53 protein-coding genes and 1 tRNA gene (1 of these 54 running past the window's edge) are annotated in these 56,873 nt (G+C 71.7%); 33 read left to right on the forward strand and 21 right to left on the reverse strand.

From position 1 onward, the window contains the following. Positions 1-1,024 precede the first annotated feature (1,024 nt). Positions 1,025-1,741 carry a creatininase family protein gene (locus tag ACLHRZ_RS39150; RefSeq protein ID WP_490423376.1) on the reverse strand — a complete coding sequence of 239 codons (717 nt, stop codon included), beginning with the start codon at positions 1,739-1,741 and terminating at the stop codon, positions 1,025-1,027. 272 nt (positions 1,742-2,013) lie between these two features. Here ACLHRZ_RS39150 and ACLHRZ_RS39155 point away from each other — a divergent pair, with 272 nt between their 5' ends. Continuing rightward, entirely contained in the window at positions 2,014-2,430 is a 417-nt protein-coding gene (locus tag ACLHRZ_RS39155) for a GntR family transcriptional regulator (RefSeq protein ID WP_490423377.1), read from the forward strand. Positions 2,431-2,441: 11 nt separating this feature from the next. Then, positions 2,442-2,993, forward strand: coding sequence for an HD domain-containing protein (locus ACLHRZ_RS39160; protein ID WP_490423378.1), 552 nt, complete (start codon positions 2,442-2,444; stop codon positions 2,991-2,993). Here the strand turns inward: ACLHRZ_RS39160 and ACLHRZ_RS39165 are convergent. Beyond that, the gene (locus tag ACLHRZ_RS39165; RefSeq protein WP_490423379.1) at positions 2,990-3,463 is read right to left on the reverse strand and encodes an NUDIX hydrolase; all 474 of its coding nucleotides are present in this window, start codon (positions 3,461-3,463) and stop codon (positions 2,990-2,992) included. The genes ACLHRZ_RS39160 and ACLHRZ_RS39165 overlap by 4 nt on opposite strands. An 11-nt stretch (positions 3,464-3,474) precedes the next feature. Next, positions 3,475-4,227, reverse strand: a complete 753-nt coding sequence (locus ACLHRZ_RS39170; protein WP_358342708.1) for a helix-turn-helix domain-containing protein — start codon at positions 4,225-4,227, stop codon at positions 3,475-3,477. Between the two features lie 570 nt (positions 4,228-4,797). Here ACLHRZ_RS39170 and ACLHRZ_RS39175 point away from each other — a divergent pair. The 21 genes from ACLHRZ_RS39175 to ACLHRZ_RS39275 all read left to right on the forward strand — a co-directional run bounded on the left by ACLHRZ_RS39175 (position 4,798) and on the right by ACLHRZ_RS39275 (position 19,658). After that, a complete protein-coding gene (locus ACLHRZ_RS39175) occupies positions 4,798-5,574 on the forward strand; it encodes a DUF4097 family beta strand repeat-containing protein (protein ID WP_490423380.1) in 777 nt (258 codons plus the stop codon). A gap of 93 nt (positions 5,575-5,667) precedes the next feature. Further along, the gene (locus ACLHRZ_RS39180) at positions 5,668-5,961 is read left to right on the forward strand and encodes a hypothetical protein (RefSeq protein ID WP_490423381.1); all 294 of its coding nucleotides are present in this window, start codon (positions 5,668-5,670) and stop codon (positions 5,959-5,961) included. Next, positions 5,961-6,443 carry a WhiB family transcriptional regulator gene (locus tag ACLHRZ_RS39185; RefSeq protein WP_490423382.1) on the forward strand — a complete coding sequence of 161 codons (483 nt, stop codon included), beginning with the start codon at positions 5,961-5,963 and terminating at the stop codon, positions 6,441-6,443. The genes ACLHRZ_RS39180 and ACLHRZ_RS39185 overlap by 1 nt, the downstream gene beginning before the upstream one ends. Further along, positions 6,443-6,652: a hypothetical protein gene (locus ACLHRZ_RS39190; protein ID WP_490423383.1), complete on the forward strand. Its 210-nt coding sequence runs from the start codon at positions 6,443-6,445 to the stop codon at positions 6,650-6,652. Before ACLHRZ_RS39185 ends, ACLHRZ_RS39190 begins: the two co-directional genes overlap by 1 nt. Further along, entirely contained in the window at positions 6,649-7,302 is a 654-nt protein-coding gene (locus tag ACLHRZ_RS39195; protein ID WP_490423384.1) for a GGDEF domain-containing protein, read from the forward strand. The genes ACLHRZ_RS39190 and ACLHRZ_RS39195 overlap by 4 nt, the downstream gene beginning before the upstream one ends. A gap of 11 nt (positions 7,303-7,313) precedes the next feature. Continuing rightward, positions 7,314-8,366: a DUF2637 domain-containing protein gene (locus tag ACLHRZ_RS39200; protein WP_490423385.1), complete on the forward strand. Its 1,053-nt coding sequence runs from the start codon at positions 7,314-7,316 to the stop codon at positions 8,364-8,366. Then, on the forward strand, positions 8,363-8,749 hold the full coding sequence (locus tag ACLHRZ_RS39205) for an RRQRL motif-containing zinc-binding protein (protein WP_490423386.1): 387 nt from the start codon (positions 8,363-8,365) through the stop codon (positions 8,747-8,749). The genes ACLHRZ_RS39200 and ACLHRZ_RS39205 overlap by 4 nt, the downstream gene beginning before the upstream one ends. Before the next feature lie 15 nt (positions 8,750-8,764). Continuing rightward, positions 8,765-9,100, forward strand: a complete 336-nt coding sequence (locus ACLHRZ_RS39210) for a hypothetical protein (RefSeq protein ID WP_490423387.1) — start codon at positions 8,765-8,767, stop codon at positions 9,098-9,100. Between the two features lie 17 nt (positions 9,101-9,117). Next, positions 9,118-9,363, forward strand: a complete 246-nt coding sequence (locus tag ACLHRZ_RS39215) for a hypothetical protein (protein ID WP_490423388.1) — start codon at positions 9,118-9,120, stop codon at positions 9,361-9,363. A gap of 87 nt (positions 9,364-9,450) precedes the next feature. Then, on the forward strand, positions 9,451-11,727 hold the full coding sequence (locus tag ACLHRZ_RS39220) for a cell division protein FtsK (RefSeq protein ID WP_490423389.1): 2,277 nt from the start codon (positions 9,451-9,453) through the stop codon (positions 11,725-11,727). A gap of 140 nt (positions 11,728-11,867) precedes the next feature. Then, a complete protein-coding gene (locus ACLHRZ_RS39225; RefSeq protein ID WP_490423390.1) occupies positions 11,868-12,119 on the forward strand; it encodes a hypothetical protein in 252 nt (83 codons plus the stop codon). Next, on the forward strand, positions 12,119-12,250 hold the full coding sequence (locus ACLHRZ_RS39230) for a hypothetical protein (protein ID WP_358342727.1): 132 nt from the start codon (positions 12,119-12,121) through the stop codon (positions 12,248-12,250). The genes ACLHRZ_RS39225 and ACLHRZ_RS39230 overlap by 1 nt, the downstream gene beginning before the upstream one ends. A gap of 12 nt (positions 12,251-12,262) precedes the next feature. Next, the gene (locus ACLHRZ_RS39235; protein WP_490423391.1) at positions 12,263-12,454 is read left to right on the forward strand and encodes a hypothetical protein; all 192 of its coding nucleotides are present in this window, start codon (positions 12,263-12,265) and stop codon (positions 12,452-12,454) included. A 14-nt stretch (positions 12,455-12,468) separates the two neighbouring features. Beyond that, positions 12,469-13,065, forward strand: a complete 597-nt coding sequence (locus ACLHRZ_RS39240) for a hypothetical protein (RefSeq protein WP_490423392.1) — start codon at positions 12,469-12,471, stop codon at positions 13,063-13,065. Positions 13,066-13,068: 3 nt separating this feature from the next. Beyond that, the gene (locus tag ACLHRZ_RS39245; RefSeq protein ID WP_490423393.1) at positions 13,069-13,224 is read left to right on the forward strand and encodes a hypothetical protein; all 156 of its coding nucleotides are present in this window, start codon (positions 13,069-13,071) and stop codon (positions 13,222-13,224) included. 20 nt (positions 13,225-13,244) lie between these two features. Continuing rightward, complete coding sequence (locus tag ACLHRZ_RS39250) at positions 13,245-13,835, forward strand: hypothetical protein (RefSeq protein ID WP_490423394.1); 591 nt, start codon at positions 13,245-13,247, stop codon at positions 13,833-13,835. Between the two features lie 83 nt (positions 13,836-13,918). Next, positions 13,919-15,334, forward strand: a complete 1,416-nt coding sequence (locus ACLHRZ_RS39255) for a DNA cytosine methyltransferase (RefSeq protein ID WP_490423395.1) — start codon at positions 13,919-13,921, stop codon at positions 15,332-15,334. A gap of 89 nt (positions 15,335-15,423) precedes the next feature. Further along, on the forward strand, positions 15,424-15,663 hold the full coding sequence (locus ACLHRZ_RS39260; RefSeq protein WP_358342739.1) for a hypothetical protein: 240 nt from the start codon (positions 15,424-15,426) through the stop codon (positions 15,661-15,663). 86 nt (positions 15,664-15,749) lie between these two features. Further along, complete coding sequence (locus tag ACLHRZ_RS39265; RefSeq protein WP_490423396.1) at positions 15,750-17,732, forward strand: YfjI family protein; 1,983 nt, start codon at positions 15,750-15,752, stop codon at positions 17,730-17,732. 322 nt (positions 17,733-18,054) lie between these two features. Beyond that, positions 18,055-18,258 (forward strand): helix-turn-helix transcriptional regulator, encoded by a 204-nt coding sequence (locus ACLHRZ_RS39270; protein ID WP_490423397.1) that lies wholly within the window; start codon positions 18,055-18,057, stop codon positions 18,256-18,258. After that, on the forward strand, positions 18,258-19,658 hold the full coding sequence (locus ACLHRZ_RS39275) for a tyrosine-type recombinase/integrase (RefSeq protein WP_490423398.1): 1,401 nt from the start codon (positions 18,258-18,260) through the stop codon (positions 19,656-19,658). Before ACLHRZ_RS39270 ends, ACLHRZ_RS39275 begins: the two co-directional genes overlap by 1 nt. Before the next feature lie 194 nt (positions 19,659-19,852). Here ACLHRZ_RS39275 and ACLHRZ_RS39280 read toward each other — a convergent pair. Beyond that, positions 19,853-19,925 (reverse strand) — tRNA-Arg (locus ACLHRZ_RS39280). Positions 19,926-20,231: 306 nt separating this feature from the next. Between ACLHRZ_RS39280 and ACLHRZ_RS39285 the strand changes: the two genes are divergently transcribed. From ACLHRZ_RS39285 to ACLHRZ_RS39310, 6 genes are all read left to right on the forward strand, one after another. Further along, positions 20,232-21,884, forward strand: coding sequence for a dynamin family protein (locus tag ACLHRZ_RS39285; protein WP_490423447.1), 1,653 nt, complete (start codon positions 20,232-20,234; stop codon positions 21,882-21,884). Then, positions 21,881-24,007 carry a GTPase gene (locus ACLHRZ_RS39290; protein ID WP_490423399.1) on the forward strand — a complete coding sequence of 709 codons (2,127 nt, stop codon included), beginning with the start codon at positions 21,881-21,883 and terminating at the stop codon, positions 24,005-24,007. Before ACLHRZ_RS39285 ends, ACLHRZ_RS39290 begins: the two co-directional genes overlap by 4 nt. Before the next feature lie 213 nt (positions 24,008-24,220). Beyond that, the gene (locus ACLHRZ_RS39295; protein ID WP_490423400.1) at positions 24,221-24,697 is read left to right on the forward strand and encodes a single-stranded DNA-binding protein; all 477 of its coding nucleotides are present in this window, start codon (positions 24,221-24,223) and stop codon (positions 24,695-24,697) included. 367 nt (positions 24,698-25,064) lie between these two features. Continuing rightward, entirely contained in the window at positions 25,065-26,456 is a 1,392-nt protein-coding gene (locus ACLHRZ_RS39300) for a Cys-Gln thioester bond-forming surface protein (protein WP_490423401.1), read from the forward strand. 184 nt (positions 26,457-26,640) lie between these two features. Beyond that, a complete protein-coding gene (ettA, locus tag ACLHRZ_RS39305; RefSeq protein WP_490423402.1) occupies positions 26,641-28,305 on the forward strand; it encodes an energy-dependent translational throttle protein EttA in 1,665 nt (554 codons plus the stop codon). Beyond that, entirely contained in the window at positions 28,305-29,045 is a 741-nt protein-coding gene (locus ACLHRZ_RS39310; RefSeq protein WP_490423403.1) for a DUF8010 domain-containing protein, read from the forward strand. The genes ettA and ACLHRZ_RS39310 overlap by 1 nt, the downstream gene beginning before the upstream one ends. A gap of 45 nt (positions 29,046-29,090) precedes the next feature. Here the strand turns inward: ACLHRZ_RS39310 and ACLHRZ_RS39315 are convergent, their stop codons facing one another. The 15 genes from ACLHRZ_RS39315 to ACLHRZ_RS39385 form a co-directional block, all read right to left on the reverse strand. After that, a complete protein-coding gene (locus tag ACLHRZ_RS39315) occupies positions 29,091-29,495 on the reverse strand; it encodes a globin (RefSeq protein ID WP_490423404.1) in 405 nt (134 codons plus the stop codon). A 54-nt stretch (positions 29,496-29,549) separates the two neighbouring features. Next, entirely contained in the window at positions 29,550-30,458 is a 909-nt protein-coding gene (locus ACLHRZ_RS39320) for an FHA domain-containing protein (RefSeq protein ID WP_490423405.1), read from the reverse strand. 55 nt (positions 30,459-30,513) lie between these two features. Beyond that, entirely contained in the window at positions 30,514-31,875 is a 1,362-nt protein-coding gene (locus tag ACLHRZ_RS39325; protein WP_490423406.1) for a vWA domain-containing protein, read from the reverse strand. Positions 31,876-31,985: 110 nt separating this feature from the next. Continuing rightward, on the reverse strand, positions 31,986-33,143 hold the full coding sequence (locus ACLHRZ_RS39330) for a PP2C family protein-serine/threonine phosphatase (protein WP_490423407.1): 1,158 nt from the start codon (positions 33,141-33,143) through the stop codon (positions 31,986-31,988). Between the two features lie 3 nt (positions 33,144-33,146). After that, the gene (locus ACLHRZ_RS39335; RefSeq protein ID WP_490423408.1) at positions 33,147-35,840 is read right to left on the reverse strand and encodes a serine/threonine-protein kinase; all 2,694 of its coding nucleotides are present in this window, start codon (positions 35,838-35,840) and stop codon (positions 33,147-33,149) included. Beyond that, positions 35,837-37,114, reverse strand: a complete 1,278-nt coding sequence (locus tag ACLHRZ_RS39340) for a hypothetical protein (RefSeq protein ID WP_490423409.1) — start codon at positions 37,112-37,114, stop codon at positions 35,837-35,839. The genes ACLHRZ_RS39335 and ACLHRZ_RS39340 overlap by 4 nt, the downstream gene beginning before the upstream one ends. A 49-nt stretch (positions 37,115-37,163) precedes the next feature. Beyond that, entirely contained in the window at positions 37,164-38,075 is a 912-nt protein-coding gene (locus ACLHRZ_RS39345) for a glutamate ABC transporter substrate-binding protein (protein WP_490423448.1), read from the reverse strand. Between the two features lie 84 nt (positions 38,076-38,159). Continuing rightward, the gene (locus tag ACLHRZ_RS39350) at positions 38,160-39,515 is read right to left on the reverse strand and encodes a GlnX family signal transduction membrane protein (protein WP_490423410.1); all 1,356 of its coding nucleotides are present in this window, start codon (positions 39,513-39,515) and stop codon (positions 38,160-38,162) included. 240 nt (positions 39,516-39,755) lie between these two features. Next, a complete protein-coding gene (locus ACLHRZ_RS39355) occupies positions 39,756-40,742 on the reverse strand; it encodes an N-acetylglucosamine kinase (RefSeq protein WP_490423411.1) in 987 nt (328 codons plus the stop codon). Beyond that, positions 40,733-41,989: a 6-phospho-beta-glucosidase gene (locus tag ACLHRZ_RS39360; RefSeq protein ID WP_490423412.1), complete on the reverse strand. Its 1,257-nt coding sequence runs from the start codon at positions 41,987-41,989 to the stop codon at positions 40,733-40,735. The genes ACLHRZ_RS39355 and ACLHRZ_RS39360 overlap by 10 nt, the downstream gene beginning before the upstream one ends. A 6-nt stretch (positions 41,990-41,995) precedes the next feature. Next, positions 41,996-42,826 carry a carbohydrate ABC transporter permease gene (locus tag ACLHRZ_RS39365; protein WP_490423413.1) on the reverse strand — a complete coding sequence of 277 codons (831 nt, stop codon included), beginning with the start codon at positions 42,824-42,826 and terminating at the stop codon, positions 41,996-41,998. 6 nt (positions 42,827-42,832) lie between these two features. Further along, positions 42,833-43,783: a carbohydrate ABC transporter permease gene (locus ACLHRZ_RS39370; RefSeq protein ID WP_490423414.1), complete on the reverse strand. Its 951-nt coding sequence runs from the start codon at positions 43,781-43,783 to the stop codon at positions 42,833-42,835. 13 nt (positions 43,784-43,796) lie between these two features. Beyond that, positions 43,797-45,122, reverse strand: coding sequence for an ABC transporter substrate-binding protein (locus ACLHRZ_RS39375; RefSeq protein ID WP_490423415.1), 1,326 nt, complete (start codon positions 45,120-45,122; stop codon positions 43,797-43,799). A gap of 47 nt (positions 45,123-45,169) precedes the next feature. Continuing rightward, on the reverse strand, positions 45,170-46,369 hold the full coding sequence (locus ACLHRZ_RS39380) for an ROK family transcriptional regulator (RefSeq protein WP_490423416.1): 1,200 nt from the start codon (positions 46,367-46,369) through the stop codon (positions 45,170-45,172). Positions 46,370-46,521: 152 nt separating this feature from the next. Beyond that, entirely contained in the window at positions 46,522-47,583 is a 1,062-nt protein-coding gene (locus tag ACLHRZ_RS39385) for a mechanosensitive ion channel family protein (protein WP_490423417.1), read from the reverse strand. Positions 47,584-47,851: 268 nt separating this feature from the next. Here ACLHRZ_RS39385 and ACLHRZ_RS39390 point away from each other — a divergent pair, with 268 nt between their 5' ends. After that, positions 47,852-48,388, forward strand: a complete 537-nt coding sequence (locus ACLHRZ_RS39390) for an HNH endonuclease (protein WP_390781121.1) — start codon at positions 47,852-47,854, stop codon at positions 48,386-48,388. Between the two features lie 115 nt (positions 48,389-48,503). Here the strand turns inward: ACLHRZ_RS39390 and ACLHRZ_RS39395 are convergent, their stop codons facing one another. Continuing rightward, positions 48,504-51,461, reverse strand: a complete 2,958-nt coding sequence (locus tag ACLHRZ_RS39395) for a glycoside hydrolase family 84 protein (protein ID WP_490423418.1) — start codon at positions 51,459-51,461, stop codon at positions 48,504-48,506. Positions 51,462-51,666: 205 nt separating this feature from the next. Here ACLHRZ_RS39395 and malQ point away from each other — a divergent pair, with 205 nt between their 5' ends. The 3 genes from malQ (at position 51,667) to ACLHRZ_RS39410 (ending at position 55,189) form a co-directional block, all read left to right on the forward strand. After that, positions 51,667-53,751 carry a 4-alpha-glucanotransferase gene (gene malQ / locus ACLHRZ_RS39400; RefSeq protein WP_490423419.1) on the forward strand — a complete coding sequence of 695 codons (2,085 nt, stop codon included), beginning with the start codon at positions 51,667-51,669 and terminating at the stop codon, positions 53,749-53,751. Between the two features lie 56 nt (positions 53,752-53,807). After that, positions 53,808-54,080, forward strand: coding sequence for a hypothetical protein (locus ACLHRZ_RS39405; RefSeq protein ID WP_490423420.1), 273 nt, complete (start codon positions 53,808-53,810; stop codon positions 54,078-54,080). Between the two features lie 155 nt (positions 54,081-54,235). Further along, on the forward strand, positions 54,236-55,189 hold the full coding sequence (locus ACLHRZ_RS39410; protein WP_490423421.1) for an acyl-ACP desaturase: 954 nt from the start codon (positions 54,236-54,238) through the stop codon (positions 55,187-55,189). A 209-nt stretch (positions 55,190-55,398) separates the two neighbouring features. Here ACLHRZ_RS39410 and pepN read toward each other — a convergent pair whose 3' ends face one another. Further along, on the reverse strand, positions 55,399-56,873 hold the 3' portion of the coding sequence (pepN, locus tag ACLHRZ_RS39415) for an aminopeptidase N (protein WP_490423422.1). Its footprint extends 1,093 nt past the window's final position; only the last 1,475 of its 2,568 coding nucleotides appear in the window; its start codon lies beyond the right edge, outside the window; it ends in the stop codon at positions 55,399-55,401.

Raw genomic sequence — 56,873 nt, forward strand, 5'->3', positions numbered from 1 at the left:
GGTGCTCTGTGCCAGTTTCTCCGCCTAACTTCTAGCAGAAGTTGACGTGAGACCGGGGTGCGGTCGGTATCGTGAGCAGGAAGGTTGTGACTCGACAGCGTTGATCGGGGTGCTCTGTGCCAGTTTCTCCGCCTAACTTCTAGCAGAAGTTGACGTGAGACCGGGGTGCGGTCGGTATCGTGAGCAGGAAGGTTGTGACTCGACAGCGTTGATCGGGGTGCTCTGTGCCAGTTTCTCCGCCTAACTTCTAGCAGAAGTTGACGTGAGACCGAGGTGCGGTCGGTATCGTGAGGAGGAAGGTTGTGACTCGACAGCTCGACGCCCTTGATGATGCTGACCTGCACCATCGCTGACGGAGGGCTCCAAGTCGCAAAAGAAGGGGCCGCGCCTGCAGGGGCGCGACCCCCATCATGCGTCGTTGCCCCGACGCATTATGCGGAGTGCCGGGGTCCGGTTACGGCTCGTCTCAGCTTTCGAGCCACCGCGTCGCCGTATCCGCAAGGATGCGGACGAGTAAAGCGGTGAGGAACGCTGTGATGGTGCCAGCCGGGCCCTTCCTCCTGCGACGACGACGTTGTTTGGACATCTGCCATCACCCCTTCTATCAACAAGGGTCCGTGGGGAGGTCCCACAACCCCTTGCTGGCACCGGAGTTGGCCAGACGCCCTCACATGTCGTTGCCGCGATAGCCCAAGATAGCTGTGCCGATGGGGTGTTGTTCGCGTCTCGCGTGGATTCGATATAAGCGATCGGGGCCGGGTGCTAGCTGCTTGCGTTGCAGCCCGGCGGAAAAGTAGCTTGCAGCTGCTCTGACCTGACAGTCGGACGCCGGGACATGCCGCAGGTTGACCCTTGCTTGGACTGTGTTGGGCGGGCGAGACGGCTCATAGGCTTGGCTGTCACTGCCCTCACGGTCGACAACCGGAGGAGCCGTGCCAGAGCCGGGCAGGTGCCCCAGGTGTGGGGCCGTGCGTGAGGTCCCCTGGCGCCCGTGCCCGAAGTGCGGAGCCTGGTACCCCCGGTCTCACCCCGGTAGCACGTCGAGCACCTCAAGGTGATCGGCGAAGTCCTCCACGAGGCTCTCCAGGACGGCCTTGCCCTTCTCGGAGGTGGCGTAGGACGGGTAGCCGATGACTCCGCTTTCGGTGTACTCGGCCATGCCCATGGTGAGCAGGAAGCGCCGTTCCCCGCCTTCGTGGTCAGCGTCCTCGTAGCCGGGGCGCACGAGAGACGGTTCCGCGTGCAGCAGGATGGACGTCTCGATCTCTCCGGCGTGCATGTCGGCATGCGCGTCGGAGACGAGGCCGCCACGTTTGCGAGCGCGGGCCCAGTCGCTGCCGTGGGGGAAGAGGGTCATGCATGGGCCGTCCACGTTGGCCTCTTGGACGATGTTGGACAGCATGTAGTTGCCGCCGTGCCCGTTGATGATGATCAGTTTCGAGATGCCCGAGCGTGTGAGCGAGGCTCGGATGTCATCGATCATGGCGTAGAGGGTCTTGGCGCTGATGCTGACCGTCCCCGGCCATCCACTGTGCTCGTGGCTGCAAGCCATGGTGATGGGCGGCAGGAGGTGAACGTTGTAGGTGGCCGCGACTTCGCGGGCGATGATGCTGGCGATGGCAGTGTCTGTGATCAGTGGTAGGTACCGCCCGTGCTGCTCGAAGGAACCGACGGGGAGCACAGCGACGCGCGGGGCCCGCTCCTGGACGTCAGTGCTGGTGGTTGCCGGCAGTAGGTTCACGAGGTTCCTCCTCAGGCCGCATCAGTACCGCCATCGTGCCGATGCACAGGCTTGCTTGGCCTCCAAGTCGGCAGTGGACACCGGAGTTAACGGCGTGTCCGCCTCGTTCATGCAGGTCAGCGGGGGGTGCCGGGTGGTCGGACACTCCGGACACCTGCTTTGGCCTCGTGCTGCAGGACCCATTGCATGCGAAGCTGGGTAACAACCAGATGCCATGGGTGAGGTCGGAGTCGGGAGGTCGTGTGCCGCAGGCCAGTCCGCGAGGCACGTACTTGCAGATCTCAGAGTCTCTGAGACAGAAGATCAGAGCGGGAGAGATCGAGGAACAGTTGCCCTCCAAAGCCGAGTTGCGGCAGACCTACGGCGTAGGCGCGAGCACAATTGATCGCGCCCTCGGTGTGCTGAAGGCTGAGGGGCTTATCGAGTCTGTGCGCGGAGCCGCAAACTACGTGGCTGGTACGGGCGACCGCCGCCCACTTGTTGAGAAGATGACTGATCTGCTGAGGCGTGAAGGCGTCAAGCAGGGGGATGCATTTCTAACCGAAGTGGAGCTGTGCGAGAAGTTTGGTGCATCTCGTACAGCGGTCCGTTCGGCCATCGCCAATATGGAAGGGCAGGGGTTGTTGACTGTCGGTGCACCGGGGAAGAGGCGAGAAGTGCAGAATCTGCCCGACAAAAATCCTTTGTAAGGGGTGCACGTATGCAACTTAACCAGTGGGCCTACGGGTTGGCAGACTCGCTGCTGTCTGACCCCTTGCCCCGTCGGTGGGCGCATTCACTTGGAGTGGCGAAGCGAGCTCAGACCCTGCGGCCAATCCTTGGCGACGATTCGGAGCTCTTGGAGGCCGCGGCTGTCCTGCACGACATCGGCTACGCGCCCCGGCTCGTCAAGACCGGGTTTCACCCCCTTGACGGGGCCCGGTTCCTTCGTGAGGAACGTGCTGACGAACGCGTCGTACGGCTTGTGGCTCACCACACCTTCGCTCTGCTGGAAGCAGAGGAGCGTGGCCTACGTGACCAACTTGCAGCCGAGTTCCAGCTTGAGAAGGCTCATCTCGTCGACGCTTTGGTCTACTGCGACATGACAACCACTCCGAGCGGTGAGCAGACCAACCCGACGGAGCGAGTGACCGAGATCGTACGCCGCTACAGCCCCGATTCCATCGTGGGCCGGTTTATTCAGCGCGCCGAGCCTGAGATCTACGCAACGGTAGACCGGGTGAGCGGCCGCCTCGCGGTTGGCGCAGGTTAACCAACATATGGAGACGTGCGGGTCTCGTCCAAGGCGTGTTCGATGCGCAGCCGCATCGACGGATGGACGTTGAGTTCGTCCAGCTCGTTTGGGGAGACCCAGCGAACTTCCTTCGATTCCGCGCTTGTTCGCAAGCGGCCTCCAATCGGGCGGGCTCGGAAGCAGATGGTGAACTGCTGGCGCACTTCGCCGTCGTCGTAGGCCATGACGTGTGACGGATTCGTGTACACACCGGTGACGCGCTCGATTTCCACCTGGATGCCGGTCTCCTCCAAAACTTCCCGGACGGCCGTGTCGGCGATGGTCTCGCCGATGTCATGCCCTCCTCCGGGAAGCGCCCAGAGGTCGTTGTCCGTCTTGTGGATGACGAGCAGGCATCCCTCTTCGTTGAGTACTACTGCACTGGCCGATGGGACAACAGAGTTGGCCTTCGGTGCCTGCGGGTCGTGGAAGTAGTCGATTCGCCCCATGGTATGCCACCTCAGCAATCTTTCGGAGATGAAATAGGTCGCGCCGATTCCCATACTCGCTCAATACTCTCGGCATAGGTGTCGAAGACTTCCCCGCCGGGGACTCTCTGGATGTGGAGAACGGGGGCAAGCCAGGCGCTGATCCCGTAGACGTGAGTGTTTGCCAGCATTTCGTCATCAGCCCTGTACATGGAGTTGTACAGGGTAGTGTTGTGCAGTCGGAACTCTACGCCAGGTAGGCGGAATAAAGGCGTGCAGTTCACCAAGGCGTTCCTGGTCTTGCTGGCTTGTGCGTTGCCTACCCCTTCCTCTTGTCCGCGCACGGCAACCGCGTCGCATTCGGGGTCGCCGAACATGAAGCGCATGCGGAGGCCAGCGGCAGACTTCTCCTTGACGACGCGGTGAAATTCCAGATCTTCCGTGAGCCAGAAGGCGGAGTACGTCAGGACGTCGAACTTCTCCGTGGCCTTTGCGTACAGGTCGGTCCATAGATGGCCAGGTACGACGTTTCGGTGAGGGTAGAGCTTGATGAGCTCGGCCTGTCCCGCTTCGGTCACCTCGGACGCCGTGTGCTCCTCGGGCCACAGGTACGACACTTCGCGGCCGAGGAGCCTGGCGGTTGCGTACTTGTGCCGGCGGTAGGGAGGTCGCCCTCCGTTGATCCAGCGCTCGACCGTCTTGGCGTTCACGCCGACATGACCAGCGACGCCCTCAAGGGTGAGGCCGGCCTCCACGATCGCTCCCCGGAGCCGCTCGTTCGCCATGTCGACCTTCCGTCGGGCTGGGACGTGCTGGGACGTCTTGACCGTAGGCGAGACGTCCTCAACACGTCCAGGGCGGGGGTTACTTGTCTCGCTGTGGTCCTTGATTCTGATGGGGCATCGACGGCGACGGTTCGCCAGCTCAACTTCTCCAAGGGGCTTGACGGCGCCGAACCGGCATCGGCATGATGCGAGATAGGTACTACATACCTCGCTTCGACGGTATGGGCTCGATGCAACGCCTGCAAGACCTGTTTGACCTGCACGAAATGGGCCCCGCAAGGGGTCATGAGGCCCCGGGCGACCGGGGGCGAGGGACCCGGACCCTTGGCATTCCGGAGGGCACAGACCGAAAGGTCACGTCTCTGCCTGAAACGGGAGCACGCTCCCGAAGGAGACACGCAACACGTTCAACCTCCGCAGCGTTTCCGCGTTGCGGCCGGTTGCCTCCTCCGCCCGTCTCGCACGGGCGGGGTTGAGGGGAGCCGCGTGTACGGGCTTCAGCTGCCCGGACGGTCGTCTCTCACCACGGACCGCGACCGTCCGGCCCTCTCGCGAATCAGGAGATCAGCAATGGTCGAGCGCACCTTCGTCTCCGAGTCCACCGGCCCGATCGTCCTCGGGCTGGACCTGCCGATGGGCAGGGTCCGCGTTCAGGTTCTCGACAGCGTCACGACCGCCCGCGTAGTCCTGCGGACGGACGACTCGTCCGGCCCGGCCGCCGAGGCGGTCGACCGGGCCCGCAGCTCGCAGAACGGCCAGGCCATGGCCGTGGAGGTCCCCGAGATCCCCGGCAATGTGATGACGCAGAGCGTCAGCGGGAACCGGGTTGTGCAGAGCATGGAGACCGTGTACGGGTCGGTCACCGGCATGACCATCGTCAACGGCCGGGTCATCACCGGCGGGGGTACCGCCGTGATGGAGACGGTCAGCCCGATTGAGGCCATCGTCACCTTGCCGACCGGGTCCTCCCTCGCGGTCGTCTCTCAGTCTGCGGACGCCCGAGTTCGCGGTGACATCGAGCGCATGGAGTTCCGCTCCGTCTCCGGGGACTTGGAGATCAGCGGAGCCCGCAACCTGAGCGCGTCCACCACCTCCGGCGACGTGATCGTGGGCCGCCTGACCGACCGCCTCACCGCTCGCTCCGTCTCGGGCGACATCACCGTCGACCTGTACAGCGGCTCGGACGCCGAACTGACCACCACGTCCGGTGACATGGATGTACGCGCCACCGTCCGAGCCGTCGGCATCCTCCGCGCCAACACCGTCTCCGGCGACGTGCGGGTGAGCGGCGGCAGCCAGCTGCGGGTGAGCGCCAACAGCGTCTCCGGCCGCGTCTGCACCCGCTGACCTACCTCCCTCCCGCCGGGGCGGCCGCCTCTCACCACATCACCGCGGCCGCCCAGCCCTCTTCGTCCCTTCGACTTCAGGAGAGAGACCCGCATGCGTACGTACATCGGCGGCCAGCAGGCCGTCAGTGACATCGAGTGCGCCGAACTCGCCCTCGGCACCCTGCTGGAGCTGTGGCTCGGGGTGGAGGGCGAGAGCGCTGAGGAACGCGCGGCCCGGCGGGACGCGGCCCGCGACATCCTCGTCGAGGACCCGGAGATGCCCGACCGGACGGCCCGCGCTGTCCTGGACGTCGTCGAGTCCAACGCGCCGTCCCTGTTCAACGTCCGCCCTCTGACGAGCCCCGGCAGGGCCGAGTCCCGCACGGCCGGCAAGGCGGTGGCGTGATGCGTGCGCTGATCAGCGGTACTCGTGCCAACGGCTCGCACCGTCGTGCGGGTGAGCTCGCCTTCGAGCTGGCCCCCGACCCGGGGCTGCGCGAGGCGGCCTGCACTGCCTTCTCCCCGGCCCTGTTCTTCACCGAGGAGAGCGACGAGGAGTCGGTGGCTCTGGCCCGGGACCTGTGCTCGCTGTGCCCGGTCAAGGAGGCCTGCCTGGCGCTCGCGCTGGAGACGGAGGGCTGCGCCCGCCCCTACATGCGCTTCGGGATCTGGGGCGGGACGACTCCCAAGGAGCGGTACGCGCTCTACCGGCACAAGCACGAGACCACTGCCGCGGCGGTGACGAGGCCGGGCGTGTGCGGGACCTGCCGGGGCTACACCAGGCACCGCCGCTCCGGCGAAGACGCATGCGACGCCTGCCGGTCCGCCGTGGCCGCAGACAGCCGTCGCCGTCGCCGCGCGAACCGTCCAGTGAAGGAGGCAGCGTGATGGCCACGACCCGAACTCCCGCTCCCAGCACGGCACACGTTCCGCTGGAGCAGCTGCTCGACGAGCTTCGGGCCCTGCAGCCCGGCTTGGAACTGGCCGAACAGCGGCACCAATTCCTCGACCTGGACGCCCACTTGGTCCGGGACGACTACAGCAAGCCCGCCCGTACCGACAACGCCTCCGTGCGTGAGAGTGAGGGTGCGCCATGAGCAGCATGCTCACTGCGCTGCTGGCCGGCCTCCCATGGGCGGCCTGCTGGTCGCTGCATGCGTTGCGGTGCCGCCACCGGATCGAGCGGGCGCGCCGCGATCCGCTGACCGGCTTGCCGGGACGTGCCGCCTTTGAGGCTCAGGCCAGCAGGCTGATGCGCGTGGGAAGCACCGCGGTTGCCTTCGTGGACCTGGACGCCTTCAAGGCCGTCAACGACGAGCACGGTCACGCGGCGGGGGATGCGGCGCTGGTGACGACGGCGGAGCGTCTGGCCGGATGGGCCGAACCGCTCCGCGGGTACGTGGCCCGGCTGGGAGGCGACGAATTCGTTCTCGCCCTGCCCACCCCGGACGACTTGCCCTCCGCCCTGGGTGCGCTGCACGCCGCCTTGAGCAAGCCGGTGCCTTACCGCCAAGTCCAGCTGCTGACAGGTGCCTCCATCGGGGCGTTCGTCGCCGAGGGGCTGCCGGAGCCGGCGCGGGAGCGGGCGATGCGGCTGGCGGACGAGGCGATGTACGCGGCCAAGCGCAATGGAGGCGGCTGGCAGATCGCGCAGAGCCCGGTTCCGTCCATGACCACGACACGCGGGCGCAGGACCGGGCGCCGTGGCACGTCAACTCCTGCTGTGCGGTGGGGTGGGAACGGGTGAAGCCCTCCGTCATGAGCGCGGCCCAGATCCAGTCCGCTGAGCGCACGCTGTCCGTCGGCACGTGGGGCATCACCTTCGGCGCGGTGCTCTACTCCGTCCTGACCGTCACGCCGCTCGTGCTGAGGGTGACGGCGGCCGGGTGGGAGTGGACAGCCCCGATCCTGCCCGTCGTCGTGGACGCCGCGGTTGTCATCGTCGTCCGGCTCGACTCCACCGTTGCCCGCCTCGGGGGTTCGGCCGGGCGGTGGCCGGCGGTCCTGCGATGGCTGACCGGGATCATGACCCTGGCGCTGAACATTGGCGACAGTGCGCTCAAGCACGACGCGGTGGGAGTGGCCGTTCACGCGGTCGCTCCGACACTGCTCATCGTCACCTCCGAGGCAGGCCTTGCCTACCGGCGGGCGATCGCGAAAGCCCTGGATCGGATCGAGCATGAACAGCTCGAACAGCGTGCGCGTGAACAGCGGGAGCTGGCCGAGCGTGAACGCCTGGCACGTGAGGAACGTCAACAGCAGCGTGCCGCGGAGGAACGCCGCGAGCGCGAGGCGCGTGAACACCAGGCCCGGCTGGAGCGCGAACGCGCCGAGCGGGAAGCGGCTCAGCTTCGTGAGCAGCGGGAGTACGAGGACCGGCTGCGTCGCGAGGAAGCCGAACGCGCCGAACGCGAACGGTGTGAGCAGCGCGAGTACGAGCAGGCACGCGAAGAGCATGAACGGGTGGAACGCGAGCGCCGTGAACAGCACGAACGCGCCGAACGTGAACGCCTGGAACAACAACAGCGCGAAGAGCGCGAGCAGCGGGAGAAGGCCGCCCGTGAACGCGCCGAGAAAGCCGCTCGTGAACGGGCGGCCCATGCACGGACCGCTGCCAAGCCGAAGCCGGTGAACACCCCAGCGTCCGCGAAGATGAGCGAGAGCAAGGCGCGCGAAGCGGTGCGTGCCGGCAAGGCAGCGGGCCACTCCGTGCGTCAGATCGCTGACCTGACCGGCTGGTCGATCGGGTGGGTCAGCCAGCGCATGAACGAGACGCCGGCTGACGCCACCGAAGAGGCGTGCGCGGCATGACGTCGGCCGCCTTCGGCACGTACTACGACCCGAACGGCTCCAGGTGGGGGACACCCACCTACCCGTGGCGCCTGGCACCCGAAGGCCTCGCGACCCGCAGGCAGCTGCGGGCCCGAGGCCTTCGGCCCGGCGGCCAGCCCATCGCAGCCCAGGTGATGAGGCGCTCCAGGCGCCGCAGGACCGGAGCGCTGGTCGCCTACCTCTACCGACTCGACAAGGCCGCGCCCGTGCGGCCGATGACCCCGGGCAAGCAGGCCGCTCTCGCCAAAGCGATGACCGCCCGCCGCACCTGCCCCGTCTGCACGACGGACGCCGGGTACTGCATCCCGGCCTCGCTGGGCATGTGCGTGACCTGCGCCTACCCCCAGGACCAGAGCGCATAGCGGAAGGAGATCCGCATGCACGTGCACCTGTTCTCCGTGAAGGCGAAGCTCCGCCGCTTGGCCTTCCCCCTGGCCCTTCTCACCGCGGCGGCTGTCGGCAGCGAAGACGCCCGACAGCTGGTCGCCCGCCACGTCCCCTGGGCTCTCACCGCCGAGTGCGCCCTGGCGGTGTTCGCCACCGTCGAAGTCGCCGTGCGCGAGTTGCTGCTGCGGCTGTGCGGTGAGACGCACCGCTGCCGCATCGACGGCTGCCGCTTCCGGATACGGCTCACCTGCCCCAACGCGGTCCAGTCCCGCCGCTGGCAGGAGATTGTCGCCGCCCATCCCACCCACCGACTGCACCACCACTGATCTCCAAGGAGACACCTGTGACGACTCAGTCCGGACAGACTCCCACCACGCCTGCCCCTGCTGCGCAGGGCTCGTACATGTACCTGCTGACCTTGGACAAGCCCGGTTTTGTCTCGGGTAGTTGGCACGGGACCTGGACGCCGCCCCCCGGCGCGACGCGCCGGGATGCGCTCGTGCAGCTCATGGAACAGATCGAGAAGGAGGACCCGCGGTTCGCCGGGTCCACCATCGTCTTCTTCTCGCTGGAGCCCAACCAGCTCTGACCCGCACCGCACCTCTGCAGGGCCCGGCCGCCCACCTTCCACAGCGCCGGCCGGGCCCTGTTCCCTCACCAGCGGAAGGAACCACCAGTGAATCACCCTGACGACGGCGAGCTGTTCAACCGGCTGGAAGCCGAGATGGCCGCCGAATTGGAGCCCGAAGCGGGCGGTGCGGTAGTCGACTTGGGCCAAGCTCGGTCGGCCCGTGCCGGGTCGACCGACGCCGCCGCCGACCCGTCCTCCCGCCCTCACATGGGAGAAGGGAGCGAGGAGGAGGCCGAGCAGGAGGCTCAGCCTGCCCCCGCCCCTGCCGACGATGAACCCGCTGACCCGGTGGTGATGGTCGATCCTCCCTCCCCGGCCGGGCCAGGGCTGATGGATCGGCTGCGCAGCGGCAAGCGGCGCGATGTAATCCCGGCCTGGGCCCGTTCGAAGAGCGAGTTCAAGAACGCTGCCACCTGGTTGGGCGGCTACGCCTGGCACACCACCGCCTACCACGCGGTGCGGCTGCCCTGGTACGGGGCGCGGCTGGCCTTCCAGGCCCCGGTCGGCGCCGCGAAGTTCGTCGGCGGTGCGATGCGCTGGGTCACCGACGCCGAGGGCGAGCCGCTGCGGCAGGCCGCCGCACGGCGGGAGAACGCCGAGGAGTACCTGAAGCTGTCCCGGCTGCGCGACGGCCGGGTCAGGATGCGCGGCATCCTGATGGCGGCCGCGCTCCTGCTCGGCCCCGTCCTCGCCGTCGTGCTGTTCGTGCTCGCCCCGGCATGGCTCACCGTGCTCTCCGTCGCGGTGCTGACGGCCGGGCTCGGTTTTCTGGGCGCGCCCGGCGACAAGCCGGTCATCTCCCGCGCCGTGGTCACCACCGAAGTCGAGCGCCTGACCTCCGGCATCGTGGAACGCGCGCTGGGAGCCCTGGGCATCGCCGAGATCAACAAGGCGCTGGCCAAGGGCGGCGAGGGCATCAAGTTCCCTGCCCCGATCACCCGCGACGGTCCCGGCTGGCGCGCGGACGTGGACCTGCCCTACGGGGTGACCGTGCCGGACATCCTCGACCGGCGGGAGAAGCTCGCCTCCGGCCTGCGCCGGCCGCTCGGCTGCGTATGGCCCGAGCCGGTTGCGGACGAGCACGCCGGGCGGATGATGCTCTGGGTCGGCGACAAGGCCCTGAACAAAGTGCCCCCGCCCGCCTGGCCGCTGGCCAAGTCCGGTACGGCCTCGTTGTTTAAGCCGCTGCCGTTCGGCACTGACCAGCGCGGCCGCAACGTCGACATCACGCTGATGTACGACAACGTCCTCATCGGCGCGATGCCGGGCATGGGCAAGACCTTCTCCCTGCGCACGCCGCTGCTGGCCGCGGCGCTGGATCCGCTGGCAGAGCTGCTGATCTGGGAGCTGAAGGGCACCGGCGACCTGGACCCGCTCAAGCAGGTGGCCGCCGACTACGGCTCCGGCCCCGACGACGAGACCTGCGCTGCCGCGCTGGAGTCGATCCGCTACGTCTACAAGGACCTTGAGCGTCGGGCCAAGGTCATCAGCTCTCTGCCAAAGGACAAGTGCCCGGAGAACAAGGTCACTCCGCAGCTCGCGGCCGTCCCCTCCCTGGGGCTGCACCCGCTGGTGCTGGCCATCGACGAGTGCCAAGAGCTGTTCTCCCACGAGAAGTACGGCAAGGAAGCCGGATCCCTGTGCACGGCCATCATCAAACGCGGCCGGGCCCTGGGCGTGATCCTGCTGCTGGCCACCCAGCGCCCCGACAAGGAGTCGCTGCCCCCGGCCATCAGCGCCAACGTCGGCACCCGGTTCTGCCTGCGCGTGATGGGCCAGATCGAGAACGACATGATCCTCGGCACCTCGATGTACAAGAACGGCATCCGCGCAACCTCGTTCACCAAGTCCGACAAGGGCATCGGCTACCTGGTCGGCGCCGCCGACGACCCGCAGATCGTGCGCGGCTACTACCTCGATAACCCCGCCGCCGACGTCATCTGCACCCGCGCCCGCACCGCCCGCGAGGACGCAGGCACCCTCACCGGCCTCGCCGCCGGCCACGAGCCCGAGCGGCGCACCGCGGTCGACACGCTGCTCGACGACATCCTCGCCGTCGTCCCGGCGACGGAGGCCAAGCCGTGGAACGACGTCACCGTCGACCGGCTCGCCGAGCTGCGGCCCGAACTGTACGGGCCGTGGGCGGAGCTGGAGCCCGCCGAGAAGGCACGTCAGCTGACCACCGCGCTCAAGCCGCACGGCATCACCACGGGACAGGTGGCCCGCCGGATCAACGGCAAGACCGTCAACCGGACCGGCTTCGAGCGCTCCCACATCCTGCAGGCGATAGCAGAGCGTGACCGAAAGCGGGACGCGGGCTGACCCGCGGCCCCCTCTAGCGCTAGAGGTCCGACCCTCTAGCGCTAGAGGACCCGCTAGCGGCCCGCACGGCATCTGATCAGGCCGCTAGACGATAGCGGCCCACCTGCGGAAACCCGCGAAACTGCCCTCGGAGGCACTTCATGAGCCCGATCCTGCTCGCTATCGCTCTTCTGGTGCTCATCACACTGAGTTACGTAACGCTGTGTGCGGCTTCGCCGTTCGGGAACTGCCGCAAGTGCCACGGCTTCGGCTTCCAGATGAAGAACGACCGCAAGGGACGCCCACGGCGCGGCAAGGACTGCCGCCGCTGCAAGGGGCTCGGCAAGCGCATACGCGTCGGCCGCCACCTGTGGAACCTGTGGGCCCGCACCTACCGCGACGGCACCCGCTGATGCGCCGCCTGCTCGGCCTCGCGCTCGCCGCCGTCCTCCTGGGCCTGGCCGTCAGCGGCTGCCCCGCCGCCCCGCACGCCGACCCCGACGGCCCGCCGCCCACCACCATCCGCATGCCGCAACAGCCCTGAAGGAGGCGCCACATGGCCATCAAGGTCTCGCTCGTCGCCCTGTTCGGCCTGGTCCTGTTCTTCCTGCTCCGCTCCAAGTCCCTCGGCTACGGCTCCGCGTTCATCGCCATCATGTTCGGCTTCTACCTCGCCGCCACCGGCGCCTCCAAGCCCGTGAACGACCTCACCACGGCCGTTGTCGACGCCGTCGGCAAACTCATCTGAAGGGAGCCCGGGCCGTGAACCAACCCGTTGCGCGCCACTGGCTCGCACTCGCCGCGCCCAAGGCCGCCCCCGCCCTCGCCACCTCTACCGTCCTCATCCTCGGCCGGATCTGGAACGCCAACGGCGCCCAGCACTCCACCGGCGACGCCGCCTTGATGACGATCCTGGCGGCCGGAGCCGCGGCTGCCGGCACCGTCTCCTCCACCGGGTGGGCCGGAGATCCCGTCATCGCCGGTACCGCCTTCGCTGCCTCCGGCGGCCTCGCCCTCGCCGGAGTCGCCGGATACTCCGACGGTCTCTCCCTGCCCCTGCTGCTGTGGGCCGTGGCGACCGCCCTCGCCTACGCACTCGCCGCCCGCTACTGGCGCGCCGACCGCCGCGAAGTCGCCGCCCACGAGCGGCACATGGCCGAGCGCCATGCCGAGCACGCGCACGTTGAGCGAGTCGAGGCCCTGCGCGCCGGAGCGCAGATCGAGGTGGCCCGTACGGGCGCCGCCTACGCCGAGCAGCTGGCCACGGCCCTCGTCACCCGCGCCGCCCTGCCCGGCTTCAACCCGCAGGCCCTCGCCGAGGCGGGCCTGCCCGAACTGCCCATGAGCAAGGAGGACTGAGCTGTGATCCCCGACCCCACCAACTACGACGACTACGTCGAGGCCTTCGACTGCGAGCTGTGCTACCCGGTCGACGGCTCCGAGCCGTACGAGTACGCGCACTGCTGCCTGTGCGGCGCCGACGGCTCCAGCGAACGCCCCGACTGCACCTGCGAGTAGCAACCGGAAAGAGGACAGCCGTGTTCGAGATCCGCATCATCTGCGACCAGCAGGACATCGTCGAGATCAGCAAGACCCTGTCCCGAGCCTTCACCACCGGCGCATACCGCACGCACCCCACGCGTGACGGCCGGCGGGCGCGGGTGTACGTCACGGCCGACCACAGGCCCGGCGAGCCCACGGCGGTGGAATGGGCGGATGCAGAGACCGCCTACGCAGGCGCCCCGTCCATCGTGAAGGAAATGGGCAATGTCCTGGAGTTGTCCATGCAGCTCAACCGGCCCGGCGGACGCACCCCAGCCGCCGAACGCGAACAGCAGCTGCGCAAGGCAGCCCTGCTCGACCGGATCGCTCTGGACGAGAGCGCCACCTTCGCCCCGGACGTGGCCGCCGACGCAGTCGAGACCGCCGAAGCCGCTGCCATTGCCTTCGCTCTCGCCGACCACGCGCACGGCCACGGCAACCAGCCCACGGGTCCGAAGGCGAAGCACTGGGCCAAGACCACCTACCGCGGCTACGTCCGCCAGGAATACGCAATCTGGCAGCAGATCTGCGTCTGCGATGACTTTGGGGAAGGCCCTTGCCCGGCCCACCCCAGCCTCGACGCCTGAATCCGCCCGGGGCGGCCGCCTCTCGCCACAAGACCGCGGCCGCCCCGGCTCTCCGCCCCTTCGACAGGAACAGGAGCTGTCCTGTGCTGACCCTGACCGATCTGTTTTGCGGCGCCGGAGGCTCGTCCACCGGCGCCATCGCCGTCCCCGGCGTGCGTATCCGCATGGCCGCCAACCATGCCCGGCACGCCGTTGACACCCACCAGGCCAACCACCCCGACGCCGACCACGATTGCGCTGACCTCTCCCAGGTCGAACCGCGCCGCTACCCGGCAACGGACATCCTGTGGGCGTCCCCGGAGTGCACCAACCACTCGATCGCCAAGGGCCGCCGTCGCGGCCACGGTGACTACGGCGACGGGCTGTTCGCCCCGGACGGCACCGACGAAGCCGCGATCCGCAGCCGGGCCACCATGCACGACGTGCCTCGCTTCGCCGAAGCCCACCGCTACCGCGCGATCATCGTCGAGAACGTCGTCGACGCCTACTGGTGGGGCACCGAACAGGCCCCCGGCGCCGCCTTCCAGGCCTGGCTGACCACCCTGCATGCCTGGGGCTACGAACACCACATCGTGTGGATGAACTCCATGCACGCAGCCCGCTTCGGACCGCCTGCCCCGCAGTCCAGGGACCGCATGTACGTCGTGCTCTGGCGCAAGGGCGAGCGCGCCCCCGACTTCGACAAGTGGACCCGCCCGTATGCCCATTGCCCCACCCACGGGCGTATCCGTGCCATGCAGGCCTTCAAGCGCGTGGACCGGCGCTGGGGCCGCTACGGCAAGCGGGCGCAGTACCTGTGGCGCTGCCCGCACACCGAGTGCCGCAACACCGTGGTCGAGCCGCAGGTACGCCCGGCCGGCGACGCCATCGACTGGAGCCTCCCGGCCGCAGCGATCGGGGAGCGCAAGCGCCCGCTGGCAGTCGACACGATGCGCCGCATCCGGGCCGGGTTCGCCGCCTTCGCCGAGCCGCTCGCGGTGCCCGTGGAAGGCCGGGACGGCAAGCGCGCCGCCCCCGCCTCTGAACCCCTGCGCACGGTCACCACCCGCAACGAGACCGGCCTGGCCCTGCCCCCGTACATGGTCGAACTGCGCGGCGGCAGCTCCTCCCACCGCGCCATCAGTGAACCGCTGGCCACCGTGTGCGCCTCCGGCAACCACCACGGCATCGTCACCACACCCGGCCTGGTCGTGCCGTACTACAGCAACGGCACCGCCCGCCCTGCCACCTGGCCCCTGCCCACCGTCACCACCATCGACCGCCACGGCGCCCTGTACGGCGGCACCGTCTCCGCACTGGAAGAGTGCCGGTTCCGGATGCTGGAACCCCACGAGTACGCCGCCGCGATGGCCTTCCCCGACGGCTACAAGCTGCTCGCCAGCGACAAGCGCACCCGCGTGCTGATGCTCGGCAACGCCGTCACCCCGCCTGCCGCACGCGACCTGGTCGCCATGGTCACCGAGGCCATCACCGGCACCGAGCTCGAACCTGCTGCCTGAACACGGCCCGGGGCGGCCGGCCTCCCACGCAGGGGACCGCGACCGCCCCGGCTCTCCCAGCACTTCAACGGAAACAGGAGAACCTCACCGTGTCCTCGATTACCGTCCCGCCGCTGAATGCCCGGCGGCTGCGGCTCCTTGACGCCATCCGTCACATGTCCGGCGAGTGGACCACCGTGCGGGCGCACCGCCTGTACCGGGGCGCTGGATGGGGCCCCAAGCGCGCCACCGCCCGGGCCGACCTCAACGCGCTCGCCCGCTGCGGCTACCTGGCCCGGCACGAGACCTGCGGCCGGCGCTTCTTCACCCTCAAGCGCACCGGCTTCTGAACACGCCCGAGGCGGTCGCCTCTCACCACAAGACCGCGACCGCCTCGGCTCTCCGTCCCTTCGACAGAAACAGGAGAACTCCCAGCATGACAGCTGAACCCGCGGTTGTGCAGCTCGCTTCCGGCCTGCCGATGCACGATCGCGCCGCCGCCGACGTCACCCGCGTCCCACCCCATGACCTTGATGCCGAGCAGGCCGTTGTCGGCTCCCTGATGCTCGCCCCGGAGGTCATCGCCGAAGTCACTGCCGTCATGGACCCGGCCGATCACTACCGCCCGGCTCACGAGGCCATTCACCGCACCATCCTCGACCTGAACGCCCAAGGCCGGCCCGCCGATCCGATCACCCTCGGGCACCACCTCGAGCAGCTCGGCGAGCTGCATCGCGTCGGCGGCAGGGCCTACCTGCACACCCTGGTGCAGGCCGTGCCCACGACGGCCAACGCGGCCTACTACGCCGAGATCGTGCACCGCCTCGCGCGGCGCCGCCGCAGCATCGAAGCCGGCACCCGCATCGTGCAGGCCGGCATGACCCCGGACGCCACCGAGGAAGACCTGCGCGAGCTGCTGGCCCTCGGCGCCGAGACCCTGCCCGGGGTGTGGGCGGATCCCATCCCGCTCAACCACCAGCCCAAGCTCCCCACCTTCCCCACCCACGTCCTGCCCAGCTGGCTGCGCGAGTTCGTCGACGCCATCGCCGAGGAGACCCAGACCCCGCCCGACCTGGCCGGAGCCCTCGCCCTGGCCGTCCTCGCCACCACCGCCGGCGGCCGGGTCATCGTCCAGCTCCGCGGCCGATGGCGCGAGCCCACCAACCTCTTCGTCGTCGTCGCCCTGCCCCCGGGCAACCGCAAATCTGCGGTCTTCGCCGCGATGACCGCGCCCCTGCGCGCTGCGGAGAAGCAGCTCGTCACCCAGGCCGCCGGACGCATCGCCGAGGCCGAGGTGACCGCCAAGATGGCCCGCGAGGCAGCCGACAAGGCCGCCGCCCAGGCCGCCAAGGCCGACGGCCCCGAACGCGACGGGCTGACCGCCGAGGCCATCGCCCTCGCCCAGGCCGCCGACAGCCTCGAAATCCCCAACTCCCCACGCCTGCTCGCTGACGACTCCACCCCCGAAGTCGTCACCACCCTGATGAGCGAGCAGGGCGGACGGCTGTCGGTGATGTCCGCCGAGGGCGGCATCTTCGACATCATCGCCGGCCGCTACTCCGGCACCCCCAACATGGACGTCTTCCTCAAAGGCCACGCCGGAGACTGGCTGCGCGTAGACCGCCGCACCCGAGTGGAGAACATCGAAGCCCCGGCCCTGACCATGGGCCTGGCCGTCCAGCCCGACGTACTCGAAGACATCGGCAAACACCGTGGCTTCGACGGCCGCGGCCTGCTCGCCCGCTTCCTGTACGCGCTGCCCGAATCCCTCGTCGGTTACCGCAAGCCCGACCCCGCTCCCGTCCCCGAGCCCGTCGCCGAACGCTACGAGCACACCGTCACCGCGCTCACCCTGACGCTGGCCGAGTGGACCGACCCCGCCGTCCTGCGCCTGACCCCCGAGGCGGACCAGGCCCTCGCCGCCTACGACCAGCGCATCGAACCCCAACTCCGCGCCCGCGGCGGGCGCCTCGGCCACATCACCAAATGGGCCAGCAAGCTCGTCGGAGCCACCGCCCGCATCGCCGGACTGCTGCACCTGGGCCAGCACCTGGAGAACGGCTACACCAAGCCGATCAGCGGCGAGACCATGAACGCCGCCATCGAACTGGGCGACTACTTCGCCACCCACGCCCTGACCGTCTTCGACCTCATGGGCGCTGACGCCGCCCTCACCCGCGCTCGCACCCTGCTGACCGTGCTGGAGGAGAACGGCTGGGAGAGCGTGACCCGCCGTGACCTGTTCGCCAAGCTCTCCCGCTCCGAGTTCCCCACCGTCGCCGACCTGGAGCCCGCCGTCGCGCTCCTGGAAGAACACGGCTACCTCCGCAGCCGGACCCCGTCCCGCACCGGCAAGCGCGGACGCCCTCCGGCACCGCGCTACCTCATCCACCCCCAGGTACGGGAGGCCCGGGCATGACCCCCACATCCTGCTCCCGCACGCCAGCCCGTACGCAGAAACCGCAGAATACGCAGAAACCCCCTGCCACCCCCGCTGACCAGCACGGACAGCCGACCGGGCCCGCTGCCGCAAAAATCCGCGGAATCGCCGCACAAATCAGCCCGGGCCCCGTCCGGCACTCTCGCCCGGCGCCCGCCCGTGATTTCTGCGGAGATTCCCGCGATTTTTGCGGCAACCGCCCCCGGACCCCCAACACCGCAGGTCAGACCGGGGGTTCGCGGTTTTTTGCGGATTCTGCGGTTTCTGCGGCGCAACGCCAGGCCGACGAGAGGAGCGAGAGGTGACGACCACCACAACGGCCGGGCCACGAAGGCTCCTTACCATCCGCGAGATCTGCTCGGAGCTCGACATCAGCCCCTCCACCTTCTACGACTGGCGCGCCAAGAAGCGCGCCCCGCGCTGCATCAAGCTGCCCAACGGCGAACTCCGAGTCCGGCGCAGCGACTACGAGCACTGGCTGGACGGTCGGGAGGACACCGCCTGATGGATCACTCGTACAACGTCAAGTTCTGGAAGACCGCTGTCTACAAGGGCAAGCGGGGCACCACGTACACGGTCCGGTGGACGGTCGACGGCCAGGAGTGGCGTGAGGCACTGGGCACACGCACGCTCGCGGACGCCTTCCGCTCGGAACTGGTGAGCGCTGCCCGGCGCGGCGAGCCGTTCAGCCGCGGAACCGGTCGTCCTGTCTCGTTCCAGTCCAGGGCGAGCGATGTGAGCTGGTACGACTTCGCCGTCCGGTTCGCTGACCACCAGTGGGGCAGGACGGCGGGGAACAGCCGGAAGAACACGGCCAAGGCACTCACGGCCACCACGATTCCTCTGCTGCGCACGCCCCCCAGCCGGTTCGCGGCGGTGGATGTGCGCAGGGCGCTGCGGGAGTACGCGTTCAACACCCTGCACCGGGAAGAAGCTCCCCCCGAGATCACCGTGATCCTCAAATGGGTTGAGCGCAACACGCAGACCATGGCGGCGTGGGAGGACCCGGTCAAAGTCGACGAGATCCTGAGTGCCGTCGACACGCTGCTCGACGGCACGCGTGCTGCAGCCAGCTCCGTCAAGCGCAACCGGCGGATCCTGAACGTGGCCATGGAGTACGCAGTCAAGCACCGGATTCTGCGCGAGAACCCGTTGCCCAAGGGGCGAGGCGCGGCACCAAAGACGTCCAACTCGCTAGACAGACGGTCACTGATCCATCCGGCTCGGATGGCGCGCATGCTGGCGTGGATCCGTCGGCGCCCCCGTGGCGGCCGGCGGCTGCACGCCTACTTCTCCACGATCCGCTACTGCGCCCCGCGCCCCGAGGAAGCCGTGGCGATGTACGTGGACGATGTGCTGCTGCCTCCGGAGGATGCAGAGGACCAGTGGTGCAACCTTGTGATCCACACCGCACAGCCGGAGGTGGGGAAGAACTGGACCGATGACGGCGCGCTTCACGAGGAGCGCGGGTTGAAGGGACGGGCTGAGCAGGACACGCGCGTGGTGCCGGGACCTCCGCCGTTGACGAGGACGCTGCGCGCGTACATCAAGGCCGAGGGGCTGAAGCCCGGTGACCGGATGTTCCCTGGCGAGTTCGGGGGGATCCTCTCCGGCTCGGTCACGCGCAGGGCCTGGCGGGGTGCCCGCAAGGCGGAGCTGACGGAGCGTGAGTGCGCGTCCCCGATGGGGAAGCGGATCTACGACATCCGGCACACCCGTCTGACCGAGTGGCTCAACCAAGGTATTCCGCCTGCGCAGGTGGCCTACTGGGCCGGCAACAGCGTCGCTGTCCTGCTGGCGTTCTACGCCGCGTGCATCGACGGGCAGCTTCCGGACCTGAAGCGCCGGATGGAAGCCCAGATGGAAGCTGAGGAGGAACCTCTCGACCAGACCGAGGCGGACTGAGCCGCGGAGAACTTCTCCGCGTATTCACCGTGGCCACCCGCAGAAACCCGGTGACAGCCGGACAGTGCCGGACCCTCCCCGCGGTCGCCGGGGGAGGGTCCGGCCCTTACGCCCCTGCTACGCCACCCTCGCTAACCTCTCCTGACCAGCAAAAACGCCCCTCCCGGCGGGAGAGGCGAAAGGTGGTGCGCGAGCGCCCCCGGCAGGACTCGAACCTGCGGCCAAGCGCTTAGAAGGCGCCTGCTCTATCCACTGAGCTACGGGGGCCGGTCTGGTGCTGCGGTCGCGGACGGCTGAAGCCCCGGGCTCGGTGGTGCCGTGACCTTGCCGGGGACAAGGATAGGGCTCCGCGTACCTCGTCCCGGTTGCTTCACCTCCGTGACACGATGTGGAGGTTCGGTGAAGCGGTCCTGATAATCGCAGGCAGGTGCGATTTTCGCATCGTTTTTGACGCCCTGCGCAACGGGTGTTGTGCACTCGTTATGCCTGGGCCCCTTGCGCCACGCCTCGCGCGCCAGGGGTGATTTACTTCAAAAACACCCCAGAATTGGGCATTCTGCACGTGTGGCGACCTTGGACGTACGGCCCCGACTGCTCGACGCACTGTCCGCACTGCGTGACCGTGTCGACGCCGCACGCTTTCCGCTCCCCCTTCCCGGCGCGGCCCGCGCCCGTCGAAACCGGGCCGAGCTCCTGGCGCAGCTCGACGACTATCTGGTGCCCCGCCTGTGCGCCCCCGAAGCGCCGTTGCTCGCGGTCGTCGGAGGGTCCACCGGGGCGGGCAAGTCCACGCTGGTCAACTCGTTGGTGGGGCGTCGGGTCACTGAGGCGGGGGTACTGCGGCCGACAACCCGCACGCCAGTTCTTGTCTGCCATCCGGACGATCATCATTGGTTCGCGGGGCCCCGGGTGCTGCCGCGGCTGCACCGGGTCTGGGTGCCGGCCCAGGAGGGCGCTGCATACGAGGCGGACGGCATCGACGACGCCGTGGAGGCCGGGGCTCCGGACGCCGCCGACGGCGCCGAGGGGGAGGGGCCGGACGACGAGCTCAGCTCGCTGCGGATCGAGACCGACCGTTCCCTGCCGCGCGGGCTCGCGCTGCTGGACGCGCCCGACATCGATTCCCTCGTCGCCCGCAACCGCGAGCTCGCCGCTGCACTGATCTGCGCCGCCGACGTCTGGGTGCTCGTCACCACCGCCACCCGCTACGCCGATGCCGTGCCCTGGCACCTGCTGCGCACCGCCAAGGAGTACGACGTCACGCTCGTCACCGTGCTGGACAGGGTGCCGCACCAGGTCGCGGCCGAGGTGTCCCGCCAGTACGACGCGCTGCTCGAACACGCGGGCCTGGGGGACGTGCCCCGCTTCACCATTCCCGAACTCCCGGAGTCCGCGGGCGGTGGCAGCGGACTGCTGCCCGCCACCGCCGTCGCCGGGCTGCGCACCTGGCTCGGCCAGCGGGCCCAGGACCCGGCGGCCCGGACGGTGGCCACTGCCCGGACCGCCGCCGGGGTGCTCTCCTCCCTGGGCGCACGGTTGCCCGGGCTCGCCGGGGCGTCAGCCGTGCAGCACGCAGCGGCAGTCCGGCTGCTGCAGCGCGTCGAGGACGCGTACGGGCGCGCTGTGGAGCGCGTACGGTTCGCCGTCGAATCCGGCGAGATGCTCGCCGGCGACGCCCTGACGCACTGGCGCGGACATCCGCAGGACAGCACGCCCGACGAACTGCTCACCGCCCTCACGGGCTCTCTCGTCGCGCTGCTGAGCTGCGCGGCCGACGCCGCCGACGAGGAGATCACCGCGGCCTGCAGCGACGACCCGGCCACCGGTTCCGTACTTGCGCCGAGCGACCCGGACGGGGCCGCCGGACGGATCGGTGTGGCCGCGCGGCGCTGGCGGCGGTGCCTGGAGGAGATCGCGGAGGAAGAGGTGCGGGCCGCCGAGAGGGCCGCGAGCCTCGACGCGGAACACGTTGCCGCGCTGCTCGCAGCGGCACTCCTGGGTGGCCGCCGGGCGCGCATGGCGGGCGAGACGCTGGCCGAGCTGCTGGGCGCGCAGGGCGCACTGCGGCTGCACGACCGGGGCGGGGACCTGCTGTCCGGCTGCCTGGAGCAGGTGCTCGATGCCGAACGGGACCGCAGGGCGGCTCCCTTGGAGGCGCTCGAGGTCACGCCGGAGCACCAGGTCGACCTGATTGCCGCGTTGTCCGTCCTGCAGAAGGAGAGGTGACCGCTGTGCAGACCACCGGTAGTTGTGACGCGCGGGGCGAGGGCCGCTCCCGCGGCGACTCCGAGGACCGGGTCTGGGACGACGGTCTGATCGCTCGCCGGGCGCGGCCCGAGCGTCCCGCACACTCCCCGCTGACCGCCACGGCGCTCCCGCCGGAGCGCACGTCTCCTCCCGTGAGCCCTATGCCCCCGGCTCCGCCCCGGAGTGCGCCGACCCCCGTGGGGCACGCCCTGCGGCCGCGACTTGACGCCTTGCGCGAGCTGGTGGGGCTGTCCGGGGCGCGGCTGGACCGGCGCACGCTCGCCGAGGCGCGGCGCGTGCTGGAGGAGGCCGCGGCCCGGCAGCGCTACTCGCTCGACCTCACCGTCGTCGCCATCGCGGGCTCCACGGGCAGCGGCAAGTCGACCCTCTTCAACGCCCTGGCCCGGGCGCAGCTCTCGGAGGCCGGGGTGCGGCGCCCGACCACCGCGCTGCCCGTCTCCTGCGCCTGGTCGGACCGTGCGGAGGGCCTGCTGGACCGGCTGGGCATCCCGGCGCGGGCGCGCCGGCAGCCGGTGCGCCCGTACGACCGGTCGCTGAACGGCCTCGTCCTGCTGGATCTGCCGGACCACGACTCGGCAGCGGCCGGGCACCGGGAGCAGGTGGACCGGCTGCTGCGGCTGGTGGACGCGGTGATCTGGGTGGTGGACCCGGAGAAGTACGCGGACGCGGTGCTGCACGAGCGCTATCTGCAGCCGCTCGCCGGGTACGCGGAGGTGACCTTCGTCGTCCTCAACCAGGTCGACCGGCTGTCCCGGGACGCCGCCGACCAGGTGCTCGACGACCTGCGGCGGCTGCTGGACGAGGACGGGCTGGCCCTGGGCGAGCACGGCGAGCCGGGCGCCGTGGTGATGGCGATCTCGGCGCTGACGGGCGAGGGGATCGGGGAACTGCGCGAGCTGCTGGGACAGTTCACGGCCCGGCGGACCGCGGCGGAGCTGCGGCTGACGGCCGATGTGGACGGCGTCTCGGGGCGGTTGCGGCAGGCCTACGTGGCCGACGGACGGCCCGGGCTGACCGAGCAGGCGCGGCTGGAGTTCGAGGACCGGCTGGCCGAGGCGGTGGGCGCGCAGGCGGCCGGGCTCGCGGCGGAACGGGCCTGGCGGCGGGACGCCGAGCGCGCGTGCACGACGATGTGGCGGCGGGCGCGGCGCTGGTACCGGGCCGTGGTCGCGCGGGTGTGGCTGTGGCTGCGCGCGCTGGGGCCGTGGCTGGGGTTCTCGGGGGTGGACGAGGACGAGATCGACGGCGTGGCCGGCGTCTGCGACACGAGTGAGTTCGCGTCGGCGGACGAGTACGGCGAGGGGGGCGTGCACGACGTCGACGCCCTCGACTTCTCCGACCATCTCGGGGCCGAGGCCTCCGTCGATGCGGCCGGGAGGCCTGTGGCGGCGCGGCGCACCGCCTCCCGGCCTCTGGTCGAACAGGCCGTGCGGACGCTGGCGCACGAGGCGGCGACCGGCCTGCCCGGCCCCTGGGCACAGGCCGTGCGCGAGGCAGCGGTGCGCGGGGCCGACGGGCTGGCCGACGCACTCGACGAGGCGACTGCCGCCGCGGCGTCCGCCCCGGTCGTGCGGCGCCCGGGTGGCTGGCACACCGGCGGCAGCTGGCGCGCGGCGGGCTGGCTGACGAGGGCCGACGAGGGCGGTGTGCTGGGCATCTCCCGGGGCTGGCGTACGGGCATGGGGCGCGCTGCAGCGTGGCGCACGCGCGGGGGCGGCGCCGTGCGGGCGTCCCGGCCGCGGTGGTGGACGGTGGTGGCCGTGGGGCAGGTGGCCCTGCTGGGGCTGCAGCTGCTCGGGGTGGCAGGACTGGTGGGGGTGCTGACAGGGGACTTCGGGGCGCCGTGGTGGGTGCCGGGGCTGCTGGTGGCGGGGGCCGCGGCCGGCGGGCCGGCCCTTGCGTGGTGCTGCCGGGTGGCTGCGAGGGGGCCGGCCCGCCGGTACGGGCTGGAGATCGAGCGGCGGCTGCGGGAGGCCGCGGCGGGCTGCGGGCGGGCGCGGGTACTCGAGCCCGTGGCGGCGGAACTCCTGCGGTACCAGGAGGTGCGGGCGCAGTTCGTGATCGCGGCGGGCGAGGGGTGAGGGAGGGGCGGAGAGACGGCGAGACGTGAGGGGCTGAAGGGGCAGCAGGGGCTGGTGAGCGCCGTCCGGGTGACGGGGTTTTCCACAATCCGCGGGCGGTCCACAGGCTCCAGCAGACTCTCGCGATCACGGGCACGATGAGGTCACGCGGCCGGGCAATCGGGCACCGGCCGGGCGCACAGAGGCTGCGCAGGGGTACGGGGGGCGGTTCGCATGAACGAGACGTTGGTGACGGTCGTGGGCAACGTGGCCACGCCGCCGGACTTCCGGGAGACGGCCGGCGGGGCGTCCGTCTCCCGCTTCCGGCTCGCGGCGACGGTACGGCGCTGGGACCGGGGGCGGGAGGAATGGACGGACGCGTACACCAGCTTCTACACCGTCTGGGCATGGCGGGCGCTGGCGGGAAACGTGGTGGGGTCGCTGTCGGTGGGCGAACCGGTCGTCGTCCACGGCAAGTTGAAGGTCCAGGAACAGGAGCGCGACGGAAAACGGTGGCTGTCGGCCGACATTGACGCGGTGTCGGTCGGGCACGATCTCGCGCGGGGCACGTCGGCGTTCCGCCGGGTGTCGCAGGCGAGACCGCTGCCGCTCGAGCCGGTGCGGATGGCGGGGATGCCGGTCACGGCGGGGGAGGTCATCGCCGCCGGCGGGGGCGTCGGGGAGGCTCGGACGGCGGGGGTGTCCCCGTAGACCTGGTGCAAGTCCGGCGCAGGCCCGGCATACGTCCCGCACACGCCCCGCGCAGGTCAGTACGGCCGCGAGAGCGTCTTCGGGCCGCGTCCGACGGGGCCGCGGGCCGGGTTCACGGGGCCTGGGCAACAACCCCCGGAAATGGGGTATTTGTCCCGGGGATTTGTCGATAAGGCCAGGTCAGGGGCGGCGCCGCCGGTAACGATTCCGATTCGGATCCTGGATCCGGGCGGCTGTGTGGAACCAGGCGTTCTCCCCGCTCTTTAGGATCTCCGTCCGTAGCAACGGGGGCCACTGCGTATTCAGTTGCCCGGTGGGGCGCACGCCCGGAGGAGTGCGGCGAGCTGCGCCTGCCCGAAAGGAAACCATGAACTCTGTCACGAGGCGGGGCGCAGCACGCCTTGCCGCGGCACTCCTGACATCCGGACTGGCCGTCGTGGGGGCCGTGGCCGCCGCGGGTCCGGCTGCGGCGGTCAGGTTGCCGCAGAACCAGGGGGGCGTCAGTGCGGCGCTCGGCGCCATCACGGCCGGTGGCCGGGCCGTCGTGCACGACCGGCGCAAGACCGGCGAGGTGGCCGCGGGGCTCTTCGAGATGAAGGTCGACGGCGGCGGCGCGCTGCAGACGTACTGCATCGACATCCTGACCAACACCGTGGACGGTGCGAAGTACCGGGAAGCGGGCTGGAGCGAGTCGTCCCTGCACGACAACAAGGACGCCGGGAAGATCCGCTGGATACTCCAGCACTCCTACCCCCAGGTCAACGACCTGGCCGCGCTCGCCAAGGACTCCGGTGCGGGCACGCTCGACGCGAACACCGCCGCGGCGGGCACCCAGGTCGCCATCTGGCGGTACTCGGACCACGTCAGCGTGGACGCGCAGAACCCCGAGGCGCAGAAGCTCGCCGACTGGCTCTACAAGAGCGCGCAGGACGTCGAGGAGCCCAAGGCCTCGCTGACCCTGGCCCCCTCGGCGGTCTCCGGCAAGTCCGGGCAGCGCCTCGGCCCCGTCACGGTGCGCACCGATGCGGCCAGCGTCACCGTGGCCCCCTCGGGGGACGCCGCGGCCAAGGGCGTGAGGATCGTCGGCAAGGACGGCAAGCCGGTCACCACGACGGCCGGCGGCGGCGAGCTCTACTTCTCCGTCCCGGCCGGCGCCCCGGACGGCTCCACCTCGCTCAAGGTCACCGCCGCGACCAAGGTCCCGGTGGGCCGGGCCTTCATCGGCGACCACATGAAGACCCAGGCCCTGATACTGGCCGGCTCCAGCGAAAGCACCGTCTCCGCCACCGCGACCGCGACATGGGCGAAGAAGGGTGCCGCCCCGGCCGTGGCGGCCAGGAAGGACTGCAGCAGGAACGGGGTGGAGATCACCGTCGACAACAAGGGCGACGAGGCGTTCCCCTTCGAACTGGCGGGCGGACGGCACACGGTCCGGCCCGGCGGATCCGAGACGGTCGTCGTGAAGGCCGGGGAGGACAAGGCCTACCGGGTCGCGGTCACGGGGGCGAACGGGTACTCCCGGACGTTCTCCGGGATATTGGACTGCCAGACCGCGGAGAGCGGCTCCACCGGCTCCGTGGGCGGCGCCCCCTCGGCCCGGCCGAGCCCCAGTCCGTCGCCGGTCGCCGACGGTGACCTGGCGACCACCGGCGGCAGCGGTTCGACCCCCGTAGTGGCCGGCCTGGCCGTGGCGCTGATCGTGGCCGGCGGCGGTGCGGTCTACGCCCTTCGCAGGAGGGAGGCGGCCGACGGCCGGTGAGGTGCGCGGTCCGCGGGTGTCGTGCCACGGCGTTCGTGCAGGCAGTGGCCGGGTCCGCCCGGTCACCGGCCCGCCGGGCCATAACGCGTTTCCGCCGGAGGGTGCCGGTACGGCAAGATGGGTGTGTCTGCCCTCATGCGGCGGCGCCGCACATTGGCCCTTCTCGATTGCCGGACGGTTTCTCTTGGCTGAGTACATCTACACCATGCGCAAGACGCGCAAGGCGCACGGCGACAAGGTCATCCTCGATGACGTGACGCTGAGCTTCCTGCCCGGTGCGAAGATCGGTGTGGTCGGCCCCAACGGTGCCGGTAAGTCCACCGTCCTCAAGATCATGGCCGGCCTGGAGCAGCCCTCCAACGGTGACGCCTTCCTCTCCCCTGGCTACAGCGTCGGCATCCTGATGCAGGAGCCCGAGCTCGACGAGAGCAAGACCGTCCTGGAGAACGTGCAGGACGGCGTCGCCGGCATCAAGGGCAAGCTCGACCGGTTCAACGAGATCGCCGAGCTGATGGCGACCGACTACTCGGACGCGCTGCTCGAGGAGATGGGCAAGCTCCAGGAGGACCTGGACCACGCCAACGCGTGGGACCTGGACGCCCAGCTCGAGCAGGCCATGGACGCCCTCGAGTGCCCGCCCGGCGACTGGTCGGTCACCAACCTCTCCGGTGGCGAGAAGCGCCGCGTCGCGCTCTGCAAGCTGCTGCTCGAGGCCCCCGACCTGCTGCTCCTCGACGAGCCCACCAACCACCTCGACGCCGAGTCGGTGAACTGGCTCGAGGCGCACCTCGCCAAGTACGCGGGCACCGTGGTGGCCATCACCCACGACCGCTACTTCCTCGACAACGTCGCCGAGTGGATCCTCGAGCTCGACCGCGGCCGCGCCCACCCCTACGAGGGCAACTACTCCACCTACCTGGAGAACAAGGCCGCCCGCCTCAAGGTCGAGGGCCAGAAGGACGCCAAGCGCCAGAAGCGCCTCAAGGAAGAGCTGGAGTGGGTCCGCTCCAACGCCAAGGGCCGCCAGGCCAAGTCCAAGGCGCGTCTGGCGCGTTACGAGGAGATGGCGGCCGAGGCCGACAAGATGCGGAAGCTGGACTTCGAGGAGATCCAGATCCCGCCGGGCCCGCGTCTGGGCAACGTCGTCGTCGAGGTCAACAACCTCTCCAAGGCCTTCGGCGAGAAGGTCCTCATCGACGACCTGTCCTTCACCCTGCCGCGCAACGGCATCGTCGGTGTCATCGGCCCGAACGGCGCCGGCAAGACCACCCTGTTCAAGATGCTCCAGGGCCTGGAGACCCCGGACTCCGGCGACATCAAGGTCGGCGAGACCGTCAAGATCTCGTACGTCGACCAGGGCCGCGCCAACATCGACCCCAAGAAGACGCTGTGGGCCGTCGTCTCCGACGAGCTGGACTACATCAACGTCGGCCAGGTCGAGATGCCGTCCCGCGCCTACGTCTCCGCGTTCGGTTTCAAGGGCCCGGACCAGCAGAAGCCGGCCGGCATCCTCTCCGGCGGCGAGCGCAACCGCCTGAACCTGGCGCTCACCCTCAAGCAGGGCGGCAACCTGCTGCTCCTCGACGAGCCGACCAACGACCTCGACGTCGAGACCCTCTCCTCGCTGGAGAACGCCCTGCTGGACTTCCCGGGCTGCGCCGTGGTCGTCTCCCACGACCGCTGGTTCCTCGACCGGGTGGCCACGCACATCCTGGCGTACGAGGGCAACTCGAAGTGGTTCTGGTTCGAGGGCAACTTCGAGTCCTACGAGAAGAACAAGATCGAGCGGCTCGGCCCGGACGCCGCCCGTCCGCACCGCGCCACGTACAAGAAGCTGACCCGGGGCTGATGACGCAGCCGCTGCGCTTCGCCGACGCCGGGGAGGCGGCCGATCTGGCCGCCTTCCTGGCCCGGCTGATCCACTACGACCGGGCCGCCGCCGTCCGGCTGCAGGCCGGCGGCGGGGTGCTGGGCGTCTTCGGACGGCCGCCGTCCTTCGAGGTGCTCGCGATCCGCACGGCCCGGCTGGCCGAGGAGGCCGTGCTGGACGTGACGGTCTCGGCGGGGCAGCTCGCCGACGCGCTCGACGCGGCCGTCGCACAGGGCGCGCCCGTCGTCGTGCCGGAGGCCGTCACCGGCCCGCCGTGGGCGGGGGTGCTGCCCCCGCGCGGAGGCTGGCAGCGGGTGCCGGGCCTGCCGGACGCACAGGCGATGCACGGCGCGCTGAGCGCCGCTGTCGCCGAGTTCCGCGAGCGCGACCGGGCGCTGCCGGAGGAGCGGCGGACGCGCGGCGAGCGCGATCGCATCGGCCGCCAGATCTGGTCCCGCACGCTCGGGGACACCGGGCTGCCGCTGCGTGCGGTGCACGCGGCGCAGTCGCTGGGCTTCCTGCGGCCCGCGGCACGCCAGCAGCCGGCCCTCGCCGCCTCCCGGTCCGCCGGAGCGGCGGCCGGTGTGCTGTCCTCGGCCGAGGAGCCGTTCGCGCTGCTCGCCGCGGGCGGCTGGCTGCGCCTGCGCACCCCGTACGGCTCGGTCGCCGTGCGCACGGGCGGGCTCGCGGGCCTGACGGTCACACCCACCCGGCACTGAAACGGCGCCGGACCGGCCCCGGGCCGGGCCCGGCAAGTGCCGTGCTCAGTCGGCCGAGTTGATCATCGTGGCGGCGGCGTAGGTCAGGTAGTTCCACAGCTGCTGCTCGTGCTCGGGCGCCAGCCCCAGCTCGTCGACCGCGTCGCGCATGTGCCGCAGCCAGGCGTCGTGGGCGGCGCGGTCCACCGTGAAGGGGGCGTGGCGCATGCGCAGCCGCGGGTGTCCCCGGTTCTCGCTGTAGGTGCGGGGACCGCCCCAGTACTGGACGAGGAAGAGCACCAGGCGCTCCTCGGCCGGGCCCAGGTCCTCCTCGGGATACATCGGCCGGAGCAGCGGGTCCTCCGCGACCCCCTCGTAGAACCGGCGGACCAGGCGCCGGAAGGTCTCCTCGCCGCCGACCTGCTCGTAAAACGTCTGCTCCTGAAGCGTGCCGCGCGGAATCTCATTCACCCTTCCATGGTCTCAGACGCCACACGGTGGGCGGAGGGGAACAACCGGCGGCGGTTATCCCCGCCGTACCGTGATCGTCGTCCACGCCCCCACGTGCACCCGGTCCCCGTCCTGCAGCGGCACCGGGACGTACGGCTGGATCGGGTCCTCCGAGCCGTTGATCGTGGTGCCGTTGGTGGAGTCCTGGTCGACCACCGCCCAGGTGCCGTCCGGCTGCTGGACGAACATGGCGTGCTGGTGCGAGACGCCCGGGTCCTCCGGGGGGACCGACAGGTCGATGTCGGGGGACTCGCCCGTGCTGTGCCGGCGGCGGCCCACGGTGACCTGGTGGCCGGTGAGGGCGAGGTGCTGTTCGGGCGAGTAGGCGGGCAGGTTCAGGCTCGCCGCCTCCGGGCCGCCCTTGTTCATCATCCGCAGGAAGTACTCGCGGTCCGGCGCGATGACGGCCACCCAGCCGGCGGGCTGCACAGGCTGCACAGGCTGTGCGGGCTGCGGGGCGACCGGCGGGCAGATGACCCAGTCGTCCTCGTCGCTGTAGGGGTGCTGCGGGGCCAGCGGCTCGGACGGGCGGTTCTTCTGCGACGGGCGGGACGGCTGGTAGACCCAGTCGTGCGGCACCTGCGGATGCGGCGACGGCGGCGGGTCGGACTGGAACGGGTCCGACTGGAAGACGTGCGGCTGCAGCGGGCCCGGCGGGGTCGCCCCCGGCGGGTGCCCGAGGTAGTTGTGGCCGCACTCCTCGCAGTACGGCGTCTGCGGCGTTTCGCGGGGCGTGCGGCACTGCGGGCAGAGCTCCGCCTGCACCGTGGCGTCGTGCTCCGGGACGTTCCAGGTCTGCGGGCCGCCGGTGCCGTGCAGGGGCGGCGGAACGGCCGCTCCCGTGGCTGCCGCCTGCATCCGGTGTCCGCACACGTCGCACCAGTCCTCGGCCTGGGACTGGTGGCCTTTCTCGCAGGTCGGCATCTCGGTCTCTCCCCCTCCAGCACCTTCTGTCGCTGTACTTGCCGTGCCGTGTGTGTCACTTCTTGACGCGGACGGTCCTCGTCGAACGCGTCTCCAGCGTCATCTCCGCCTCCTTGGAGACGTTCGACTTCAGCCGCACAGTACCCGTCGCGGCATCGACGACGTCCACCACCTTGGCGAGCAGCTTCGCGGTGTCCTCGTGGCCCGAGCGGGCGGCCAGTTGCACGGCCCGGCCGAGTCTGGCCGTCGCCCCGCCGACGTCGCCCGCCTTGCGCAGGTCCAGCCCCTCCTGGATGGCCAGCGCCAGCTCCGCCTGGCCCGTGTAGTGCGCGACTTGGGGGTTGATGGCGGTCGACGCCGCCACGTCGTCCGTCCACACCGCGCGTATCAGCCCCTGCGCCAGCACGTGCGGTGACGAGCCGTCGGGCGTGGGCAGGACCAGCGAGACCCGGGCGGCGAGCATCTCCTGCCCGACCTCGGCGTTCGGCACCCGGATGCCCACGTGGTAGTCGCGCGACTCGTCGCCCCAGGCCCCCGTGGGGTAGTCGCCGGCGCGCGGACCGGCCGTCACGCGCTGCCCGGTGAGGTCCTCGGTGCGCGGCGCGGCCAGCTTCACGAACTGCACCTCGGCCCGCTGCGGGGTCCACAGCCGCAGCTGGACGTCGCCGACGTCCTTGCCCATCACGGCTTCCATCATCTGCGTGAAGTCCGCGGCCAGCGCCGCCGGATCGGCGATGCTGTCGGCCGTCCCCAGCAGCCCCTCGGCGATGCGCCGGACCTCCTTGGGCTCCCAGTCCGTGCCCACCCCCCGCGCGTCGCAGGTGAACCGGCCCGCGCACGTGTCGAGCGTGGCGTGCAGCACGTCCGGTTCCTCGTGCTCGTTGCGCCCGTCGGTCAGCAGGATCGCGTGGCGTATCGAGGCGTCGGAGGTGGACAGCAACTGGTCGGCCAGGCGCAGCCAGGTGCCTATGGCCGTGCCGCCCCCCGGGGAGAGCCTGCGCAGCGCCTCCTTGGCCTGCGCCCGGGTCGCCGCGTCGGCGACGGCGAGCCGGCCGTTGCCGGGGTACGCCTCCTTCGCCTGGTGGGTCCCGGCGACGACGGCGAAGGCCACACCGTCGCGCAGCGCGTCGATCGCGGCCGTCGTGGCCTCGCGCGCGTGGTGCATCTTGGTGGGCGGGTAGTCCATCGAGCCGGAGCAGTCGACCATGACGACCACGGCCGCGTCCGGCTCCCAGCCCCGTGCCGCCGTGGAGGAGGGGGACAGATGGGGGATCCGGGGCGTCTCGCCCGTCACGCCGCCGCCGGTGGAGGTGACCGTGACGATCGCGCTGACGTCGCGGCCGCCCTCGGGCAGGTAGACGTTCTGGTACACCTCCACCGAGAAACGCGGCACGCTCGGCTTGGAGAAGTTGGCCATCCGATCCGCTCCTCTTCGAAACTCCACGTGTCACGTGTGCGGCGGGAGACGGCGGATGCCGGTGCCGGGTCGTGCACCGGCTCGCGATCCCCCCGTGGACGCTCGGCCCGTCAGGCCGATCCTGCCCCGTGCGGCCGTTCCGGGAAAGGCAGTACTGCCACTGTTACGTTGTCGTGGCCCCCGCCGTCCAGAGCGTGTGCCAGCAGACGGCGTGCGCACTCCAGCGGCCGGGTCCGGGCGTCGGCGGGGACGATGTCCGCCATCTGCTCCGCGGATTCGGCGTAGTTCCACAGACCGTCGCTGCACACCAGCACCACGCCCGGCCGGTCCGGGTGGTACGACGCGGTGTGCGGCTCGACCTCGTACGCGTCCGCGCCGAGCCAGCCGGTGATGGCGTGGGCCCGCTCGTCCGCGTACGCCTCGGCCTCCGACATCAGCCCCGCCGCGACCATCTGCGCGGCCCACGAGTCGTCCTCGGTGAGCCGGGCGGGCTGGGTGCCGCGATCGTCGGGCACCCAGTAGGCGCGGCTGTCGCCGACCCAGCCGACGGTCAGCAGGTCACCGGTGATGACCGCGCTGATGATCGTGCAGGCGGGCGCGTTCTCGTGGCGCAGTCGCTCGCCGCGCCCCGGGTGGCCGGGGGCGGCCAGGGCGGCGACGGCCTCGGCGGCGCGGAGGATCGCCCGGTGGGTGGCCTCGCGCGGCTGCTCGCCGCGTGCCAGGGCCGCCGTCAGGGCCTCGCACGCGGTGGCCGTCGCCGCGGCCGACGCCTCGTCGGGGCGGGCCGCGGACGACACGCCGTCACTGACGACGGCGATCACGGCCGGGCCGCCGCCCCCGGGCAGCTCCGCGGTGGCCGTGGCGTAGGCGTCCTCGTTGCGGTGGTGGCGCAGGCCGCGGTCGCTGACCGCCGCCACGCCTGCCGACTCGTGCTCCATGTGATCCCGTTCGCGCGGCTGTGCATGCCCGCAGTGCTCGCAGTACCCGTCTTTGTCGATCATGCCCGAATGGCAGCCCCCGCAGGGCCGCCCGGACGCGCCCGCGCCCCCCGTGCCGTGCCGTCCTTGCGCCGTCTGGGCGGGCACGGCCCCGGCGGGCGGGGCGAGGGAACAGTCCTCCGCCCCGCTCAGGAGGACGGGCCCGGTCCGGTCCGGCGCGGGCGGCACCGCCGAGAGATCCGCGCCGCAGCGGCCGCAGAAATTGTCGGCCGGCTCCAGCGGTTCGCGGCAGGCGGCGCACACCGTCAGCTGTGGGGGCAGTTGCGACATCGATCACACCCATGTCCTGGGGCGGTAACGGTTGGCCCGCTCCACCAGTTCGATCCGTTCCTCGCCGCGCTGGGCGAGGCGCGCCAGCACACGGTACGAGCGTTCCAGCCCGAACCGCAGCCCGCGCTCGTCCAGGCCGCTGCCGAGCAGGCCCGGCGGGCCCGGCGGGCCGCCCGGCGGTGCGCCCGTGCTGCCGGAGAGCACCCAGTCCAGCGCGGTGCCCAGCACCTCGGTGCAGAGCTGTTCGCGCCGGACCGCGTCCAGCCCGAAGCCGTCGAGCCGCTCCACCTGCCGGGCCGCCGCCTGGAGGTCCGTCAGCAGCGGGTCGGCGGCGGAGCGCTGCCGCAGCCGGGCCCGGACGGCCGCGACCCGCGCCGCCGTGCAGTGGACGGAGGACTCGGGGACGGACTCCAGCGCCGCCACCGCGCCCGCGCGGTCACCGCAGGCCAGGCGCACCCGCGCCAGCCCGAACGCGGCGCTGACGAAACCGGGGTCGGTGGCCCACACCAGGCGGTAGTACTCGGCGGCGTTGTCCAGCTGGCCGAGCACCTCGGCGCACACGCCCAGGGCCAGCTTCGGGGCCGGCTCGCCCGGGAAGGCGTCGTAGGCCGCGTCGAAGGAGAGCGCGGCCGTCTCGTGGTCCCCGGTGGCCAGGCCGTGCACCCCGCGGTACCAGACGACCCGCCAGTCCTCGGGGTGGTCCGCCTCCAGCGCGGCGAGCGCCTGCGAGGCGGGGCCGTCCTCGCCGAGCTCCAGCTGGGCGCGGGCCCGGCGCAGCCGCAGCTCGGGCGAGTCGCCGGGGGCCGCTTGGAGCGCCGCGTACAGCTCGGCCGGCTGCGAGGTGAGCAGGCCCGCGAGGAAACCGGCGTTGGGGTCGTCGGCATCGACCAGGGGCAGCGGCAGGGCGAGGGCGGTGGCCCGCGCGTCGAGCGGGGCGGTCAGCGCCGCCGACGCCGGGGGAAGAACGGGGGCTGCGGTGTTCCTGAGGCCGGTCACCGGGCGGGTGCCGAGCGCGGAGACCTCGTCGGTGCGCGCCTCGAACAGCCGGGTGTCCACCACCCGCGGCTCCGGGCCGAACAGCCGCGACAGCGCGGGGCGCGGCGTGCCGGTCTGCAGGGCGACGACCTCCCGCAGCACGCCCGTCAGTTGCTCCGCCATCTCCGCCGCGGACGCGAACCTGCGCTTCGGGTCCGGGTCGGTGGCGCGCACCAGCAGCCGGTAGAAGGACTCGTAGCGGGTGAAGACGTCGATGTGGGAGGGGTCGGGCAGGCTGTGTGCGAAGACCGTCGTGTAGCCCTGGAAGTCGAAGGTGAGGACGGCCAGGGTGCGGGCGACGGTATAGAGGTCGGAGGCGACGGAGGGGCCCAGGTCGGCGATCTCCGGGGCCTGGTAGCCGATCGTGCCGTAGATCGGGCTGTCCTCGTCGTCCATCCGCCGGACCGCGCCCATGTCGATCAGCTTCAACTGGTCCTGCTGCTGAATGGCGTTGTCGACCTTGAAGTCGCAGTACAGCAGGTTGCGGCTGTGCAGGTGCCCGAGCGCCTCCAGCGCCTCGATGCCGTACGCGCACGCCTGCTCGACCAGCAGCGGATCGCGCCGTCCGTCCGGCGCCCGCCGCTCGTTGGCGATCTCCTTGAGGGACTTGCCGCCGACGTACTCCATCACGATGTAGCCGTCGAGGCTTCCGGTGCGCTGGTCCAGGTGCTCGACGAAGTTGTAGATGCGCACGATGTTGGAGTGCTCGATCTGCGCGAGGAAACCCCGTTCGGCGAGGGCGGCCTGCAGCGCGTCCTCGTCGCCGGTGTCGAGCAGGCCCTTGAGGACCACCCAGCGGTCGTCGACGGCGTGGTCGATGGCGAGGTAGATCCAGCCCAGCCCGCCGTGCGCCAGACAGCCCGCCACCTCGTACTGGCCGCCCACCACGTCGCCCGGGCGCAGCTTCGGCACGAACGAGTACGGGTGGCCGCAGTTGGTGCAGAAGCCCTCCGTGCGGCCCGGCCGGTCGCCGCGCGAACGCCCCACGGGCGCACCGCAGTCGCTCCTGCTGCAGAACCGCTTGCGCTCGGGCACCTCGGGGTTCGCGAGCACCGCGGCCCGCGGGTCCGGGCGCGGCACGCCCGGCATGACGACCAGGCCCGCGCCCAGCTTGTTGCGGGTCGGGGCGGCCATGGTGGACGGGCCGCTGCTCACCGAGACCGAACGGGACGCGGTGCCCGGCGTGTGGCCCGTCACGGTCCGCGACAGCCGGCCGGGGACCGAGCGGTGCGAGGACGCGGACCCCGACGAACGGGACGGGGACCCGGACCCCCCTGACCCGGAACCCCCCGAACCGGAACCTCCCGATCCCGAGCCCCCCGATCCCGAGCCCCTCGAACCGGAGCCCTGCGCACCGGATCCGCCTGATGCAGAGCCTCCCGAGGACGAGCCGGCCCCCTTCCGGGCCGCGCGCCCCGCGCTCGTGATGCCCGTCGGCGGTGAGGCGATCATGCCGCTGGGCGAGACGACCGGCGCGAGCCCGCACTGGTCGCAGTACAGCTCGCCGTCGCCGACATCCTCGTAGCGCCCGTCGCAACCCGGCCGTTGGCAGTCCCGCGCCGGGGCCGTCCCCTGCGCCACCCCGCACACCGTGCAGTACGCCGTGCCGTCGATCTCCTCGTACGAGCCGTCGCAGCCCGGCTGTTCGCACGTGCCGCTCATGATTCCCCCCTGACGTCGGCGGGCGGGGCCAAGGCCTCCGCCACCGCCTGCTGATAGCGCAGCACGGCCCCCTCCGCGGCCACCAGATCACACGGCGCGCTCCACAGCATGCGGCGCGCCGGGTCGTACCGCTCGCCGAGGAATGGGTCCTCCGCGAGGCCGTGCCGGGCGGCCTTCGCCCGGTACGCGTCCAGCCGGCCGCGCAGTTCGGCCCGTACCGCCAGCGGAGCCGTCACCGCCGTGAGCGACTCGCGGGCGCGCAGCAGCTCCTCCTCCGCGCGCTGCTCCAGACCGTCCAGCAGCGGCGAGAGCCGGTGCCAGCGGGCGCACCGGCGGTGCTCGGCGGCGGCGCTCAGCTGCTCGTAGAGCACGGTCGGCGGGCCGGAGACGGCCGGCACCACGGACGCGGCGATCTTCGACAGGACCTCGGCCCGCGCCTGCCGGGCCTCGACGAGCGTCCGGTCGGCCCGCGAGAGCACGTCCCGCACGCGCATCAGCCGCTGTTCGGCGTCCTGCCGCACGTCCAGCACCGCCTCGACCTCCCGCCGCACGTCCTCCAGGGCGCGGGCGGCGCGGTCGTAGCGCCGGGTGTCCGGGCGGCCGCCGCCCGGGGCGGAGCTGGGCGAGGAGCCGGTCCAGAAGGCCAGCGGATCCGATATCACCTCGGACCGCAGGGCGGCCAGCTCCCGGGTGATCTCCTCCAGGTCGTCGCCCGACGGGTGTTCGCCCGGCCGCACACCGACCGAGTGGGCCAGCGAGCGGGTGCGCTGCAGCTCGGCGGCCAGCAGGTCGATGCGGGCGGGCAGCGCGGACCAGACGGCGTCGGCGGTGACGACCACGTCCAGCGCCTGCGCGTACCAGCCGTTCATCCGGTCCACCAGCTCCTGCAGGGTCAGCTGTTCGCTGAGCCTGGCGGATCCCGTGTCCGGGGCGGCGGGCAGTGTGACGGCCGTGCCGCGCAGCAGGTCGGTGAGTTCGGACAGTTCGCCCTGGGTGGGCCAGCGGCGCCGGCCGCGCAGCTCGCGGGCCGTCTCCAGGGCGTCGGTGTAGGCGTCGAAGTACGTCCACAGCCGGGCGATGAGCTGCTCGGCGAGCTCCCATCTGCTCCGGGTGGTGCCGCTCAGTTCCGCCCCCTCCAGCAGGCGGCGGCCCGCGTGGTCCTGGAGGGCGAGCAGCGAGGACTCGACCGCCTCGTGCTCCGCGCCGAGCCGCGCCAGCGCCCGGTCGGCCTCCTCGCGGCTCAAGGCCGGCCCGGTGGGCCCCGCGACCGCCATCGATCCCCTCTCCTGTCGTCGGCCCGGCAGCGCCGGTGCTGCCGTCCCGTCAGTCCCTGTACTTCGGCTCCGGGGGAGCGGTGATCCCCTTCAGGTCGGCGGCCAGCCACTTGCGGTACGCCTGCATCCAGGGACTGTCGCCGCCGCCGCGCCGGAACTCCTCCAGTACTGCGTTGACCCGGCGTACCAGGTCTTCGTCCTTGAGATTCATCGCCACGCCGTACGACTCGGTGGTGAACGGTTTGCCGATGAGTCCCACGGACGGGTCCTGGGCTGCCTGTCCGGCGGCCAGGGCGCCGTCGGTGAGCACCGCGTCCGCCTGCCCGAGCTGCAGCCGCACCAGACAGTCGAGCTGGTTGGGCACGGTCAGCACGGAGGCGGAGTGCGGGTTCTTCTTCAGTTCTGTCAACGCGGTCGATCCCAGCGCCGCGCACACCCTCCTGCCGGCCAGGGAGCCGTCGAACCCGGTGATCGGCGAGTTCTTCGGAGCCAGCAGCTGCTGGCCCGTCCCGAAGTAGGCGGTGGAGAAGGCGACTTGCGTGGCCCGCTCGCAATTGATGGTCATGGTACGCGCAATGATGTCCACCTTGCCCTGTTCCAGCGCGGGGATGCGCTGACTGGTGGTGACCGCGATGAAGATGACCTTGTCGGGGTCGCCCAGCAGGTCCTTGGCGATGGCGTGCACCAGATCGATGTCGAAGCCGCTGAGCTCGCCGGTCGCGGGGTCGCGGTAGCCCCAGTGGTAGCTGTTCTGGTCGACTCCCGCGATCAGCTTGCCGCGGGCCTTGATGCGCTGCACGGCCGGGCCGTCCACGGTGGACGGCCGCAGGCTCGCCTCCGGGTCGGTGCACTGGGCGGTGCCAGCCGACGGAGCCGCCGCGGCCACCGGCTGTGTGCGGTCCGGGTGCTGCGGCGCTCTGCCGGAACGGTCCGGCAGCTGGACGGCGACCGCCGCCGCCATCGCGCACACGGCCGCCGTGGCGGCGGCCAGCGCCGCCCTCCTCCGTGCGTGGGTCCTCACGTCCCGCCTCCCCCTGTCACCCTGTCACCGGTATTCCGACAGCCTGCGGCCGATGCCCAGCACCGCGCCCGTCGCGGCCAGCAGGGCCAGCACCGCCGCCCCGGCCGTCAACCCGGTCAGCGCGCCGCGCCCGTTGTCGGCGGAGTGCCGGAACTGCGCCTGCTCGTGCGACAAAGCCTGCTGCAGCTCGCTGTCCACCCGGTCGAAGGACTCGCCCGTACTGTCCTTCCCGCCGTTCACCATCCGCAGTGCCCCCTTGTAGTCCCCGCTGACGTCGGCGGCGCGTGCGGCACTGTGCTGCCGGAGCCACTGCCCCACGTCCGTCACGGCCTTGGCCACCGGGTCACGCCCTGCTGCGCCGTCCGCGAGCGCCCCGGCCCGGTCCAGCAGGCTGCCGGAGGCCGGAGCGGAGTCGCCCGTGTTGTTGCCGATGAGCTTCATCATGTCCGTCCGGAAGCTCGTCTCGTAGACGTCGTCCCCCGTTCGCGAGTCGAGCACCGAACCCCGGGACACCAGGGTGAGGTTCTCGTCGCCGCGGGCCTGGAGCGAGCTGATCCGGGCCTCGTTGAGGACCCGCAGGGACTGCGCGCCGTGCCGGTCGGAGTTGTCCAGCTCCGCCCGCGCCACCGTGTGCCCGGCGACGAGCCACAGCAGCACTACCGCGGTTGCCGCCGTCGCGGCCAGCAGTCCATGATTGAAGACGCGGTTCGTGCGCAGGTAGTTGCGCCGCTGCGCCCAGCCGAGCGCGCCCAGGGTGACGGCCCCGGCGGCCAGCGCGGCCCAGGGCCAGGCCTTGGCGTCCCGGTAGTCGGAACCGAGCCGTCCGGTTTCCGCCTCGTACAAAGCGCTGGCGGCGGGCAGTAGTTGACCGCGCATCTGCTCGCTCGCATAACGCAGGTACGCGCCGCCGAGCGGCAGGCCCTGGCGGTTGTTCGCGCGGGCGGTGTCCACCAGGCCGGTGTAGACCGGCAGTTGCTTGTTGAGCGTGGCGATCTGCCGGCGCTCCGTGTCCGACCCGCTCGTGTTCGCCGCCGCCTTGACCAGCAGTTCGGACGCCAGGGCGATGTCCTGGTCGTAGCGGTCGCGCGCGGCCTTCGGCTCCTGGCCGCCGGCAAGGAAGCCGGAGGCGGCCGTGGTGTCGGCGTCGGCGAGCGAGCGGTAGATGCTCGCCGCGTCGGCGCTGAGCGGCTGGCTGTGCGCGACGACCGCGTCGGCCGCGGCCGCCCGGTCGCTGACCTGCCAGGCGGTGACGCCGCCGAAGACCGCGAGGACGGCCACGAGGGCCGCACCGACGATGCGGAGGCGGCCCGGCTCGGTCGTCGCGGCGGCGCGCAGGCGGGCGGCGCCTTCGCGCCAGGCCGGCTGCTGTGGTTGTGACACGAGACCTCCCCCTTGGTCGCTGGCGCCAAGTATGAACCGGAGACGGGCTGCCCGCCCACCCACGCGCCCGAAGGGGCGCGGGGCTGTTCGCATATGCGGCTCCGCCGCGTGGGCGCGATCAGCCGCGACGCACCCGCAGCCGACGTTCCCGGGGCTTCGCCCCGGACCCCGGGGTTGTGCGTCAACTGCGGGCCGGCGGTGGCTGATCGCGCAGTTCCCCGCGCCCCTGACGGGGCGCCCCTACACATACGCCTCCCGCAGCCTCCCGTAGGCATCCCTCGGCGCGCCCGTCCGGTCCAGGCCCAGCAGGCCCGCGCCCAGGACCGGACGTGCCGTCACCACCACCGGCACCGCCTTCGGGGCGCACTCCGTGAGGAGGGACAGCACTCGTTCGTGCAGCAGCGGATGACGTGCTGCCAGCACACCGCCGCCCAGCACCACCGGAACCTCCGCCTCCAGCAGCCCCAGCCGGCTCAGGGCGACCCGGGCCATCGCGACGATCTCCTCCGCCTGCCGCGCCACGACCGCCCGGGACACCGCGTCGCCCGCCGCCGCCACCGCGAACAGCACCGGCGTCATCTCGTACCGCCGCGCCGCCGGGATCCGGCCCAGGTGCAGCGCCTCGATCAGTGCGGGCATGCCGGGCAGCCCGAAGTGGGCGGGGAGCGCACGGGCGAGCTCGCTCGGTTCGCCGCGGCCGTCGTCCGCCCGGGCCGCCCACCACAGCGCCTCGTCCGCCAGGCACCCGCCGCCGCCCCAGTCGCCGGAGATCCGGCCGATGGCGGGGAAGCGCGCCACCCTGCCGCCCGGCGCCACGCCCGAGCAGTTGATGCCCGCGCCGCACACCACGGCGACCCCGGCCGGTTCCGGGCCGTCGGGCAGCCCGGCCCGCAGCAGCGCGAAGGTGTCGTTGGCCACGGTCACCGACGGCGCCCAGCCCAGGCCCTCGATCCGCTCCGCCAACTCCGCCTCCTCCACCGGGAGATCGGCGTTGGCCAGGCACGCCTGGACGTGTCCGGCCCGTACGATCCCGCCCAGGCCCGCCCGGGCGGCGGCCTCGGCGACGATCGGCACCAGCCCCGCCACCGCCGCCGCGGCCCCCGCCTCCGCGGGCCGGAAGCCGCCGCCGCGCGCGGTGCCCAGGACCGTGCCGTCGGGGCCCACCAGGGCGACGTCCGTCTTGCTGTTGCCCGCGTCGATCGCGAGCACGGTTCCGGTCAGGCCCACGCCAGGTGCTCCCGGTTGTGCGCGAGGAGCGCGTCGGTCAGCCGGTCCGCGTACTCGGCCTGGCCGATCAGCGGGTGTGCCAGCAGCGCCCGGAAGACCCGGTCGCGGCCGCCTTCGAGCGCCGCCTCCAGGGCCAGGTGCTCGTAGGCGGTCACATTGGCGATCAGGCCCGCGTACAGCGGCTCCAACGGCCGTACGGGCAAAGGGTGCACGCCCTGCGCGTCCACGGATGCCGGGACCTCGATCACCGCGTCGTCGGGCAGGAACGGCAGGGTGCCGTTGTTGAAGGCGTTCACCACCTGCACGTCCCCCGTGCCGCGCAGCAGCGACGAGGTGAGCGCGACGGCGGCCTCCGAGTAGAACGCCCCGCCCCGCTTCGCCAGCAGCTCCGGCTTCTCGTCCAGGGCCGGGTCGGCGTACAGGGCCAGCAGCCGGTGCTCCATCTCCGCCACCTCGGCGGCCCGGGACGGCTTGCCGTCCAACTCCCGGACGACCGCGTCGTGCTGGTAGAAGTAGCGCAGGTAGTACGAGGGCACCACGCCCAGCCGGTCCAGGAGTTCGCGCGGCATGCGCAGGTCGGCGGCGATGGCGTCGCCGTGCCCGGCCAGCAGACCGGGCAGCACGTCGCGGCCGCCGACGTGCACCGCGCGCTCCCACGTGAGGTGGTTGAGGCCCACGTGCTCCAGGCTCACCTCCTCCGGGGCCGTGCCCAGCAGCCGGGCGAACTTCCGCTGGAAGCCGATGGCCACGTTGCACAGCCCGACCGCCCGGTGCCCGGCGGTCAGCAGGGCGCGGGTGACGATCCCGACCGGGTTGGTGAAGTCGACGATCCAGGCGTCCGGGTTGCGCCGCCGTACGCGCTCGGCGATGTCCAGTACCACCGGCACGGTGCGCAGCGCCTTGGCGAGGCCGCCCGCGCCGGTGGTCTCCTGGCCGACGCAGCCGCACTCCAGCGGCCAGGTCTCGTCCTGGTTGCGGGCGGCCTGCCCGCCCACGCGCAGCTGGAGCAGGACGGCGTCGGCGCCGTCCACGCCGGCGTCGAGGTCCGCGGTCCAGGAGATCCGGCCGGGGTGGCCCTGTCTGCGGAAGATGCGCCGCGCCAGCCCGCCCACGAGCTCCAGGCGGTCCGCGGCCGGGTCGACGAGAACGAGTTCGTCCAGCGGCAGCACGTCCCGCAGGCGCGCGAATCCGTCGACGAGTTCGGGGGTGTAGGTCGAACCTCCGCCGACCACGGTGAGTTTGAGCACGAGCGATCAGCCCTTTACTCCGGTGAGAGTGACGCCTTCGACGAAGGCCTTCTGTGCGAAGAAGAAAACGACGACGACCGGCGCCATGACGAGCAGGGTGGCGGCCATCGTGAGATTCCAGTCGACGTTGTGGGCGCTCTTGAACGATTCCAGTCCGTACGACAGCGTCCAGGCGCCGGGATTCTGCGCGGCGTAGATCTGCGGGCCGAAATAGTCGTTCCAGCAGAAGAAGAACTGGAACAGTGCGACGGCCGCGAGACCCGGCCTGGCCATGGGCACGACGATGCGCAGCAGCGTGCGCACCTCACCGCAGCCGTCCATCCGGGCCGACTCCAGGTACTCCCTGGGGATCGTCAGCAGGAACTGCCGCAGCAGGAAGACGGAATACGCGTCGCCGAAGGCCATCGGCACGATCAGCGGCCACAGGGACCCCGACAGGTGCAGCTGCTGCGCCCACACCAGGTACATCGGAACGACGACGACCTGGGGCGGCAGCATCATCGTGGCGATGACGAGCATCATCGCCGGACGCCTGCCCCGGAAGCGGAACTTCGCGAGCGCGTAGGCGACGGGCAGGGACGAGCACACGGTGAACAGCGTGCCCAGCCCGGCGTACATCAGGGAGTTCTTCCACCAGTCGAGGAATCCGGGGGTGCGGAAGACGGTCGTGTAGTTGGACCATTTCCATTCGTGCGGCCACAGTTCGCCGCTCATCGCCTGTTCGTCGCTCATGACGGAGGTCAGGAAGACGAAGACGAACGGCAGGACGAAGAAGAGCGCGGCGGCAACGGCCGTGGCGTGGACGGCGATCCAGTGGAGCGTGCGGTTCCGATGCATGCCGGATCAGTCCTCCGCCGTCAGCAGGCCGGCGCTCCTGCGCATCAGCAGCGAGGTCACGGCCATCGCCAGGGCGAAGAGGACGAGCGAAAGCACGCACGCCGCACCGGTGTTGAAGTTCTGGAATCCGAGCGAATAGACCAGCTGCGGCACGGTGAGCGTGGAGTGGTCCGGATATCCCGGCTGGATCACCGAGCCGGGCCCGACGGTGACGCCGGAGGCAAGTTTTCCGGCGACGAGCGCCTGCGTGTAGTACTGCATGGTCTGGACGACTCCGGTGACCACCGCGAACATCACGATCGGGGTGATCGACGGCCAGGTGACGTACCGGAATCGAGCAAATGCCCCCGCCCCGTCCAGCTCCGCCGCCTCGTACTGCTCCTTGGGTACGTCCAGCAGTGCGGCCATGAAGATCACCATGAGGTCGCCGATGCCCCACAGGGACAGCAGCACCAGTGACGGCTTGGCCCAGTCCGGGTCGTTGAACCAGTTCGGGGCGTCGATCCCGACCGCGGAAAGGGCCTCGTTCACCGGTCCGGTCCCCGGGTTGAGCAGGAACACGAACGCGACGGTGGCGGCCACGGGCGGGGCCAGGTACGGCAGGTAGAAGGCGGTGCGGAAGAAGCCGGCGCCGGTCCTCACCTTGGTGACCAGCAGCCCGGTGCCGATGCCGAAGACGACGCGCAGCGCGACCATGACCACCACCAGCCAGAGCGTGTTCCACAGCGCGGGCCCGAAGAGCGGCATCTGCTGCAGTACGTATGTCCAGTTGCGCAGGCCCACGAACGCGGGGGCCTGGATCTGGTTGTAGTGCATGAAGGAGAAATAGACGGTGGCGACGAGCGGGTAACCGAAGAAGACGGTGAATCCGACCAGCCAGGGGGAGAGGAATCCGAGGGTGCGCAGCCGTTCGCGGGTGCGTCTGCGGCGCAGGGCGGGTGAGGTACCGGTGGCCATGTGCGGTACTCCGTCAGTTCGCGGACTGGAGGGTGTCGGCGTCGATCTGCCGGTCGAGTTCCCGTAACCCCTCGTCCAGGTCGGGGACCTTTCCCGCCTCGACGGCGTAACCGAAGTCCTGGAGCGCGGTGATGTACTGCCCGCCGTTCACCGACGGCGGCATGCCGGTGCTGTCCGGGTGCGCGGCGATGTCCAGGAAGGTACGGAAGGCGGGGTCGCGGTCGAGTTTCGGCGAGGTCAGTGCGGCGTCGGTGGACGGCACGTTGCGGATGGCATTGGCGAAGGCGACGACCTGGTCGGTGTCGGTGGTCAGGAACTTCACCAGCTCCCAGGCCGCGTTCTGGTGTCTGCTGCTGTGGGCGATGCCGATGACCGTTCCGGTCAGGTATCCGCGCCCGTACGTCCCGGCCCGGTCGTCCGGAACGGGCAGCGGGGCCGTGCCCCAGCGGAATCCCGGCTTGGCCTCGTCGAGCATCGCCCCCCGCCATTCGCCGTCCAGATGCATGGCGAGTTTTCCGGTGAGGAAGGCGTTCTGCGAGGACATCTCGTCGCCGAAGGTGGTGCGGTAGGTCTCCAGCGACGTGTAGCCGCCGAGGGCGGAGACGAGTTCGCGCTGGAAGGAGAAGAACTGCTTCGCCGCGGGTTCCCGGGCGAGCACCGCCCTGCCCGTGCCGTCGAAATACCGCGGCCCCCACTGGGCGAAGAACCGGTCCGGGCTGTTCTGGTACAGCCGGAAGTCCGGCATGAATCCCAGCTGCCGGTACGAACCGTCCTGCGTGCGCTGCGTGAGCCGGACGGCGGCGTCCTTGAACTCCGACATGGTGCGCGGGGGCCGGGTGATGCCGGCCTTCTCGAACGCGTCCTTGTTGTAGTACAGCCCGTACGCGTCGGCGAGCAGCGGGAGGGCGCACTGCCGGCCCCGGTGGCCGGAATAGCGGAGGAGGGGCGCGGGGAAGATCCGGGACTTGTCGAGACCGGACTTGGCCAGGAAGGGATCGAGATCGACCCACATGCCCGTGGAGCAGTACTGGCCGACGTTGTTGGTGGTGAACGAGGACACGACGTCGGGGGCGTTCCCGCCGCCCGCCCGCAGGGCCTGGTTCACGGTGGTGTCGCCGACGTTGCCGGTCGCCTCGACCTTGATCTGGGGATGCAGCCTCTCGAACCGGGCGATCGATGCGTCGACCGCCGCGACCTCCTTCTTCTCCGACCAGCCGTGCCAGAACGTCAGGGTGACGGGCCGGGCGGGGTCGTCGTCGGCGCTGCCGGTGCTCGGATGCGCGCATCCGGCCAGGAGCAGCCCTGCGGCCAGCAGCAGGGGGACGCGGGCACGTGACATGGCGGAACGTCCCTTCGGGCGGTGAGGGAGCGGGAGGGCGCGGGGCGTCAGGACGTGGTGTCGAACACCGAGTCGCGCGCTTCGGCGAGTGCCGTGTGCAGGGCGCCGAGGAGGATGGGGGAGCCCTCGACCGTGCTCAGCCGCAACTCCGGCCGGGGCAGGTCGAGTCCGGACATCTCGTCCTCGATCAGTCCGCGCAGCCGGTCGCCGCCGGCCAGGCAGACCTCGCCGGAGAGCACGATCAGCTCCGGGTCGACCACGGCGACGACGGCCAGGAGCGCGGTGGCGATGCGGTGGGCCAGCTCGGCGAGGACGGTGTCGCCCGCACCCGGCGCGGCCGCGGCGGCGGCCAGCGCCTCCGGGGCGGTGGCGGCCTCGATGCCGTGGCGGCGGGCCAGCGCGACCACGGCGGCGGAGACGACGAGCATGTCCAGGCCGCCCTCGGCGAGCGGCCCGGGGCCGCCCGCGGGTCCGCCGCGGACGACCGGGGCGCCCGGCATCGGCATGTAGCCGATCTCGCCCGCCCCGCCCCGTGCGCCGCGCAGCGGGCGGCCGCCGAGCACGACGGCGGCGCCGACGCCCTCGTCGGCCCAGAAGTGGACGAAGTCGGCGCAGTCCCGGGCGGAGCCGCCGTGCTGTTCGGCGACGGCGGCGAGGTTGACGTCGTTCTCGACGACCACGGGCGTGCCGAGCACGGCGGAGAGCTCGTCGACGAGGGCGCGCGCCTGCCAGCCGGGCAGGTGGGGCGCGTACCGCAGCCGCCGGGTGCACGGGTCGAGGGCGCCGGGGGTGCCGATGACGATGCGGCACAGGGCGTCCCGGCCGAGGCCGGCCGCGCGCAGCGCGCCGTCGACGGCCTCGGCCACGAGCCCGGCGGTGCGGGAGCGGACGTCCTCCGCGGTGGCGTCGGCCTCGACGCGGTGGCCGCCGACCGTGGTGCCGGTGATGTCGGCGACGGCGGCGCTGATCCCGGCCTTGTCGACGGCGAGGGCCGCGACGTGGGCGATGCCGGGGTCGACCTCGTACAGCAGCGCACTGGGCCCCGGGCGCCCGGTGACGCAGCCGGTGGTGCGGACGAGACCGGCGGCCTCCAGGCGGGCGAGGAGCTGGGAGGCGGTGGGCTTGGACAGCCCGGTCAGCTCGCCGAGCCGGGTGCGGGTGAGGCGGCCGTGGGCGATCAGCAGGTCCAGGGCGGCCCGGTCGTTCATGGCCCGGAGGACTCGGGGGGTTCCGGGGGTGGTGACCATGAGCGCTCCCGCGGAGGTCTGTTGGGAAACCTTCCTAACCGTTCACGAGGACGGTATGCGGGCGGCAATCGCGGGTCAATGGTCGTGCGGCGAAAGGGGCGAGGGGCTGCGTGGCGAAAAAGGAACCCGGGGGCGCAGGCCCCCGGGATTCCTCACTTCCCCAGCGTCGGCCCCGGCGGTATCGGGGCCGTGGCCATGGACTGCGGCGACGCCGGGTTGCCCAGCGCCGAGGGGGCGGCCACCGCGGCCGTCGGGTCGGCGGCCGGCGCGGCGTCCGCGGCCTGCACCACGCCCATCCGGATGCCCGCCGTGTCCAGCGCCTGCTTGATCCGCCAGCGCAGCTCCCGCTCGACCCCGGCGGCCTCCCCGGGCGCCGTCTTCGCCTGGACGCGGACCACGACCGAGTCCAGGCTCACCGAGTCCAGGCCCATGACCTCGACCGGTTCCCAGATCTTCTCGTCCCACGGCGCGGCCTTGGCCATGTCCTGGCCCGCCGACGCGATGATCTCGCGGGCCCGGTCGAGGTCCTCGTCGTAGCGCAGGGAGACGTCCACGTCGGCCATGGCCCAGCCCTGGCTGAGGTTGCCGATGCGCTTGACCTCGCCGTTGCGCACGTACCAGATGGCGCCGTTGGGGCCGCGCAGCTTGGTGACACGCAGGCCCACCTCGATCACGGTGCCCGTGGCGACGCCGGCGTCGATCTCGTCGCCGACGCCGTACTGGTCCTCCAGGATCATGAAGACGCCGGACAGGAAGTCGGTGACGAGGTTCCGGGCGCCGAAACCGATGGCCACGCCCGCGACACCCGCCGAGGCGAGCAGCGGGGCCAGGTTGATCTTCAGCACGGACAGCACGGTCAGCGCCGCCGTGCCCATGATCACGAACGAGGCGACGCTGCGCAGCACCGAGCCGATGGCCTCCGAGCGCTGTCGCCGCCGCTCGGCGTTGACCAGCAGGCTGCCCAGGGCCGTGCCGTCGAGGTGGTGGGTGCCGCGGTTCATCCGCGTTATCAGCTGGGTGATCCCGCGGCGGATCAGGGAGCGCATGGCCACCGCGATCACGATGATCAGGATGATGCGCAGACCGTTGCTGAGCCAGATCGACCAGTTCTGCTCGACCCAGCCGGCGGCGTCGTTCGCCGTCCGCTGGGCCTCGTCCAGGGACGCGGGGGGACGGGGCGTCGAGTCAGCAGCCAGGGCAGCGGACCGGAACACAGCAGGAATCCTCCGTATGGGGCACACGCCCGCGGCGGGGCGGCGCGGGCAGACCCACCACACTATCGGGGCAGGGCGCGGCTTCCGTTGTTGTGTTCGAGAAGAGACGGGTATCGAGCAGGTCCTGCCAGGGGTTGGCCGCGGTGTGCCGCAAAACACCTGAGACCCGTTACCCGGTCATGGTGGCGCTCCGACCAGGGCACAGGGGACACTTGCAGGAGATCGTCCCGGCGCGAGCCACGCGCCGCCGGCGTACAAGGAGGCACCCGTGCCGCATGTCCTGGTCCTCAACGCGTCGTACGAGCCGCTCGGCGTCGTACCGCTCCGCCGCGCGCTCATACTCGTCCTCAACGAAAAGGCCGTCAGCCTCGAGGACACCGGCGCCTATCTGCACAGCGCGACCTGCACCATCCCCGCACCCAGCGTCGTGCGCCTGAAGCGCTTCGTGCGGGTCCCCTTTCGGGGCCCCGTCCCGCTCACCCGCCGTGCCCTCTTCGCCCGCGACGGCGGGCGCTGCGCGTACTGCGGTGGCGTCGCAACCAGCGTCGACCACGTCGTGCCGCGCAGCCGCGGCGGGCAGCACGCCTGGGACAACGTGGTGGCTGCATGCCGCCGGTGCAACCACGTCAAGGCCGACCGGCACGTCGCCGAGCTGGGGTGGCGGCTGCGCCACCAGCCCGCTCCGCCGTCCGGCCTGGCGTGGCGCATCATCGGCACGGGGCATAGGGACCCGCGCTGGCTGCCCTACTTGGAGGCCTACGGCGCGGAAGACGCGATGGCCCGGATCGACGGCATTTCTGCCTGAGACCGGGCCATCGTCGTGTGAGAGACCCCGCGCCCCGTAAGGGGCGCGGGGCTGTGCCGAACACGCAGCTCCGCCGCGTGGACGCGATCCAGCACAACCGGCCCGCAGCCGAAACTCACCGCACCGCGTAGGCCTCGACCCCCGCCAGCACGGCCCCCTCGCCGCCCTGAACGCGAATGAACCGGGCATCCGGCGCATCCATCCGCACCGTGCCCGTCGAGCCCCCCGCAGGGGCTTCGCGCCAGGTGCGACCGTCCGACGAGACCTGGACCCGGCAGCGCGACGGCGCAGCGTCGTCCTTCCAGTGCAGCACCAGCCGCCCCAGCCGCACCGGACGCGCCAGCTCCAGCTGCCACCCCTGGTCGCCCGACGCCGTCGTCCTGGCCCCCTGCGCCAGGTCCGGGCCGCCGGTGGGCGGATAGGCGTGGACGGTGACCGTCCGCTCCTGCCCGGCCAGCTTCAGCCGCACCGCGACGTCGTGCCCCGAGGCCCCGGCCGGCACCGAGATCTCGATCCGGGCCGTGGCCACCCCGCCCCGCGCCACCGCCAGCTCGGCGGGCGCGTTCACGGTGACGCCCGAGGGGGCGGTCACCGCGAGGCGCTCGCGGACGGTGTCCGGGCGCCGGTTGATCATCCGCAGTTCGACGACGGCGGGCCGGCCGCCGATGTCCGTGTCCACCTGGTCCTGCGCGAGGTCGAGGTCCGCGGTGGGGGCGTCGGCGAACCAGGGCGCGATCTCGTGCACGGCGGGCGGGGCGGCGGCCGCGTCGTCCCACACGAGCCGCAGCCCGTCGGCCTTGACGCCCTTGCCGGGCACCTGGGTCCAGCCGCTGTCCGACAGCGGGCCGAGCTGCTGCCAGCCCGCGGCCGGGTCGTGCGCCTCGACCGTGCCGCGGGTGCCGGGCGCCGGGTCCGTGAGCACGGTGACCGCGGCCAGCGGGTGCGGCCCGCGCACCGCCACCGCCAGCGGGGCGCCGCGGGGCGGGGTGACGGCGGTGGCCGGGTCTCCGTCGGTCGCCTTGCCGCCCGTGCGCAGCGGCCGGTCGACGCCGGTCCAGCCGTTGGCCCGCGCGAGGGCCTTGTCGAGGAACGGGGTGAGCACCCCGGCCCCGACGGTCGCGTTCTCCGCGCCGATCTGCGCCCGCAGCTTCTGCACGTCCAGCTGGGCCTGCCAGCCCGCGGCGCCGTCGCCGCGGGCCTGCGCGGTGAGCATGTCCACCGCCCGCAGCCCGGCCCGGCCGTGCCGCCCCAGCTGGTCCAGCCACGGCCGGAGCTCCGTGCCCAGGCTCGGCGCAAGCCGCTGCGGCGCGTCGGCCATGGTGCGGAAGGCGGCCCGCAGCCGGTCGGCGGCGTCGTTCGGCTTCCCGGTGTCCGTGCCGCCGAGCGCGGTCCAGAAGTCGTCCAGCAGAGGCCGCAGATACGCCGACTCCTCACCGCCGAGCATGGACGAGGCGTCGTTGCCGGCGAGCGCGCGCAGCGCGTCGCGCGTGGGCCCGTCGCCGCCCGCGAGGTCGTCGACGGCGGCCTTCCAGGAGTCGTCGGGCCGGTAGCCGCGCGGGTTCCAGGCGAAGTCGGCCGCAGTGAACAGCGGGATGCGGGAAGCGGCGGGCTGCGCCGGGGCGTTGGCGAGCAGCGCGGCCGAGCCGGTGGCCACGGCGGGCTCCCGGCCGGTGTACGGGCCGAGGAAGATACGGTCCTGCGCGAAGTCGTTGACCGGGTAGTTGTCCATCGTCACCAGCGGGTGCCCGAACGCCGAGCGGGCGTCGGCCAGTTCGGCGCCGGTGATGGTCCTCGGCACCACGCCCACGCCGGTCCAGGCCACCTCGACGCGCGGGTCGAGCGCGTCGGCCAGGGCGCGCCGGAAGGCCGTGCGCCCGTCCTGGTAGTACTCGGTGGGCAGCAGGGACAGCGGCGCCGCCTCGGACCCCTTGGCCGCCAGGTGCGCCGCGAGCGCGCCCGCGACCTTCGCCTGCGCCTTGGCGGCGGCCTTGGGGCCGGAGCCGAAGGCGTCCCGGTCCGCGTCGCAGTGCCACTCGGTGTAGCTGACGTCCTGGAACTGCAGTTGGAAGGCGCGCACTCCGAGCGCCCACATCGCGTCGACCTTGCGCTTGAGTGCCCGCAGGTCGTCGCCCGAGGAGAAGCACATGCCCTGCCCCGGCGCCACGGCCCAGCCCAGCGTCACGTGGTTGCGGCGGGCCCGCTCGGCCAGGTCGCGGAACTCGGCGCGCTGCGCGGCCGGGTAGGGGGCGCGCCAGCGGGCCTGGCGGTACGGGTCGTCGCCGGGGGCGTAGAGATAGCGGTTCTGCTTCGTGCGCCCCAGGAAGTCCAGCTGCGCCAGCCGCTGTTCGTGCGTCCAGGGGTCGCCGTAGAAGCCCTCGGTCAGGCCGCGTACGCCCGTGACCGGCCAGTCGCGCACGACCGCCCCGGCGAGGACGCGGCCGCCGTCGCGCTGCACCGCCAACTGCCGCAGCGTCTGCGCCGCGTGGAACAGCCCGTCCGGCCCCACGCCCGAAAGCGCCGCCACCGGGCGGCCGTCGATCTGGCCGGTCGCCAGCCGGTAGCCGCCGGAGGGCAGGTCGGCCACGGGCGGGGCGCCGAGCGCGCGCAGGGCGTCCTCGGCCGCCCTGCCGCCCGCGTAGACGATCAGCCCGTCCGGCGGCGGGGTGCCGCCGGGCTGGGCGTCGACGACGGTCCGCGCGCCGAGGCCGTGCAGGAGGGTGCGCAGCGCTTCGAGCGTGTACGGGTCGGTGTTCTGCTCGGCCATGAGCGTGACCTGGTCGCCGATGCGGGCGCCCGCGCCCTGTGCGCGCGCCGTCTGCGGGCGCGGCCAGACCGGCGGCAGGGCGCCCGTGCTCTGCGGGTCCGTGTCGGGGGTCGTCGGGGCCGCGGTGTCGCCGGGACGGGGGTCGGCGAGGGCGTCGTGCGCGCTCCCGAGCAGCCCGCTCAGCAGCGCCGCGGCCAGCACGGTGACCCCCGCCCGCCGCGGCCGGCCGAGCCGCCCGGTGCCGAGGACGGGGCCCGGCTGTCGTGCCGGACGGGCCTCGTACGAGGAGTCGTTGCTGGGGAACGGCACGGGCATTGCTCCTCGTCCTGGTGTCGCCTCCGTGGTCGACGAGCCCATCACCAGGCGAATCGCGGTGTCAACGCAGGTGACCGAACTGCCGGTAATGACCGGTGCGTCGGAGGTGAAGAAGGCGGGGAAGTCCACCAAAGAGCCGTCAAATCGACACCGGAGACCGTAATGTGATCCACAGCGGTACCGGACCCCGGAGGTCTGCATGAGCCGAGCGCGCCTCGCCCAGCTGCACGGTGTCGCCACCTCCTACAGCCCCTCGTCCGGCCGCACCGTCGAGGTGCCCGAGGACACCGTCGTCGCGGTCCTCGCCGCGCTCGGCGTCGACGCCTCCACCCCGCGCGCGGTCCGCGCGGCCCTGGCGGAGCACGAACAGGACGCGCAGCAGCGGCTGCTGCCGCCCACGGTCGTGCTGCGCGAGGGGGCCCGGCTGTCGCCGGCCCGGATCCCCGCGGGCGGTGCGCTGCGCGTCGTGACCGAGGACGGCCGGACGCTGGAGTGCGACGGCTCCCCGGGCGGCGAGCCCGACCTCGGACCCCCGCTCGGCGTCCATGCGCTGCACGCCCGCACCGCCGACGGCCGCTCCGCGAGCGCCCACCTGATCGTCGCCCCGCACCGGCTGCCCGCGCCCCCGGAGCGCGGGCACGGCTTCCTGGTCCAGCTCTACTCCCTGCTCTCCGCCCGCTCCTGGGGCATGGGCGACCTCGGCGACCTGGCCGAGCTCGCCGCCTGGTCGGGCCGCACGTTCGGTGCGGACTTCGTCCAGGTCAACCCGCTGCACGCGGCCGTCCCCGGCCGTGCAGGCATCCCCACGGACCCCTCGCCCTACCGCCCCTCCTCGCGTCGCTTTCCCGACCCCGTCCACCTGCGCATCGAGGAGATCCCCGAATTCGCCTTCCTCGCCGGCCCCGACCGCGACCGCGCCGGCCAACTGGCCGCGGAGGCCGCCGCGTTGCGCGACGCCGTCCTGCAGCAGGGCGAACTCATCGACCGCGACGCCGTCTGGGACGTCAAGCGCCGCGCGCTGGAGCTGCTGCACACCGTGCCCCTGGGCCCCGGACGCCGCGCCGCCTACTGCGACTTCCTCGCCGACCGCGGCCACGCCCTGGAGGACCACGCCACGTGGTGCGCGCTCGCCGAGGTGCACGGCCCCGACTGGCACTCCTGGCCCGCGGCCCTGCAGGACCCGCGCTCGGCCGCCACCGCCCGCGCCCGCGGCGAACTCCTCGACCGCATCGAATTCCACTGCCGGCTCGCCTGGCTCACCGACTGCCAGCTCGCCGCCGCCCAGCGCTCCGCACGCGAGTCGGGGATGCGCATCGGCCTCGTCCACGACCTGGCCGTCGGCGTGCACCCCTCGGGCGCCGACGCCTGGGCCCAGCAGGACGCCTTCGCCCCCGGCATGTCCGTCGGCGCGCCCCCCGACGCCTTCAGCCCCCGCGGCCAGGACTGGGGCCTGCCGCCCTGGCGCCCCGACGCCCTGCGCGCCACCGGCCACGCCCCCTACCGCGAACTGCTGCGCGCCCTGCTGCGGCACGCGGGGGCGCTGCGCATCGACCACGTGATGGGCCTGTTCCGGCTGTGGTGGGTGCCGCAGGGCCGCGAGCCCGCGCAGGGGACGTACGTGCGCTACGACGCGGAGGCGATGCTCGGCGTCCTGGCGCTGGAGGCGCACCGCGCGGGCGCGGTCGTGGTCGGCGAGGACCTGGGCACGGTCGAGCCCGGGGTGCGCGAGGCCCTGGCGGAGCGGGGCGTGCTGGGCACCTCGGTGCTGTGGTTCGAGCGGGACTGGGGGGACGGCTCCCCGCGCGCCGAGCCGCTGGAGCCCGGGCGCTGGCGCTCCGGCTGCCTGGCCACCGCCACCACGCACGACCTGCCGAGCACCGCCGCCCGGCTCACCGGCGGCGACGTGACCCTGCGGCACCGGCTCGGCCTGCTCACCCGGCCGCTCGCGGCCGAACAGCGGGAGGCCGCGGCGGAGACGGCGGAGTGGCTGGCCCTGTTCGCCCGGCTGGGCCTGCTGCCCGAGGGCCCGGGCGACGAGGAGGCGGCCGTCAAGGCCGTCCACCGCTTCCTGCTGCGCACCCCCGCGCAACTGGTGGGCGTCTGGCTGCCGGACGCGGTCGGCGACCGCCGCCCGCAGAACCTGCCCGGCACCTGGGACCAGTACCCGAACTGGCGGCTGCCCGTCGCCGACGCCGCCGGGCGCCCGGTGTCGCTGGAGGGGCTGGCGGCCTCCCCCCGGCTGCACGCGCTGATGGCCGAGATCCGCAGGTCGGAGCGGGTGTAAGGCCCATAGGCCACCCCGGACGCGCGAGGCTCGCCGGTGTCCGATACTTTGAGCCCGTGAGCAATAAGGTCAACAAGAACGCCGTGCGCGCCGGAGCCATCACTGCCGGCACGATGCTGATGCTGCTGATGTCGTCCCCCGCGTTCGCGCTCACCCGCGACGACGGCGACGACCCGGGTCCGGGCCTGAGCGCGATCCAGACGATCGGCCTCTTCGTCGCGGCCCCCATCGTCCTCTTCCTCGTGATCGCAGGTCTGGTCATGGTCCTGTCCCGCAAGAGCGACAACGTCCACACTCACGACACGCACTACGCGAAGGCCTCGCGCTAGCGCACACGGCCTTCTGCGACGGCCCCGGTTCCGCGAACGACGCGGAACCGGGGCCATCGTGCATTCTGCGGGGTCTCCGGGGACTTTATGCCGCGCTTAACCTACGGTGTCGTAACCTACGGGGCCGTAAGTGAGCACGTCCCCAGGAGTCGTCTGTGACCATCACCCCTTCCCGCGTGTGGACCGACAGCCGGCTGCTGTACGCGCTCGAGGAAGCCGTCGAGACCGAGCTGAACCGCCACCTGAAGGCGGCCAGGGAGTGGATGCCGCACGAGTACGTGCCCTGGAGCGAGGGCCGTGACTTCGACGGCGTCATGGGCGGCGAGGCCTGGGCCCCCGAGCAGTCCAAGGTCTCCGGCATCGCGCGGACCGCGCTCGTGGTCAACCTGCTGACCGAGGACAACCTCCCCAGCTACCACCACGAGATCGCCACGCTCTTCGGCCGGGACGGCGCCTGGGGCACCTGGGTGCACCGCTGGACGGCCGAGGAGGGCCGGCACGGCATCGTCATGCGCGACTACCTGCTCACCTCGCGCGCCGTCGACCCGGTCGCGCTGGAGCGGTTCCGCATGGCGCACATGAGCGAGGGCTTCGAGTCCGACAACCGGCACAGCATGCTGCACTCGGTCGCCTACGTGGCCTTCCAGGAGCTGGCCACCCGCATCTCGCACCGCAACACCGGCCACCACTCCGGCGACGACGTGTGCGACCGGATGCTCGCCCGCATCGCGACGGACGAGAACCTGCACATGGTCTTCTACCGCAACCTGCTGGGCAGGGCGTTCGAGCTGGCGCCCGACCTGACGATGTGCGCGGTGCGCGACGTGGTGACCGGCTTCCGGATGCCGGGGCACGGCATTCCCGGCTTCGAACGGGCCGCTGCGCAGATGGCGATCGGCGGGATCTACAACCTGCGCATCCACCACGACGACGTGCTGCAGCCGGTGCTGCGCTTCCTGAAGGTGCTGGAGATCTCCGGGCTCGGCCCGGAGGGTCTGCAGGCCCAGGAGGAACTGGGCGCGTTCATGGCCGACTTGGACCGTCAGGCCACTCGCTTCGACGAGCGGCGAGCAGCGCTCCTCGCTCGCCGCGAGGCCAACCGGGGCTGACCGCTCGGGTGCGGGCCCGGCTGTGGTTGGTCGCGCAGTTCCCCGCGCCCCTTGCGGGGCGCGCCCCCGGGCCTTCGGCTTGCGGGCCGTCCGTGGTTGCTCGCGCAGTTCCCCGCGCCCCTGACGGGGCGCCCCCGGTTCGTCGGCTGCGGGTTGTCGGTGGCTGGTCGCGCAGTTCCCCGCGCCCCTTGCGGGGCGCGGGGTCCCGCTTAGGCGGCGTCCGCCGCCTGCGCCTTCAGCGCGCGCTCGATCCCCGCACGGGACTCCGTGACCAGGCGCCGCAACGCGGCGTTCGGCTCCGCCGACGCCAGCCACGCGTCCGTCGCCTCCAGCGTCGCCTGCGACACCTGCAGCGCCGGGTACAGCCCGATCGCGATCTGCTGCGCGATCTCGTGGCTGCGCTCGTCCCACAGCTGCTTCACGACAGTGAAGTACCGCTCCGTGTACGGCGCGATCAGCTCACGCTGGTCCGCCTGTTGGAAGCCGCCGATCACCGACTCCTGCACCGCGTTCGGCAGCTTGCCGGACTCGACGACCAGGGCCCATGCCTCGGCCTTCGCCTCGGCCGTCGGGCGCGCGGCACGCGCCCACGCGGCGTGCTGCTCGCCCGCGCTCGTCCTGTCCCGCTCCAGCTCCGCGTCGATCGCCTTCTCGTCGGCGCGGCCCGTGGCGACGAGGCGACCGAGCAGGTCCCAGCGCAGCTCGGTGTCGACGGCCAGGCCGTCGATCGTCTCGCCGCCGTCGAGCAGACCGGCCAGCAGGGCGAGTTGCCCGTCCGTGCGGGCCGTCGCGGCGAACGCCCGTGCCCAGGCGAGCTGGTGGTCGCTGCCGGGGGCGGCGGCGCGCAGGTGCTCCAGGGCGGCCTCGCTCCACCTCGCCAGGCCCGTCTCCCGCCAGTCGGGGGCGGCGTACAGGTCGAGGGCGAGCTTGACCTGGCGCTGCAGCGACTGCACGACGCCGATGTCCGACTCCTTGGCGATGCCGGAGAGGACGAGGGCCAGGTAGTCGCGGGTGGCGAGCTCGCCGTCGCGGGTCATGTCCCAGGCGGAGGCCCAGCACAGGGCGCGGGGGAGGGACTCGGTGAAGTCGCCGAGGTGCGCGGTGACGGTGGCCAGGGACTCCGCGTCGAGGCGGACCTTGGCGTAGGAGAGGTCGTCGTCGTTGAGCAGGACGACGGCGGGGCGCTGCCGGCCCGCGAGCTGCGGGACCTCGGTCAGTTCGCCGTCGACGTCGAGCTCGATGCGCTCCTTGCGGACGAGCTTGCCGTCCTCGTGCTCGTACAGGCCGATCGCGATGCGGTGCGGCCGCAGCGTCGGCTCGCCCTTGGCACCGGCGGGCAGTGCGGGAGCCTCCTGCTTGACCGCGAAGGAGGTGATGACGCCGCTGCCGTCGGTGGCGATCTCCGGCCGCAGGATGTTGATGCCGGCCGTCTGCAGCCACTTCTTCGACCAGGTCTTCAGGTCGCGGCCGGAGGTCTTCTCCAGGGCGCCCAGCAGGTCGCTCAGGCGGGTGTTGCCGTACGCGTGCTCCTTGAAGTACGCCTGCACGCCGCGGAAGAACTCGTCCATGCCGACGTAGGCGACCAGCTGCTTCAGGACGGAGGCGCCCTTGGCGTAGGTGATGCCGTCAAAATTGACCAGCACGTCGTCCAGATCGCTGATCTCCGCCATGATCGGGTGCGTGG

The sequence above is a fragment of the Streptomyces sp. AM25 genome (assembly GCF_058146165.1).

What these genes read in the sequence shown, in the direction of transcription:
- ACLHRZ_RS39160 (WP_490423378.1), top strand. Translation starts at nt 2,442, where the DNA reads ATGCAACTTAACCAGTGGGCCTACGGGTTGGCAGACTCGCTGCTGTCT.
- ACLHRZ_RS39165 (WP_490423379.1), bottom strand. Translation starts at nt 3,463, where the DNA reads ATGGGGCGAATCGACTACTTCCACGACCCGCAGGCACCGAAGGCCAAC.
- ACLHRZ_RS39170 (WP_358342708.1), bottom strand. Translation starts at nt 4,227, where the DNA reads ATGGCGAACGAGCGGCTCCGGGGAGCGATCGTGGAGGCCGGCCTCACC.
- ACLHRZ_RS39175 (WP_490423380.1), top strand. Translation starts at nt 4,798, where the DNA reads ATGGTCGAGCGCACCTTCGTCTCCGAGTCCACCGGCCCGATCGTCCTC.
- ACLHRZ_RS39180 (WP_490423381.1), top strand. Translation starts at nt 5,668, where the DNA reads ATGCGTACGTACATCGGCGGCCAGCAGGCCGTCAGTGACATCGAGTGC.
- ACLHRZ_RS39185 (WP_490423382.1), top strand. Translation starts at nt 5,961, where the DNA reads ATGCGTGCGCTGATCAGCGGTACTCGTGCCAACGGCTCGCACCGTCGT.
- ACLHRZ_RS39190 (WP_490423383.1), top strand. Translation starts at nt 6,443, where the DNA reads ATGGCCACGACCCGAACTCCCGCTCCCAGCACGGCACACGTTCCGCTG.
- ACLHRZ_RS39195 (WP_490423384.1), top strand. Translation starts at nt 6,649, where the DNA reads ATGAGCAGCATGCTCACTGCGCTGCTGGCCGGCCTCCCATGGGCGGCC.
- ACLHRZ_RS39200 (WP_490423385.1), top strand. Translation starts at nt 7,314, where the DNA reads ATGAGCGCGGCCCAGATCCAGTCCGCTGAGCGCACGCTGTCCGTCGGC.
- ACLHRZ_RS39205 (WP_490423386.1), top strand. Translation starts at nt 8,363, where the DNA reads ATGACGTCGGCCGCCTTCGGCACGTACTACGACCCGAACGGCTCCAGG.
- ACLHRZ_RS39210 (WP_490423387.1), top strand. Translation starts at nt 8,765, where the DNA reads ATGCACGTGCACCTGTTCTCCGTGAAGGCGAAGCTCCGCCGCTTGGCC.
- ACLHRZ_RS39225 (WP_490423390.1), top strand. Translation starts at nt 11,868, where the DNA reads ATGAGCCCGATCCTGCTCGCTATCGCTCTTCTGGTGCTCATCACACTG.
- ACLHRZ_RS39230 (WP_358342727.1), top strand. Translation starts at nt 12,119, where the DNA reads ATGCGCCGCCTGCTCGGCCTCGCGCTCGCCGCCGTCCTCCTGGGCCTG.
- ACLHRZ_RS39235 (WP_490423391.1), top strand. Translation starts at nt 12,263, where the DNA reads ATGGCCATCAAGGTCTCGCTCGTCGCCCTGTTCGGCCTGGTCCTGTTC.
- ACLHRZ_RS39265 (WP_490423396.1), top strand. Translation starts at nt 15,750, where the DNA reads ATGACAGCTGAACCCGCGGTTGTGCAGCTCGCTTCCGGCCTGCCGATG.
- ACLHRZ_RS39275 (WP_490423398.1), top strand. Translation starts at nt 18,258, where the DNA reads ATGGATCACTCGTACAACGTCAAGTTCTGGAAGACCGCTGTCTACAAG.
- ACLHRZ_RS39295 (WP_490423400.1), top strand. Translation starts at nt 24,221, where the DNA reads ATGAACGAGACGTTGGTGACGGTCGTGGGCAACGTGGCCACGCCGCCG.
- ACLHRZ_RS39300 (WP_490423401.1), top strand. Translation starts at nt 25,065, where the DNA reads ATGAACTCTGTCACGAGGCGGGGCGCAGCACGCCTTGCCGCGGCACTC.
- ACLHRZ_RS39310 (WP_490423403.1), top strand. Translation starts at nt 28,305, where the DNA reads ATGACGCAGCCGCTGCGCTTCGCCGACGCCGGGGAGGCGGCCGATCTG.
- ACLHRZ_RS39320 (WP_490423405.1), bottom strand. Translation starts at nt 30,458, where the DNA reads ATGCCGACCTGCGAGAAAGGCCACCAGTCCCAGGCCGAGGACTGGTGC.
- ACLHRZ_RS39325 (WP_490423406.1), bottom strand. Translation starts at nt 31,875, where the DNA reads ATGGCCAACTTCTCCAAGCCGAGCGTGCCGCGTTTCTCGGTGGAGGTG.
- ACLHRZ_RS39330 (WP_490423407.1), bottom strand. Translation starts at nt 33,143, where the DNA reads ATGTCGCAACTGCCCCCACAGCTGACGGTGTGCGCCGCCTGCCGCGAA.
- ACLHRZ_RS39335 (WP_490423408.1), bottom strand. Translation starts at nt 35,840, where the DNA reads ATGAGCGGCACGTGCGAACAGCCGGGCTGCGACGGCTCGTACGAGGAG.
- ACLHRZ_RS39340 (WP_490423409.1), bottom strand. Translation starts at nt 37,114, where the DNA reads ATGGCGGTCGCGGGGCCCACCGGGCCGGCCTTGAGCCGCGAGGAGGCC.
- ACLHRZ_RS39345 (WP_490423448.1), bottom strand. Translation starts at nt 38,075, where the DNA reads ATGGCGGCGGCGGTCGCCGTCCAGCTGCCGGACCGTTCCGGCAGAGCG.
- ACLHRZ_RS39365 (WP_490423413.1), bottom strand. Translation starts at nt 42,826, where the DNA reads ATGCATCGGAACCGCACGCTCCACTGGATCGCCGTCCACGCCACGGCC.
- ACLHRZ_RS39370 (WP_490423414.1), bottom strand. Translation starts at nt 43,783, where the DNA reads ATGGCCACCGGTACCTCACCCGCCCTGCGCCGCAGACGCACCCGCGAA.
- ACLHRZ_RS39375 (WP_490423415.1), bottom strand. Translation starts at nt 45,122, where the DNA reads ATGTCACGTGCCCGCGTCCCCCTGCTGCTGGCCGCAGGGCTGCTCCTG.
- ACLHRZ_RS39380 (WP_490423416.1), bottom strand. Translation starts at nt 46,369, where the DNA reads ATGGTCACCACCCCCGGAACCCCCCGAGTCCTCCGGGCCATGAACGAC.
- malQ (WP_490423419.1), top strand. Translation starts at nt 51,667, where the DNA reads ATGAGCCGAGCGCGCCTCGCCCAGCTGCACGGTGTCGCCACCTCCTAC.